The 55,125-nt window shown below is 64.7% G+C and carries 52 protein-coding genes, 1 tRNA gene and 1 other RNA gene (2 of these 54 cut by a window edge); 19 read left to right on the top strand and 35 right to left on the bottom strand.

From position 1 onward, the window contains the following. The 3 genes from BRA1253DRAFT_RS21270 to BRA1253DRAFT_RS21260 form a co-directional block, all read right to left on the bottom strand. Positions 1–619, bottom strand: partial view of a LysE family translocator gene (locus BRA1253DRAFT_RS21270; RefSeq protein WP_007597727.1) — the 5' portion only. It extends 17 nt beyond the left edge of the window; 619 of the gene's 636 nt are visible here — the first part of the coding sequence; the start codon lies at positions 617–619; its stop codon lies beyond the left edge, outside the window. A gap of 34 nt (positions 620–653) precedes the next feature. Continuing rightward, a complete protein-coding gene (polA, locus tag BRA1253DRAFT_RS21265) occupies positions 654–3,734 on the bottom strand; it encodes a DNA polymerase I (RefSeq protein WP_007597726.1) in 3,081 nt (1,026 codons plus the stop codon). 207 nt (positions 3,735–3,941) lie between these two features. Next, positions 3,942–5,009 carry an acyltransferase family protein gene (locus BRA1253DRAFT_RS21260; protein WP_007597725.1) on the bottom strand — a complete coding sequence of 356 codons (1,068 nt, stop codon included), beginning with the start codon at positions 5,007–5,009 and terminating at the stop codon, positions 3,942–3,944. 193 nt (positions 5,010–5,202) lie between these two features. Between BRA1253DRAFT_RS21260 and BRA1253DRAFT_RS21255 the strand changes: the two genes are divergently transcribed. The 4 genes from BRA1253DRAFT_RS21255 to BRA1253DRAFT_RS21240 all read left to right on the top strand — a co-directional run bounded on the left by BRA1253DRAFT_RS21255 (position 5,203) and on the right by BRA1253DRAFT_RS21240 (position 11,596). Further along, the gene (locus BRA1253DRAFT_RS21255; protein ID WP_007597718.1) at positions 5,203–6,519 is read left to right on the top strand and encodes a UDP-glucose/GDP-mannose dehydrogenase family protein; all 1,317 of its coding nucleotides are present in this window, start codon (positions 5,203–5,205) and stop codon (positions 6,517–6,519) included. Positions 6,520–6,662: 143 nt separating this feature from the next. Next, a complete protein-coding gene (gene hrpB / locus BRA1253DRAFT_RS21250) occupies positions 6,663–9,140 on the top strand; it encodes an ATP-dependent helicase HrpB (protein WP_035995323.1) in 2,478 nt (825 codons plus the stop codon). A gap of 257 nt (positions 9,141–9,397) precedes the next feature. Continuing rightward, positions 9,398–9,907, top strand: coding sequence for a TIGR02281 family clan AA aspartic protease (locus tag BRA1253DRAFT_RS21245; protein ID WP_007597716.1), 510 nt, complete (start codon positions 9,398–9,400; stop codon positions 9,905–9,907). 189 nt (positions 9,908–10,096) lie between these two features. Next, the gene (locus tag BRA1253DRAFT_RS21240) at positions 10,097–11,596 is read left to right on the top strand and encodes a phosphomannomutase/phosphoglucomutase (RefSeq protein WP_007597715.1); all 1,500 of its coding nucleotides are present in this window, start codon (positions 10,097–10,099) and stop codon (positions 11,594–11,596) included. 145 nt (positions 11,597–11,741) lie between these two features. Here BRA1253DRAFT_RS21240 and BRA1253DRAFT_RS21235 read toward each other — a convergent pair whose 3' ends face one another. The 9 genes from BRA1253DRAFT_RS21235 to BRA1253DRAFT_RS21195 all read right to left on the bottom strand — a co-directional run bounded on the left by BRA1253DRAFT_RS21235 (position 11,742) and on the right by BRA1253DRAFT_RS21195 (position 19,331). Next, on the bottom strand, positions 11,742–12,251 hold the full coding sequence (locus BRA1253DRAFT_RS21235) for an Lrp/AsnC family transcriptional regulator (protein ID WP_007597714.1): 510 nt from the start codon (positions 12,249–12,251) through the stop codon (positions 11,742–11,744). A gap of 67 nt (positions 12,252–12,318) precedes the next feature. Next, positions 12,319–13,272 carry a sugar kinase gene (locus BRA1253DRAFT_RS21230; protein ID WP_007597713.1) on the bottom strand — a complete coding sequence of 318 codons (954 nt, stop codon included), beginning with the start codon at positions 13,270–13,272 and terminating at the stop codon, positions 12,319–12,321. Positions 13,273–13,278: 6 nt separating this feature from the next. After that, positions 13,279–14,217: an NAD(+) diphosphatase gene (gene nudC / locus BRA1253DRAFT_RS21225; RefSeq protein WP_007597712.1), complete on the bottom strand. Its 939-nt coding sequence runs from the start codon at positions 14,215–14,217 to the stop codon at positions 13,279–13,281. An 11-nt stretch (positions 14,218–14,228) separates the two neighbouring features. Beyond that, complete coding sequence (locus tag BRA1253DRAFT_RS21220; RefSeq protein WP_007597711.1) at positions 14,229–14,648, bottom strand: HIT domain-containing protein; 420 nt, start codon at positions 14,646–14,648, stop codon at positions 14,229–14,231. A gap of 278 nt (positions 14,649–14,926) precedes the next feature. After that, a complete protein-coding gene (locus tag BRA1253DRAFT_RS21215) occupies positions 14,927–16,054 on the bottom strand; it encodes a muconate cycloisomerase family protein (RefSeq protein ID WP_007597710.1) in 1,128 nt (375 codons plus the stop codon). After that, entirely contained in the window at positions 16,051–16,806 is a 756-nt protein-coding gene (locus BRA1253DRAFT_RS21210) for an SDR family NAD(P)-dependent oxidoreductase (protein ID WP_007597709.1), read from the bottom strand. The genes BRA1253DRAFT_RS21215 and BRA1253DRAFT_RS21210 overlap by 4 nt, the downstream gene beginning before the upstream one ends. Beyond that, positions 16,806–17,603 carry an amino acid ABC transporter ATP-binding protein gene (locus BRA1253DRAFT_RS21205; protein WP_007597708.1) on the bottom strand — a complete coding sequence of 266 codons (798 nt, stop codon included), beginning with the start codon at positions 17,601–17,603 and terminating at the stop codon, positions 16,806–16,808. The genes BRA1253DRAFT_RS21210 and BRA1253DRAFT_RS21205 overlap by 1 nt, the downstream gene beginning before the upstream one ends. After that, positions 17,600–18,262, bottom strand: coding sequence for an amino acid ABC transporter permease (locus tag BRA1253DRAFT_RS21200; protein ID WP_007597707.1), 663 nt, complete (start codon positions 18,260–18,262; stop codon positions 17,600–17,602). The genes BRA1253DRAFT_RS21205 and BRA1253DRAFT_RS21200 overlap by 4 nt, the downstream gene beginning before the upstream one ends. A gap of 223 nt (positions 18,263–18,485) precedes the next feature. Further along, on the bottom strand, positions 18,486–19,331 hold the full coding sequence (locus tag BRA1253DRAFT_RS21195; protein WP_035993754.1) for a transporter substrate-binding domain-containing protein: 846 nt from the start codon (positions 19,329–19,331) through the stop codon (positions 18,486–18,488). 193 nt (positions 19,332–19,524) lie between these two features. On the opposite strand from BRA1253DRAFT_RS21195, the gene ffs reads away from it, so the two are divergent. The 5 genes from ffs (at position 19,525) to BRA1253DRAFT_RS21175 (ending at position 22,955) form a co-directional block, all read left to right on the top strand. Beyond that, an RNA gene (gene ffs / locus BRA1253DRAFT_RS40705) (signal recognition particle sRNA small type) lies at positions 19,525–19,621 on the top strand. A gap of 94 nt (positions 19,622–19,715) precedes the next feature. Continuing rightward, on the top strand, positions 19,716–21,533 hold the full coding sequence (locus tag BRA1253DRAFT_RS21190; protein ID WP_007597705.1) for a DNA polymerase III subunit gamma/tau: 1,818 nt from the start codon (positions 19,716–19,718) through the stop codon (positions 21,531–21,533). Between the two features lie 24 nt (positions 21,534–21,557). Beyond that, positions 21,558–21,887 carry a YbaB/EbfC family nucleoid-associated protein gene (locus BRA1253DRAFT_RS21185; RefSeq protein WP_007597704.1) on the top strand — a complete coding sequence of 110 codons (330 nt, stop codon included), beginning with the start codon at positions 21,558–21,560 and terminating at the stop codon, positions 21,885–21,887. Between the two features lies 1 nt (position 21,888). Continuing rightward, positions 21,889–22,491 carry a recombination mediator RecR gene (recR, locus tag BRA1253DRAFT_RS21180; protein ID WP_007597702.1) on the top strand — a complete coding sequence of 201 codons (603 nt, stop codon included), beginning with the start codon at positions 21,889–21,891 and terminating at the stop codon, positions 22,489–22,491. Positions 22,492–22,517: 26 nt separating this feature from the next. Then, the gene (locus tag BRA1253DRAFT_RS21175; protein ID WP_007597700.1) at positions 22,518–22,955 is read left to right on the top strand and encodes a hypothetical protein; all 438 of its coding nucleotides are present in this window, start codon (positions 22,518–22,520) and stop codon (positions 22,953–22,955) included. A 130-nt stretch (positions 22,956–23,085) separates the two neighbouring features. Here BRA1253DRAFT_RS21175 and BRA1253DRAFT_RS21170 read toward each other — a convergent pair whose 3' ends face one another. The 3 genes from BRA1253DRAFT_RS21170 to BRA1253DRAFT_RS21160 all read right to left on the bottom strand — a co-directional run bounded on the left by BRA1253DRAFT_RS21170 (position 23,086) and on the right by BRA1253DRAFT_RS21160 (position 26,154). Beyond that, positions 23,086–24,450 carry an MFS transporter gene (locus BRA1253DRAFT_RS21170; protein WP_007597698.1) on the bottom strand — a complete coding sequence of 455 codons (1,365 nt, stop codon included), beginning with the start codon at positions 24,448–24,450 and terminating at the stop codon, positions 23,086–23,088. 113 nt (positions 24,451–24,563) lie between these two features. Next, positions 24,564–24,866: a GIY-YIG nuclease family protein gene (locus tag BRA1253DRAFT_RS21165; RefSeq protein ID WP_007597697.1), complete on the bottom strand. Its 303-nt coding sequence runs from the start codon at positions 24,864–24,866 to the stop codon at positions 24,564–24,566. An 88-nt stretch (positions 24,867–24,954) separates the two neighbouring features. Further along, positions 24,955–26,154: a DNA recombination protein RmuC gene (locus BRA1253DRAFT_RS21160; RefSeq protein WP_007597695.1), complete on the bottom strand. Its 1,200-nt coding sequence runs from the start codon at positions 26,152–26,154 to the stop codon at positions 24,955–24,957. A gap of 170 nt (positions 26,155–26,324) precedes the next feature. Here BRA1253DRAFT_RS21160 and def point away from each other — a divergent pair, with 170 nt between their 5' ends. The 3 genes from def (at position 26,325) to truA (ending at position 28,847) form a co-directional block, all read left to right on the top strand. Next, positions 26,325–26,849 (top strand): peptide deformylase, encoded by a 525-nt coding sequence (gene def, locus BRA1253DRAFT_RS21155; protein WP_007597693.1) that lies wholly within the window; start codon positions 26,325–26,327, stop codon positions 26,847–26,849. Between the two features lie 203 nt (positions 26,850–27,052). Beyond that, the gene (fmt, locus tag BRA1253DRAFT_RS21150; protein ID WP_007597691.1) at positions 27,053–27,988 is read left to right on the top strand and encodes a methionyl-tRNA formyltransferase; all 936 of its coding nucleotides are present in this window, start codon (positions 27,053–27,055) and stop codon (positions 27,986–27,988) included. A 121-nt stretch (positions 27,989–28,109) separates the two neighbouring features. Continuing rightward, positions 28,110–28,847 (top strand): tRNA pseudouridine(38-40) synthase TruA, encoded by a 738-nt coding sequence (gene truA / locus BRA1253DRAFT_RS21145; protein ID WP_035995321.1) that lies wholly within the window; start codon positions 28,110–28,112, stop codon positions 28,845–28,847. A 167-nt stretch (positions 28,848–29,014) separates the two neighbouring features. On the opposite strand, the gene dapE is transcribed toward truA, so the two are convergent. The 10 genes from dapE to rpmH all read right to left on the bottom strand — a co-directional run bounded on the left by dapE (position 29,015) and on the right by rpmH (position 38,351). Next, the gene (gene dapE, locus BRA1253DRAFT_RS21140) at positions 29,015–30,193 is read right to left on the bottom strand and encodes a succinyl-diaminopimelate desuccinylase (RefSeq protein WP_007597687.1); all 1,179 of its coding nucleotides are present in this window, start codon (positions 30,191–30,193) and stop codon (positions 29,015–29,017) included. A gap of 342 nt (positions 30,194–30,535) precedes the next feature. After that, the gene (dapD, locus tag BRA1253DRAFT_RS21135) at positions 30,536–31,381 is read right to left on the bottom strand and encodes a 2,3,4,5-tetrahydropyridine-2,6-dicarboxylate N-succinyltransferase (protein WP_035993750.1); all 846 of its coding nucleotides are present in this window, start codon (positions 31,379–31,381) and stop codon (positions 30,536–30,538) included. A gap of 244 nt (positions 31,382–31,625) precedes the next feature. Further along, positions 31,626–32,318 (bottom strand): pyrimidine 5'-nucleotidase, encoded by a 693-nt coding sequence (locus BRA1253DRAFT_RS21130; RefSeq protein WP_007597685.1) that lies wholly within the window; start codon positions 32,316–32,318, stop codon positions 31,626–31,628. 199 nt (positions 32,319–32,517) lie between these two features. Continuing rightward, complete coding sequence (locus tag BRA1253DRAFT_RS21125; RefSeq protein ID WP_035995319.1) at positions 32,518–33,504, bottom strand: DUF1036 domain-containing protein; 987 nt, start codon at positions 33,502–33,504, stop codon at positions 32,518–32,520. A 185-nt stretch (positions 33,505–33,689) separates the two neighbouring features. After that, entirely contained in the window at positions 33,690–34,577 is an 888-nt protein-coding gene (argB, locus tag BRA1253DRAFT_RS21120; RefSeq protein ID WP_007597683.1) for an acetylglutamate kinase, read from the bottom strand. Between the two features lie 170 nt (positions 34,578–34,747). Further along, positions 34,748–35,119: a DUF423 domain-containing protein gene (locus tag BRA1253DRAFT_RS21115; protein ID WP_007597682.1), complete on the bottom strand. Its 372-nt coding sequence runs from the start codon at positions 35,117–35,119 to the stop codon at positions 34,748–34,750. Beyond that, on the bottom strand, positions 35,119–35,772 hold the full coding sequence (gene yihA, locus BRA1253DRAFT_RS21110; protein WP_007597680.1) for a ribosome biogenesis GTP-binding protein YihA/YsxC: 654 nt from the start codon (positions 35,770–35,772) through the stop codon (positions 35,119–35,121). Before yihA ends, BRA1253DRAFT_RS21115 begins: the two co-directional genes overlap by 1 nt. A 112-nt stretch (positions 35,773–35,884) precedes the next feature. Further along, positions 35,885–37,732, bottom strand: coding sequence for a membrane protein insertase YidC (gene yidC / locus BRA1253DRAFT_RS21105; RefSeq protein WP_007597678.1), 1,848 nt, complete (start codon positions 37,730–37,732; stop codon positions 35,885–35,887). A 13-nt stretch (positions 37,733–37,745) separates the two neighbouring features. Further along, positions 37,746–38,189 carry a ribonuclease P protein component gene (rnpA, locus tag BRA1253DRAFT_RS21100; protein ID WP_007597677.1) on the bottom strand — a complete coding sequence of 148 codons (444 nt, stop codon included), beginning with the start codon at positions 38,187–38,189 and terminating at the stop codon, positions 37,746–37,748. 27 nt (positions 38,190–38,216) lie between these two features. Next, a complete protein-coding gene (gene rpmH, locus BRA1253DRAFT_RS21095) occupies positions 38,217–38,351 on the bottom strand; it encodes a 50S ribosomal protein L34 (protein WP_008542748.1) in 135 nt (44 codons plus the stop codon). A gap of 384 nt (positions 38,352–38,735) precedes the next feature. On the opposite strand from rpmH, the gene BRA1253DRAFT_RS21090 reads away from it, so the two are divergent. Then, complete coding sequence (locus BRA1253DRAFT_RS21090; RefSeq protein ID WP_007597675.1) at positions 38,736–40,235, top strand: ATP-binding protein; 1,500 nt, start codon at positions 38,736–38,738, stop codon at positions 40,233–40,235. A 163-nt stretch (positions 40,236–40,398) separates the two neighbouring features. After that, positions 40,399–40,475, top strand: a tRNA-Arg gene (locus BRA1253DRAFT_RS21085). Positions 40,476–40,555: 80 nt separating this feature from the next. Here the strand turns inward: BRA1253DRAFT_RS21085 and BRA1253DRAFT_RS21080 are convergent. Next, on the bottom strand, positions 40,556–41,977 hold the full coding sequence (locus tag BRA1253DRAFT_RS21080; protein ID WP_007597673.1) for a hypothetical protein: 1,422 nt from the start codon (positions 41,975–41,977) through the stop codon (positions 40,556–40,558). A 249-nt stretch (positions 41,978–42,226) separates the two neighbouring features. Continuing rightward, positions 42,227–42,451: a hypothetical protein gene (locus BRA1253DRAFT_RS21075; protein ID WP_245285951.1), complete on the bottom strand. Its 225-nt coding sequence runs from the start codon at positions 42,449–42,451 to the stop codon at positions 42,227–42,229. 276 nt (positions 42,452–42,727) lie between these two features. On the opposite strand from BRA1253DRAFT_RS21075, the gene BRA1253DRAFT_RS21070 reads away from it, so the two are divergent. Further along, entirely contained in the window at positions 42,728–43,174 is a 447-nt protein-coding gene (locus tag BRA1253DRAFT_RS21070) for a hypothetical protein (RefSeq protein WP_245285950.1), read from the top strand. A 75-nt stretch (positions 43,175–43,249) separates the two neighbouring features. On the opposite strand, the gene BRA1253DRAFT_RS21065 is transcribed toward BRA1253DRAFT_RS21070, so the two are convergent. Next, a complete protein-coding gene (locus BRA1253DRAFT_RS21065) occupies positions 43,250–45,544 on the bottom strand; it encodes an MHYT domain-containing protein (protein ID WP_007597668.1) in 2,295 nt (764 codons plus the stop codon). Between the two features lie 447 nt (positions 45,545–45,991). On the opposite strand from BRA1253DRAFT_RS21065, the gene BRA1253DRAFT_RS44555 reads away from it, so the two are divergent. Further along, the gene (locus BRA1253DRAFT_RS44555) at positions 45,992–46,150 is read left to right on the top strand and encodes a hypothetical protein (RefSeq protein ID WP_007597667.1); all 159 of its coding nucleotides are present in this window, start codon (positions 45,992–45,994) and stop codon (positions 46,148–46,150) included. Between the two features lie 30 nt (positions 46,151–46,180). Here BRA1253DRAFT_RS44555 and BRA1253DRAFT_RS21060 read toward each other — a convergent pair whose 3' ends face one another. Beyond that, complete coding sequence (locus BRA1253DRAFT_RS21060; RefSeq protein ID WP_007597666.1) at positions 46,181–47,203, bottom strand: LLM class flavin-dependent oxidoreductase; 1,023 nt, start codon at positions 47,201–47,203, stop codon at positions 46,181–46,183. Positions 47,204–47,480: 277 nt separating this feature from the next. On the opposite strand from BRA1253DRAFT_RS21060, the gene BRA1253DRAFT_RS21055 reads away from it, so the two are divergent. After that, positions 47,481–47,990, top strand: coding sequence for a DUF2867 domain-containing protein (locus BRA1253DRAFT_RS21055; protein ID WP_007597665.1), 510 nt, complete (start codon positions 47,481–47,483; stop codon positions 47,988–47,990). A 764-nt stretch (positions 47,991–48,754) separates the two neighbouring features. Here BRA1253DRAFT_RS21055 and BRA1253DRAFT_RS21050 read toward each other — a convergent pair. Beyond that, the gene (locus BRA1253DRAFT_RS21050; RefSeq protein ID WP_007597664.1) at positions 48,755–49,438 is read right to left on the bottom strand and encodes a class I SAM-dependent methyltransferase; all 684 of its coding nucleotides are present in this window, start codon (positions 49,436–49,438) and stop codon (positions 48,755–48,757) included. Between the two features lie 27 nt (positions 49,439–49,465). Continuing rightward, positions 49,466–49,924, bottom strand: coding sequence for an Rrf2 family transcriptional regulator (locus tag BRA1253DRAFT_RS21045; protein WP_007597663.1), 459 nt, complete (start codon positions 49,922–49,924; stop codon positions 49,466–49,468). Between the two features lie 141 nt (positions 49,925–50,065). Between BRA1253DRAFT_RS21045 and BRA1253DRAFT_RS21040 the strand changes: the two genes are divergently transcribed. Continuing rightward, the gene (locus BRA1253DRAFT_RS21040; protein ID WP_007597662.1) at positions 50,066–51,316 is read left to right on the top strand and encodes an MFS transporter; all 1,251 of its coding nucleotides are present in this window, start codon (positions 50,066–50,068) and stop codon (positions 51,314–51,316) included. A 91-nt stretch (positions 51,317–51,407) separates the two neighbouring features. On the opposite strand, the gene BRA1253DRAFT_RS21035 is transcribed toward BRA1253DRAFT_RS21040, so the two are convergent. The 3 genes from BRA1253DRAFT_RS21035 to BRA1253DRAFT_RS21025 form a co-directional block, all read right to left on the bottom strand. Next, positions 51,408–51,788: a type II toxin-antitoxin system HigA family antitoxin gene (locus BRA1253DRAFT_RS21035; protein ID WP_007597661.1), complete on the bottom strand. Its 381-nt coding sequence runs from the start codon at positions 51,786–51,788 to the stop codon at positions 51,408–51,410. Further along, entirely contained in the window at positions 51,775–51,990 is a 216-nt protein-coding gene (locus tag BRA1253DRAFT_RS45310; protein ID WP_007597659.1) for a type II toxin-antitoxin system HigB family toxin, read from the bottom strand. The genes BRA1253DRAFT_RS21035 and BRA1253DRAFT_RS45310 overlap by 14 nt, the downstream gene beginning before the upstream one ends. Positions 51,991–52,077: 87 nt before the next feature. Further along, on the bottom strand, positions 52,078–54,099 hold the full coding sequence (locus BRA1253DRAFT_RS21025) for a YgiQ family radical SAM protein (protein WP_007597657.1): 2,022 nt from the start codon (positions 54,097–54,099) through the stop codon (positions 52,078–52,080). A gap of 265 nt (positions 54,100–54,364) precedes the next feature. Between BRA1253DRAFT_RS21025 and BRA1253DRAFT_RS44550 the strand changes: the two genes are divergently transcribed. Further along, positions 54,365–54,529 carry a hypothetical protein gene (locus tag BRA1253DRAFT_RS44550; RefSeq protein ID WP_007597654.1) on the top strand — a complete coding sequence of 55 codons (165 nt, stop codon included), beginning with the start codon at positions 54,365–54,367 and terminating at the stop codon, positions 54,527–54,529. A gap of 6 nt (positions 54,530–54,535) precedes the next feature. Here the strand turns inward: BRA1253DRAFT_RS44550 and BRA1253DRAFT_RS21020 are convergent, their stop codons facing one another. Further along, positions 54,536–55,125 carry the 3' portion of a GntR family transcriptional regulator gene (locus BRA1253DRAFT_RS21020; RefSeq protein WP_007597652.1) on the bottom strand. Its footprint extends 76 nt past the window's final position, so the window shows 590 of its 666 coding nt (coding positions 77–666); the start codon falls outside the window, past its right edge; the stop codon is at positions 54,536–54,538.

Genomic DNA, 55,125 nt, shown 5'->3' with positions numbered 1-55,125 from the left:
TGGTGAACGCGAACCAGACCGCTATCGCGACCAGTGCCAGGGCGAACAAGCGCCGCACCACGTTGCGGTTGTTCGCGACGTCGATGGTCGATTGCAGCGAGCCCGCCAGCGCGACGATCGCCGCATGGATCAGCGTGGCGATTGTCACGTAGATGACGCTGAGCATCAGCGTCTGCCGGACCACGGAGCCGGCATCGGCGCGCACGAACTCCGGCAACACCGCCACGTAGAACATCGCGGCTTTCGGGTTGAGCAGGTTGGTGATCAGGCCGCGCCGGAACGCCGGCCACGGCCGCGCGTCGGCACCGACCGTCCTGCCCGGCGAAGCGTCCTCCTTGCCCGACCACGCGTCCCAGGCAAGCCACAGCAGATAGGCGACGCCACCCCATCGCAGCAGGCCATAAAGCCACGGCGAATGGTCGATCGCCGCGGCGAGGCCGAAGGCCGCGATCACGCCATAAGTCATCAGCCCGAGCGCGATGCCGGCCACCGCGGCAAAGCCCGTGCGCATGCCGCGCGAGAGCGACAGCGCGGCGAGATAGGTCATGTTGGGACCGGGCGTGATCTCGATGACGAGCGCCGTCAGCGCGAAGGCGAGCAGCGGGCTGAGATCACTCACGCAGTTCGCCTCTGGACTCGATCACGGTGACGGATCAGTGCGCCTCGTCCCAATTGTTCGCCGCGCGTGCATCGACGTGCAGCGGCACCGAGAGCAGCACGGCCGGGAACGGCGCGTCCTGCATCACGTGCTGCACGACGGGGAGCGTGGCCTCGACCTCCGCGTCGGGCACCTCGAAGATCAATTCGTCATGCACCTGGAGCAGCATCTGCGCCGACAGCTTCTTCTCGGCCAGCGCGTCCTCCATCCGCGTCATGGCGCGGCGGATGATGTCGGCGGCGGTGCCCTGGAGCCGGGCGTTGATCGCGGCGCGCTCGTTGAAGGCGCGCACCGAGGCGTTCGAGGCCTTGATGTCGGGATAGTACATCTTCCGTCCGAACAGCGTGGTGACGTAGCCATGGCTCCGGCAGAAGTCGCGCGTCTCGTCCATGTAGGCGCGGATGCCGGGGAAGCGCTCGAAATATTTCTTGATGTAGGCGGAGGCCTCTTCGCGTGCGATGCCGAGCTGGTTGGCGAGGCCGAAGGCCGAAATGCCGTAGATGATGCCGAAATTGATCGCCTTGGCGCGGCGCCGGATTTCGCTCGGCATGCCCTGGATCGGCACGCCGAACATTTCCGATGCCGTCATGGCGTGAATGTCGAGACCGTCGCGGAACGCCTGCTGCAGCACGGGAATGTCGGCGATCTCGGCGAGCAGCCGCAGCTCGATCTGCGAATAGTCGGCGGAGACCAGCTTGTGCCCTGGCGTCGCGATGAAGGCGCGCCGGATCTTGCGTCCGTCCTCGGTGCGCACCGGAATGTTCTGCAAATTCGGCTCGTTCGACGACAGCCGGCCCGTCGTGGTCGCGGCCAGCGCGTAGGTCGTGTGGACGCGGTGGGTCTGGGGATTGACGTAGGTCGGCAGCGCGTCGGTGTAGGTCGATTTCAGCTTCGAGACCTGGCGCCACTCCAGAATCTTCTTCGGGAGGTCGTGGCCCTGCTCGGCGAGCTCGTCGAGCACCTGCGCGGTGGTGGACCATGCGCCGGTCTTGGTCTTGGTGCCGCCGGACAGTCCCATCTTGCCGAACAGGATGTCGCCGATCTGCTTCGGGCTGCCGACATTGACGGGCTCGCCCGCGATCTGCTGGATCTCGGCCTCGACGCGCGCCGCGGTCTGGGCGAAATCGCCGGAGAGACGCGACAGCACCTGGCGGTCGATCGAGATGCCGCGCCGCTCCATGCGTGCGAGCACTGCGACCAACGGGCGTTCCAGCGTCTCGTAGACCGTGGTCATGTGCTCGGCGACAAGGCGCGGCTTCAGCACGCGCCAGACCCGCAAGGTCACGTCGGCGCCCTCCGCCGACAGCGACGCGGCCTTGTCGATCGGCACCTGGTCGAACGTGATCTTGCCCTTGCCGCTGCCGAGCAGCTCGTTTTCCTTGAGCATGGCGTGACCGAACCAGCGCTCGGACAGCTGCTCCAGCGCATGCGAGCCGCGGCCGGCATCGAGCACGTACGAGATCAGCTGCGCATCGTCGGTGTTGCGCAGTGTGATGCCGTGCTGCGCCAGCATCACCGCGGTGAATTTGACGTCGAAGCCGATCTTGAGAATGCCTGACGATTCCAGCACCGGCCGCAACGTCTCGACCGCCTCGGCATGCTTGACCTGATCGGGCGCGAGGCCCGCGTCGAACAGGCCGGCACCGCCACCGGACTGCTTGTGCGCCAGCGGCACGTAGCAGGCCTCGTTCGGCGCCAGCGCCAGCGCGATGCCGCAGAGATCGGCCTGCATCGGGTCGATCGAGTTTGCCCGGATCTCGACCGCGACATGGCCGGCATCATGGATGCGCGCGATGAAGGCGTTCAGTTCCGCGAGGCTCTTGATCGCCTGGTACTTGCTGCGGTCAACCGGGAGCTTGCGCAAAGCCTCTTCGCGCGCGGCGGCGAGAGAAATCGGCGCGCCCTTCGGGCTCGCGGCCTTGTCCTCCTTGGTCGCCGATGCGTTGCGCTGGCCCACTGGCGCTTGCGGCGGCGCGCCGGTTCCCGCGGCTGGCACGACGTCCGAAGGCGGCAGCGGCGAGAACACGCTGGCGCCGCTGGAATAGCCTGGATCGGCATCGACGTTGGCCGGATCGATCTGCGAGAACTCGGCGACGCGGCGCGTCAGCGTGGAAAATTCCATCGCCTTCAGGAACGCGATCAGCTTGCGCGCATCGGGCTCGTGGACGGCGAGATCGTCCAGCGGGACTTCGAGGTCGACTTTGTCGTCGAGCAATACGAGCTGCCGCGAGATGCGCGCCTTTTCCGCGTGCTCGATCAGCGCCTCGCGCCGCTTCGGCTGCTTGATTTCGGCGGCGCGGAACAGCAGCTGCTCGAGATCGCCATATTCGACGATCAACTGCGCCGCGGTCTTGATGCCGATGCCGGGCACGCCCGGAACGTTGTCGGTGGAATCGCCGGCCAGTGCCTGCACTTCCACCACCTTCTCCGGCGGCACGCCAAACTTCTCGATCACCTCGGGGATGCCGATGCGGCGGTCCTTCATGGTGTCGTACATGGTGACGCAATCGGTGACGAGCTGCATCAGGTCCTTGTCGGAGGACACGATCGTCGCGCTCGCGCCGCGCTCGCAGGCCTGCCGCACATAGGTCGCAATCAGATCGTCGGCCTCGAAGCCGACCTGTTCCAGGCAAGGCAGGTCGAAGGCGCGTACCGCTTCGCGGATCAGCGAAAATTGCGGGATCAGATCGTCCGGCGCCGGCGCCCGGTGCGCCTTGTACTCAGGATAGATCTTGTTGCGGAAGGTGATTTCCGACTTGTCGAAAATGATCGCCAGATGCGTCGGCCGGTTGTCCTCGGGCATCTCGCGCAACAGCTTCCACAGCATGTTGCAGAAGCCGAGCACGGCATTGACCTGCAAGCCGTCGGACTTGCGGTTCATCGGCGGCAGCGCGTGATAGGCGCGGAAGATGTAGCCGGAACCGTCGACCAGGAAAACATGGTCGCCCTTGCCGGCGGCCTTGGCGGCGACGGGCTTGGCAGCAGCTGTCGCTGCAGCGGGCTTGGTTTCGGCGGCCTTGGGCGCGGCAGCCTTGGTGTCAGCTTGGGCGGTGGTCTTTGGGGAGCTCTTGGGCATGGCCGCAATGTATGAATTTTTGCGGGATTTGACAGCCTCGGGAGGTGGATTTTTGGCTTGCGGATGCCGCTATCCCCACTGTCATTTCCCGCATCCCCCGCTGTCATTCCCCGCGAAGGCGGGGAATGAGTACGCTGCGGCTTATCCGTATACGACTGCTGCCTCTGGAATACTGGATCCCGCCTTCGCGGGGATGACAACAGAGCATCACTCCGCCGCCTGCAATCGCGCCTCTGTCTTCTTCGGCGCGATGCAGAACGCATCGGGCCGCTCGAACAGGAAATTGCCGCCAAGCCGCAGAGCGATCTGCCAGATCGCGAGCGAGCCGATCACGCCAACGATGGTCACGATCAGCGACACCGCACCGATGTCGGGAATGATGCCCGTGCGCAAGAGCAGCGTTCGTGTCGCCGCCATCGGCAGGAAGAAGGCGAGATAGATCACGATCGAATGCTCGCCGCAGAAACGGAAGGCATTCAGCCATTGCGCGCGCGCGAGCAGCGTGCCCATCGTGATGATGGCGCAGGCGCCGGCGAAGCCGAGCACGAGCGATACGAATTTCCACTCGCTGGCGCCGAGCATAACCAGACCGCCATTGACCAGCGCCCATGTCGCGAGCGCTGCCAGCGCCCATGCGGGATGATTGCGCGCGCGGTCCGACAGCGCGAACACGAAGGGCGCGAACAGATAGCCCGAATAGAAATAGACGAAACGCGCGCAGAACTCGTCGATCGCGGTCCAGCCGGTTGCGACACGTGCCGTCTCCAGTGCGGCCGCGATGAGCCAGATCGCGGGCGACGGGACTCGCCGTGTCAGTTTTGTGACGACGAAGAAGATCGGCAGGAGGTAGATGAACCATAGCGTGCCGAACGGCTCGACGAAGGATTCCAGATACAGCAAGCCGGCGTCGCGCCAGCTCGTTTCCGCCGCGAATGCGGGGGCCTTGAAGCCGAACTGGATTGTCACCCAGACGACATAGAAATAGGCGAAATGCACCACCTTGCGGTCGAGATAGGTTCGCCGGTCCCGGTCGATCACCAGTGGCAGGAACAGGCCCGAAATCAGGAAGAAATCCGGCATCCGGAACGGCTTTGCGAAGGCGACTAAAACATGCATGAAACCGGTCTCACCGGCAGCAAGCTCGACCCCGAGCACCGAATGCATCATCACGACCATGACGATGCAGATGCCTTTGGCGTAATCGACCCAATCGACACGCGCAGCAGCCGGGGCCTTGAGTCCCCCGCTCGCGGCGATTGTGCCTGATGGTGCCATGGTGTCTCTTTTTGAGGCGTGTTCCGCCAGGATCTGCGTGAACGCGGGGCAGTTTGCCGCCTTGCGGCTTACGATTTCTTTACCGGTACAAGTGCTGTGCCGTTTTTTGTACGCGGGCTGTTCCCTCACCCCGGGAAAATGCTAAACCGCCTTGGAATAGGGGTTTTGTTAACCAAGCCAAACAGGGTTTTTCATGCGCATTGCTATGATCGGCACGGGCTATGTGGGACTGGTGTCCGGGGCCTGCTTTGCGGATTTCGGTCACGACGTCATCTGCGTCGACAAGGACGAGAAGAAGATCGCGGCCCTTCATCGCGGCGAGATCCCGATCTACGAGCCCGGGCTTGACGAACTGGTCGCGACGAATGTGAAGGCCAAGCGGCTGGAGTTCACCACCGATTTGTCCAAGCCGGTCGCGGATGCCGATGCTGTCTTCATCGCGGTCGGCACGCCGTCGCGCCGCGGTGACGGCCACGCCGATCTGTCCTACGTTTATGCCGCCGCGAAAGAGATCGCGCAGTCGCTGTCCGGCTTCACCGTCGTCGTGACCAAATCGACCGTCCCGGTCGGCACCGGCGACGAGGTCGAGCGCATCATCCGCGAGACCAATCCCAAGGCCGACGTGGTCGTCGCCTCGAATCCCGAATTCCTGCGCGAGGGCGCGGCGATCCGCGACTTCAAATTCCCCGACCGCATCGTCGTCGGCACCTCCGACGAGCGCGGCCGCAAGGTGATGAGCGACATCTACCGTCCGCTGTCGCTGAATCAGGCGCCGCTGATGTTCACGGAACGCCGCACCGCCGAGATGATCAAATACGCCGCCAACGCGTTCCTCGCGACCAAGATCACCTTCATCAACGAGATCGCCGACCTCTCCGAAAAGGCCGGCGCCAACGTGCAGGAGGTCGCGCGCGGCATTGGCCTGGACAACCGCATCGGCACCAAATTCCTGCATGCCGGTCCGGGCTTCGGCGGCTCGTGCTTTCCGAAGGACACCAAGGCGCTGATCAAGATCGCGCAGGACTACGACGTGTCCTTGCGCATCGTCGAATCCGTGCTGGCGGTCAACGAGAACCGCAAGCGCGCGATGGCGCGAAAAGTGAGCCAGGCGCTCGGCGGCTCGCTGCGCGGCAAGACCATCGCCGTGCTCGGCCTCACCTTCAAGCCCGACACCGACGACATGCGCGATGCGCCGTCGATCCCGCTGGTGACCGGCCTGATCGACATGGGCGCGAAGGTGAAGGCCTTCGATCCCGTCGGGATGGAGCAGGCGAAGAGCGAGCTGCCCAGCATCACTTATTGCGAGGACGCCTATTCCTGCGCGGAAGGCGCCGATGCGATCGTGATCGTCACCGAATGGGTGCAGTTCCGGGCGCTCGATCTCGACCGGCTGAAGGCGACCATGGCCCAACCCGTCATCGTCGACTTGCGCAACATCTACCGCCCCGAGGAGATGGCTGCGGCCGGCTTCGTCTATGAGAGCGTTGGACGACCGCCGGTGCAGGGCTGATAGCCACATATGATTGTCATACCCCGCGAAGGCGGGGTATCCAGTAATCCGCGATCTTCGTAATAGCCGGGATCCGAGTTTACTGGATCACCCGCACCAGTGCGCAAGTGCGCACAAGGCGGGTGATGACGGAAGCGAGATATTTGCCCCGCAGTTTCGACACGCCCCTCCCGATCGATGCCGTGCTCGACGACCTCTCGCGCACGCTGGAGGCGCATAATGCCGCCGTGCTGGTGGCGCCCCCGGGCGCCGGCAAGACAACGCGCGTGCCCCTGGCGCTGCTCGATGCCCCCTGGGCCAAAGGCAAGAAGATCATCGTGCTGGAGCCGCGGCGCATCGCGGCGCGCGCCAGCGCCGACCGCATGGCCAAATCGCTCGGCGAGCGCGCTGGGGAGACTGTCGGCTATCGCGTCCGCTTCGGCTCGAAGATCTCGCGCGCGACCCGCATCGAGGTGGTGACGGAGGGCATCTTTACCCGCCAGATCCTCGACGATCCCGAGCTGTCGGGCATCGCCGCCGTCCTGTTCGACGAATTCCACGAGCGTTCGCTCGATGCCGACATGGGCCTCGCGCTGGCGCGCGATGCGCAAACCGGCCTGCGCGAGGATTTGCGCATCCTCGTGATGTCGGCAACGCTCGATGGCGCCCGCGTCGCAAAATTGCTCGGCGAAGCGCCCGTCGTCGAAAGCGAGGGCCGCGCCTTTCCGGTCGAGACGCGCTATCTCGGTCGCAAGGCGGACGCGCCGGTGGAGCGGCAGATGGCGGATGCGATCGCCTCGGCGCTGCGGGCCGATGCCGGCTCGGTGCTGGCGTTCCTGCCGGGCGCCGCCGAAATCCGCCGCACCCAGAACCTCCTCGCCGAGCGCGTGCAGGACGCTTCGATCGAAATCGTGCCGCTGTTCGGCGCACTCGACGCCGCCGTGCAGGATCGGGCTATCTCGCCGGCGCCCAAGGGCACGCGCAAGGTGGTGCTGGCGACCTCGATCGCGGAGACCTCGCTCACCATCGAGGGCGTGCGCATCGTGGTCGATTCCGGTCTCGCCCGCGTGCCGCGCTACGAGCCCGACATCGGCCTGACCCGGCTCGAGACCGTGCGCGTCTCGCGCGCGGCGGCTGACCAGCGCCGCGGCCGCGCCGGCCGGACCGAGCCCGGTGTCTGCTACCGGCTCTGGGACGAACCTCAGACGGCCTCGCTCGCGCCCTACACCCAGCCCGAGATACTCAGCGCCGATCTGTCCTCGCTGGTACTCGATCTCGCGCAATGGGGCGTCGCCGACCCTGCCGCGCTGTCGTTTCTCGACCCGCCGCCGCAGCCGGCCTGGAAGGAAGCAAAAAGCCTGCTCTGCGAGCTCAACGCGCTCGATGCCGATGGCCGCATCACGGCGGAGGGCAAGAGCCTGCGTGCGCTGGCGCTGCCGCCGCGGCTCGCGCGCATGATCGTGGATTCGCATCGTGCCGGCGAGGGCGAGGCCGCCGCCGAGATCGCCGCCATCATCACCGAGCGCGGGCTCGGCGGCGACAGCGTCGATCTCGAGCACCGGCGCGATCAGTTCCGCCGCGACCGCTCCCCGCGTACCGCAAGCGCGCGCGACCTCGCCCGGCGCTGGGCCTCGCAGGTGGCGGCGTCGGAGAAGGCGGCGACCGGAGAAGGGGGTCTCTCGACCGGCCTGATGCTCGCCTACGCCTTCCCGGATCGCGTCGCGCGCAACCGCGGCAATGGCAGCTTCGTGCTCGCCAACGGCCGGGGCGCTGCCGTGGATCAAACCTCCTCGCTCGCCCGTGCACCCTATATCGCGATCGGCGAAATGACCGGCACGGCGGCGAGCGGGCGCATTCTGCTCGCCGCGCAAATCACCCAGGACGAGATCGAGCAGCATTTCGCCGAGCACATCGAATCCGTCGAGGAGATATCGTTCGATCGCGGCGCGATGGCGTTGCGGGCGCGGCGCAAGCGCGCGCTGCACGCGATCACGCTCTCCGAGGCGACGCTTGCCGTCTCGCCCTCGGAGGACACTGCGCGCATCTTCGCGGACGGGCTGATCGCCGCCGGCCTCGACCGGCTGCCCTGGTCGAAGGCAGCCAAACAATGGCGCGATCGCGTGATGTTTTTGCGCAAGGCCGAGGGCGACAGCTGGCCTGATCTCTCGGACGACGGATTGATCGCGCGGCGCGACGATTGGCTGGTGCCGGCGCTCTACGACAAGATCGCGCTGAAGGATATGTCCGCCGGCGAACTCTCCGACGCGCTGATGACATTGTTGCCGTGGGAGATGCGCGCGCGGCTCGACCGCGAGGCGCCGACGCATTTCGAGGCGCCGACCGGCAGCGTGCTCGCGATCGACTATGAAGCCGAGCAGGGGCCGACCATCGCGGTGCGGCTCCAGGAATTGTTCGGCCTCAACACTCATCCGTCGATCGCCGCCGGCAAGGTGCCGCTGGTGCTGGAGCTGCTGTCGCCGGCGCAGCGCCCAGTGCAGGTGACACGCGATCTCCCCGGTTTCTGGCGCGGCAGCTACAGCGCCGTGCGCTCCGATTTGCGCGGCCGCTACCCGCGCCATCCCTGGCCGGAAGATCCGGCGAATGCGCTGCCGACCCGGCGGGTCAAGCCGCGCGGCACGTGAGGCGCAAGAAGACCCTCATGGTGAGGAGCGCGGAACGCGCGTCTCGAACCATGTAGGCCCGCCTTTCACCCGCGGCCATCCTTCGAGACGCCCGCTTCGCGGGCTCCTCAGGATGAGGATATGCCGTATCTGCGACACCGGCGCATTAACCGTCCGCTCATCCTTTTCGTCAAAATAGCACAGCTCTGGCCGCAGCGTCGCTCGCGGACAGGCCTGCCGCGTGGTGAAATCGAGCCTTCCGGCTCGGAACTGGTGTGATGCGTAACATAATGATTTTCGCGGCGATCATGATCGGCCTCGGCACCTTCATGGCGCAGATGGCGGACAGGATGAGCTCCGCCTCGGCGACGTCGGTGCCGCGCACGGTAGCAGTCGCGTCCATCGCGCCGGCCGGCGGCCGCAGCCTCAACATCCCTCGCGACGGCCGCGGCCACTTCCAGACTGAAGGCCGGATCGAAGGCCAGCGCATCGGCTTCATGGTCGACACCGGCGCCTCCGTGGTTGCGCTGAACGAGACCTCGGCCGCCCGCTTCAGCCTGCGCCCCTCGCGCAGCGATTACAACGCCACCGTCTCCACCGCCAACGGCACCATCAAGGCCGCGCGCACCCGCATCGCCATGCTCGATATCGGCGGCCTAATCGTGCGCGATGTCGATGCCATGGTGCTGCCCGACGAGGCGCTGTCCGAGAACCTGCTCGGCCTCTCCTTCCTCTCCCGCCTCAGGCGTTTTGAGTACGCCAACGGTCAGATGGTGCTGGAGCAGTAAGGGTCTCCCAAAGGCTCCAGCGACCGCATATTTCAAGAAAATCTCTATTCCGACCGCTCTCGCGGTTAGATTTTCCCGTTACCAAACTGCCGCAATTATCATCCATAAGCTGCCATTCCCGCCTTCCGCTGCAGCCCGGCATTCGCTAAGGCTGCATCAAATCTGGCTCTTTTTCACGAGACCGTCTCAATGTTCCCCAAGCCGAAATCCGTGTTGCTGCCCAACACCTATGCCTTCGAATCCGAGCCGATGGTGAAGGCCACGGGCTTTCGCGAATACGACGCGCGCTGGCTGTTCCAGAAGGAAATCAACCTGATGGGAATCCAGGCGCTCGGCATGGGGTTGGGCGCGCTGATCGCGGAGCTCGGCGTCAGCCAGGAGATCGTCACCGGCCATGATTTCCGCGGCTATTCGGCCTCGATCAAATATGCGCTGATCTCCGGCCTGATGGCGGCAGGCTGCAAGGTGCACGACATCGGGCTCGCGGTGACGCCGATGGCCTATTTCGCCCAGTTCGACCTCGACGTGCCCTGCTGCGCCATGGTCACGGCCTCGCACAACGACAATGGCTGGACCGGCGTGAAGATGGGCGCCAACCGCCCGCTGACCTTCGGCCCGGACGAGATGACGCGACTGAAGGAGATCGTGCTGGGCGCCGAGTTCAAGAACAAGGCCGGCGGCTCCTATCAATTCCACGAGAATTATCCGGCGCGCTACATCGCCGATCTCACCAGCCGTCCGAAGCTCAAGCGCAAGCTCAAGGTCGTCGCGGCCTGCGGCAATGGCACCGCCGGCGCGTTCGCGCCGCAGGTGCTGGAGGCGATCGGCTGCGAGGTGATCCCGCTCGACACCGAGCTCGACCACGCCTTCCCGAAATACAATCCGAACCCCGAAGACATGGAGATGCTGCATGCGATCCGCGACGCGGTGCTGCAGCACAAGGCCGATGTGGGCCTCGGCTTCGACGGCGACGGCGATCGCTGCGGCGTGGTCGACAACACCGGCGAGGAGATCTTTGCCGACAAGGTCGGCGTGATGCTGGCGCGCGACATGTCCGCGATCCACAAGGACGCGCAGTTCATCGTCGACGTGAAGTCGACCGGCCTGTTCATCACCGATCCGGTGTTGCAGAAGCAGGGTGCAAAAACCACCTATTGGAAGACCGGCCATTCCTACATGAAGCGCCGCACCCATGAGACGGGTGCGCTCGCCGGCTTCGAGAAGTCCGGCCACTTCTTCTTCAACAAGCCGTATGGACGCGGCTATGACGACGGTCTCGTGTCGGCGCTCGCGATCTGCGACATGCTCGATCGTGCCCCCGGCAAGTCGATGGCCGATCTCAAGAACGCGCTGCCGAAGACCTGGTCGTCGCCGACGATGTCGCCGCATTGCGGCGACGAGGTGAAGTACGGCGTCATCGACAAGGTGGTGAAGCACTTCGAGGGCTTGCAGACGAAGGGCGCCAAGATCGGCGGCCAGTCGATCCGCGATCTCGTCACCGTCAACGGCGTTCGCGTCACGGTCGAGGACGGCAGCTGGGGCCTGGTGCGTGCCTCCTCCAACAAGCCCGAACTCGTCGTCGTGGTCGAGAGCCCGGTCTCCGAGCAGCGCATGCACGACATGTTCGAGATGGTGAACAGCGTGCTGCGCACCCATCCCGAAGTCGGCGAGTACAATCAGAAGATTTGAGGTGCGAGGATAGCCTCACTTGCTGTCATGCCCCGGCTTGACCGGGGCATCCAGTACGCCGCGGTTTATCCGTACCCCATCGTCGTCTCTGGAATACTGGATCGCCCGGTCAAGCCGGGCGATGACAGTTTGCGTGTGGTGAGCCTTAACCCGCCACCACAGCCGGGATCGGGAGCGCGGTGACTGACTTGATCTTCTCCATCGCGAAGCGCGAGGTGACGTTCTTCAGCGGCACGGCGCTGATCAGTTTCTTGTAGAACACGTCATAGGCCTGCATGTCCGCGACGACGACGCGCAGCATGTAGTCGACGTCGCCGGCCATGCGATAGAACTCCATCACCTCGGGCATGGCGCTGACGGCGTCGGCGAACTTCTTGAGCCAGGCGTCGGAATGGTCGGAGCTCTCGACCGACACGAACACGGAGATGCCGAGCCCGATCTTGTTCTGGTCGACCAGCGCCACCCGCTTGGTGATCACGCCGTCGGCCTCCAGGCGCTGGATGCGCTTCCAGCAGGGGGTCGAGGACAGGCCGACGCGGTCGCCGATCTCGGCGACGGAGAGGGAGGCATCGTCCTGCAGCACCATCAGAATCTTGCGGTCAATGGCGTCGAGGCGGCGGCTGGTCTCTGGGAGCGGAACGGCGAGATCGGTCATTTGAAGAACTTTGTTCCATATCAAGGGTGGATTTTCCTGATATAGAGAAAATCTTTCTATGGCAAGCCTATAATCCTGGCGCCGGTCCGAGCGTCGTCGCCCGCGGCATGTTCAAAAACTCTTCGACTTCAAGACGTTGTGGGGCGGCCAGGCCGCCGCCGTGGCGGGTGCATTTCAGCGCCGCGGCGGCCGCGGCGAATTGCAGCGCCTCCCGCACGCCACCGCCTTCGGCGAGGCGAAGCGTGAAGGCGCCATGGAAGACGTCGCCGGCGCCGAGCGTATCGACCGCCTGAACCGGGACCGCCGGCGTCTGCTCCAGTTCGCCGCTCTCGTTCAGCCAGATCGTGCCGCGCGGGCCGCGGGTGGCGGCGAGGAAGGCGGGCGTGAGCGCGGCCAGGCGCTTTAACGCATCGCCGTCATCGGAGATGCCGGCGGTCTCCTGCACCTGTTCGCTGGCGAACAGCAGATGCGAGGCGGTCGTGAGCAGGCCGTCCTGCAACGACATCGCGCGGTCGACGCCGACGACGACGGCAATGCCGCGCCGGCGTGCCTCAGTGCAGAGCGAAGTCGCGAACGCGGCGCAGCGGCTTTCGACGAGAACCGCCCGGCAATAGGCGAGCAGCGCGTCCGCGTCCGGCAGCTGCACGGTCGACAACGCAGGATCGCGGTAGATGGTGAGGGTGCGTTCGCCCGAGGGCTCTATCATGATCGCCGACACCGGCGTCGCGAGTCCCGGCATGCGGACGATGTGTGTGGTCTCGATACCTTCAGCTTCCATCCGGTCGAGGATGAAGCGGCTCGAGGTCTCCCCGGCATCGCCCATGGGGCCGGCGAAGGAGACGCGGCCACCAAGCCGCGCGATGGCGATCGCGGCATTGAGCGCGTTGCCGCCGCAGATCTCCGCGAGATGGCTGGCGTTCGCCTTGCTGCCGCGCGCGGGCACGGCCTCGACCCGAAAGGTCAGATCGCGCACGGTAATGCCGATGCAGAGGATGCGCGGCGCGATCACAGAGTGCGCCATCGGCGGTCAGCTCTTGTCGTGCACCCAGCGGCCGAGCAGGTGATGCGCAATCGCAAACGGATGCGGGCCGGCGAGCCCGTCGGGATGGGTCCGCGTCAGCATCAAGGCCGCCTCCTCGCGCGTGAACCAGCGCGCATCCTCCAGCTCGGAATGATCGACGACGATGTCCTCGCTCACGGCCCGCGCGCTGCAGCCGATCATGAGCGACGACGGATAGGGCCAGGGCTGGGTCATGTAATACTGCACGTCGGTGCAGCGGATTCCGGATTCTTCGAAGATTTCGCGGCGTACCGCGTCCTCGATGGTTTCGGCGGCCTCGACGAAGCCGGCGAGGCACGAATACATGCCGGGCGGAAACTGCTTCTGGCGGCCGAGCAGGCACCTTTCGCCGGAGGCGACGTGCATGATCACGACGGGATCGGTGCGCGGGAAATGCTCGGCCTTGCAGCTCGGGCACTCCCGCTTCCAGCCGCCTTCCTTCATCGCGCTGCGCGTGCCGCAATTGGCGCAATAGCCGTGGCGCTGATGCCAGCTCACCATCGACTTCGCCATCGCGATCGCCGACAGCTCCTGCGGCGGCACCGCGCCCTGCATCGCCATGCCGCGCAGCTCACTGAGCGCGTAGTCCTCGCGCCCGATCAGCTTCTCGGACGCGGCCTGCGAGAGGCCCATGCCGAACATCGCGGCGCCGTCGCGTAAGCCTAAGAAGATCGTGCCGGGATTGGCGCCGCATTTCAGCGCCTCGTCGATTCCGAGCAGTGCGCGCACCTTGTCGCCTTCGCGCTTCACCAGCAGCGAGTCGCGGTAGACCACATAGGCGCGCGAGGTCGGCTTCTGCTCCATCGCGAACAGCTTTTCGTCGTCGCGGCGCAGATGCGCGGCGCGGTCGAGAATGTTGGTGACGAAGGCCGGCTGCCCCAGCGGAAACGAGTCGAATGCTGACATTTCTTGTTCTTTCAACCCAACCAGATCTTGCGGCGAAGCGCGCTGATGAAACTCTGCACCTCGGTGGCGTCGTGCGCCAAGGGCTGCATCACGCCCCAGACCGGCCGCGGCCAGGCGGCGTCACTGGTTCGGCGCGCGATGATGTGGACGTGAAGCTGGGGCACGAGGTTGCCCAGTGCCGCGATGTTGAGCTTGTCGCATTGGGTGATCTCCTTCAGCGCGCGCGAGACGCGGGAGATCTCGGTCATCAATTGCGCCTGCTGCACCTCGTCGAGGTCGATGATCTCGACCGTATCCGCGCGCCGCGGCACCAGCAGCAGCCAGGGATAATGCGCGTCCTTGATGACCAATACCTTGGACAGCGGCAAATCGCCGATGTCGATGGTGTCCTCTTTCAGGCGGGAGTGCAGCGACCAGGCGGGTTCGGGCATGAAGATTTCCGGATGGCCCGACGGGAATCGGGCATGGCGGGGCGGAACCCCTGAATATTTGCTCCGACCATACGACAGCGATTCCGATAGGGGAAGGATGGCGCTCCGCAGGGGCCGCATACGCGATCGTCGTCCTGGACAAGCGCAGCGCAGATCCAGGACCCATTACCGCAGGATTGGGCTTGACGAAGATTCGGGGTTTACCGACTTCGTGCCACAAACTTCTCCTTGGGGTAATGGGTCCTGGCTTTCGCCAGGACGACGGTGGGGGCGTGCTTTTACGCCTCCGCCAGCACCCGCGCATTAGCGCGGACCGAGGCTTCGCTGACGCGGATGCCGAGGCCCGGGCCGTCAGGCACCACGACGTGGCCGCCGCGATTGGCGACGCGCTCTTCCAGCACGTCCTCGGTCAGCACATGGTGCGGCATGTAGAATTCGCAACCGAGCGAGATTCCCGGCGTCGCCGCGATCAGCTGCGTGCCGGCGGCGAGCCCGATGCCGCCCTCCCACAGTGTGCCGCCATAGCCGGGCAGGCCGGCGATGTCGGCGATCGCCATGATCGCCTGCGCCTCGAACAGGCCGCCGGCCTTCATCAGCTTAATCGAGACGGCATCTGCCGCCTCGCGGCGCACCACCTCCATCATGTCGCGGCGATCGAAACAGCTTTCGTCGGCGAGCACGGGAGTTTCCAGCGCCGCGGTGAGCTGCGCCATCACGTCGAGATATTTGCGGGGTACCGGCTGTTCGATGAAGGTCGGCGCAAACTGCTCGACGTCGCGCAGGATCTTGATCGCGCCGAACGGCGCCAGCGCCTGGTTGTAATCGACGCGAAGATCGACCTTGTCGCCGAATTCTTTCCGGATCGCCGCAAGATGATCGAGATCCTCGCGATGCGACTTCACGCCGGTCTTGACCTTGTAGATGACGTTCCCGTCCGGAACTATCTTCCGCATGCGTTCGAGATCGGCAGTGAAATCCGGATCGGCGATGGAGAACGACAGCGGGATCGTGTCCCGCACGCGGCCGCCGAGCAGGTCAGCGACCGAAAGTCCCGAGGACTTGCCGACGATGTCGAGCAGCGCCATTTCGATCGCGACCTTGGCTTCGGCATGTCCGACCAAGGCACGATCGAGCTCGGCCATCAGAGCGCGGATGCGACGCACCGACTTGCCCATCACGATCGGCCGCAAATAGATGTCGAGCGCGGAGAAGGCTGCTTCCGGCGTTCCCGTGAACACTTCCCACGGTGCCGCCTCGCCCCAGCCGATCACGCCGTCGCTCGACGTCAGTTCGAGCAGCACGCGTTTCACCGTGCCCTTGACGTTGCCAACGCCCTGGAGGCGCGCCATCTTGATCGGGCTCTCGATCAGGAACAGCCTGAGACGTGCGACGGTCGCTTCGGTCATGTCAGGCCTCCATTGACGTGCCAGACCTGGCCGGTGACGTAGGATGCTTTCGGGGAGGCCAGAAAGGCGATGATCTCGGCCACTTCCTCCGGCCGCCCGCGGCGGTTCATCGGGATCAGTGCTTCGGTCGCCGCGATCTGCTCGGGTGACAGCCGGCTTTCGCTGGGCTTGTCCTTGATGATCAGGCCCGGCGCGACGGCGTTGACGGTGATGCCCTCCCCGGCGAGCTCGACTGCGGTGAGGCGCACCAGCGCTTCGAGCGCGGAGCGGCTCGCGGCCGTCGCTGCAAAGGGTGCGAACTCCGGCCGGATCGCGTGCGCCACGAACGACGACACTGCCACGATCCGCGCATCTCGTCCCGCACGCAGCAGCGGGAGCGCGGCGTCCACCAACCGCGTGAACGCCAGCGCCGATTCATCCATCGCCTTGCGGAACTGATCCGCCGGCGTACCGATGGCGCTGCCGCGGCGGGCATGGCCGCCGACCAGGATCAATCCGTCGAGCCGGCCGAAGGCGCTTTGCGTAGCGGCGAGGGCGTCGGTGACCGCGGCCTCCTCGGCGAGATCGCCGAGGCATTTTGCGACGATCGCACCTTGCGCTTCGGCTTCCGCGGCCGTGACGTCGAGACCCTCTGCGTTCGAGCGCGTGTGGAGCAGCAGCGCCGTGCCGGGCGTTGCGAGCAGTCTTGCGGTGGCGCGGCCGATGCCGCTGGCGGCGCCGGTGACGAGATAGACGCGGTTGATATCGGACATCACGATGCCGTTGTGGCCGGCGGCAATGCGCCGGTGCGGTGGAAATGGCTAAGGAAGGCGCGGGTCGCAGCTTCTCTTGGATTGTCGATCACCTGCCGCGCCGGGCCTTCCTCGATCACGACGCCGTCGCGCATGAAGATGAGGCGGTCGGCGACCTCGCGGGCGAAGGCGATCTCGTGCGTCACGATCACCATGGTCATGCCCTCGGACGCCAGCTGCTGGATCACGGCGAGGACCTCGCCGACAAGCTCGGGATCGAGCGCGGAGGTCGCCTCGTCGAACAGCATCACATCAGGCTCCATCGCCAGCGCGCGCGCGATCGCGACACGCTGCTTCTGTCCGCCTGACAGCGTCGCCGGATATTGGTCGGCCTTCTCGGCAAGACCCACCTTGACGAGTTGCGCGCGTGCGAGTTTCTCGGCGTCCGCCTTTGCCATGCGCCGCACCGTGACCGGTCCTTCCATCACGTTCTGGAGCGTCGTCATATGCGGGAACAGGTTGAAATGCTGGAACACCATCCCGGTGCTGGCGCGGAATCTTGCGAGTGTCTTCACGTCGGGCAGCTTCGCGCCCTCGCCGGACTGGAAGGTTGTATCGCCGACGCGAACGCTGCCGCCATCAGGCGTCACCAGAAGGTTGATGCAGCGGAGCAGCGTCGACTTGCCGGAGCCGGACGGGCCGATCAGCGCCACGACGCCGCCCTTGGGGACATCGAGGCTGATGTTCTTCAGGACTTCGTTGCTGCCAAAGCTCTTGCGCAGCGCCCGGATCTCGATCTTGGAAGAGGTGTCGCTCATTCGCCGACCGCCAGTCGCTTCTCGCCGCGCCGGACCATGATGGTCAGGGGAATCAGGATCGCCGCATAGGCAACCGCGACGGCGGTGTAGGTCTCCAGCGGACGGTAGCTGTCATGGGCGGCGACCTGGCTCTGATAGACCAGGTCGGGCACCGCCAGCACCGAGACCAGCGAGGTGTTCTTGAACTGGATGATCGACTGGTTCATCAGCGCCGGGATCATGCGCTTGACCGCCTGCGGCAGCACGATGCGCCGCATGCTCTGGCCCGGCGTCATGCCGAGCGCGGCGCCGGCTTCGGACTGGCCCTTGTCGATCGAGATGATGCCGCCGCGGATGATCTCCGAATAGAACGAGCCGCCGTAGAGCGACAGCGCCAGCGCCGAGGCCGTGATCGGCGTCATCTCGATGCCGGCCAGGATCGGCAGCGCGTAATAGAACCAGATCAGCTGCACCAGGATCGGCGTGCAGCGGAACGCCTCGATGAAGGTGAGCGCGAGAAGGCGCACCGCGCGAAAGCGCGACAGGGTCCCGAACGCGCCGAACAGGCCGAACACGAGGCCGAGCACAACGATGACCAACGTGAAGCCAACGGTGACGCCGAGCCCGTTGAGAAAGAGCCAGCGATAGCTCCAGAGGATGCCGAAATCCCACTGATACATATTATCTTGGACCTCAGTCGCGCGCGAATTGAAGACAGTCGAGCCGCATGCTCGGTGCACCTCTCCCGCTTGCGGGAGAGGTCGGCGCGAAGCGACGGGTGAGGGCTCTATCCTCTTGGGGAGTCTCCCTAGAGGAGACACCCTCTCCCCAACCCTCTCCCGCAAGCGGGAGAGGGGGAGCACAGGCGCTCGGGGATCCAGCCCGATCCAAATTCAGCATACCTTACAACGACACGCCCGGCGGGATGTCCGCCTCGGTCACGCCCACCAGCTCCATATTGGTGATGATCGCGTTGCGGATGAAGCCGAGGCCCTTGTTGAAGTCGATCCAGGTGTTGACGTAGTCGCGCCAGGTCTTGTCGGTCTCGCGGCGGAAGCCGGCGTTCGACGTCGTCGCAAAGATCGGCGTCGGCAGCACGAACTGGCCGAGCGAGGGATTCTTCTTCAGCACGGTCAGCGACAGCATGGTGATCAGGCACTGCGCGTCAACGCGGCCGGTCTGAAGCGCGGCGGTGGCGTCATCGGCAGTCTTCAGCCGCGAGATCTGCGCCTTAGGCGTCAGGCGGCTGACGACCTGGTCGTGCGACGAGCCCTGGTCGACCGCGATCTTGACGTCGGGCGAGTTCAGCTCGGCCCAGCTCTTCGGCTTGAAGTCCTTCTTGCAGAGGATACCGAAGGCGTTGTTGAAGACCGGCACCGAGAAGTCGACCACCAGCGCACGCTTCGGAGTCGGGTTGAGGCCGAAGAAGATGTCGATCTTGTTGGACTGCAGGTCGAGCACCGAATTGCCCCAGGTGGTCTCGGTGATCTCGAGCTCGGCCTCCATGTCCTCGGCAAGCGCCTTGGCGATGTCGACGTAAAATCCCTTCCACTGGCCCGTCGAAAGATCCTTCATGTAATAGGGCGCGCCGCCGCCGACCGCGCCGATGCGCATCTTCTTGGTGCGGCGGATGCGGGCGAAGGTCGATTCATTGGAATCGGCGGTCTGCGCCACGGCCGGGGAGGCCAGCGTCGCCGCAGCCATCGCGCCAAGTCCGACAATCGATGCAACATCACGACGTGTAACCATTGGGATCAATCGCTTTTCTGTTGGAAGGGGTTCCGGCAGCGTTCTTACCAAGGCGCCTCCGGCAGTGAAAGCACAGCCTATCGGCTAGGCAGACCGGGAATTGCCCGGATGCTGGGCAAGCCACCATGAAGCCCAGCCTGTTCAAGCCGATACCCGCTTGCTTTCCGGTCCTTTTGGCCCCAAATAGGGACCGGGAGATTGGCGGTGGACGAGCCACTCGCCAACCGGGTCAGGTCCGGAAGGAAGCAGCCCTAACGAGGTCCGGATCGGGTCGCTCGTCAGTCTCCTACCTGTTTTTCCGAGCGAATTGCGCCGGCGGCTCGGGCCGCCAGCGCGCTCCTTTCCGCAAAGCCGGCCGAAAGACACTTCATTGCGGATCGACCGATGACCGACGCTGGCGCCCCTCCCAACCCTCACAGCGCCGGCCAGGCCAGCACGCCCTACCGGGTGCTGGCGCGGAAATACCGTCCTTCAAGCTTCGACGATCTGATCGGCCAGGAGGCCGTGGTCCGCACCGTCTCCAACGCGTTCGAGACCGGCCGCATTCCGCAGGCCTGGATTCTCACCGGCGTCCGCGGGGTCGGCAAGACCACCACCGCGCGCATCCTTGCCCGTGCGCTCAACTACGAGATGCCGGATGGCTCGGTGAAGGGCCCGACGGTCCAGATGCCGACGCTCGGCGTGCATTGTCAGGCGATCATGGAAAGCCGGCACATGGACGTGCTGGAGATGGACGCGGCCTCGCATACCGGCGTCGACGACGTTCGTCAGATCAATGACAGCGTCCGCTACGCGCCGGCCAGCGCCCGCTACAAGGTCTACATCATCGACGAAGTCCACATGCTGTCGACAGCGGCGTTCAACGCCTTCCTGAAGACGCTGGAGGAACCGCCGGAGCACGCCAAATTCGTGTTCGCCACGACGGAGATCCGCAAGGTTCCGGTGACCGTGCTGTCGCGCTGCCAGCGTTTTGACCTGCGCCGCGTCGAGGCCGACGTGCTGATGAAGCATCTCGCCAACATCGCGGCCAAGGAAAACGTCGAGATCGAGCCTGAAGCGCTCGGCATCATCGCGCGCGCCGCGGAAGGCTCGGTGCGCGATTCGCTCTCGCTGCTCGATCAGGCGATCGCGCATGCGGCGGGCACCGTGAAGGCCGATGCCGTCAGGCAGATGCTGGGGCTCGCCGACCGCACCCGTGTCATCGATCTTTTCGATTCTCTGGCGCGTGGCGACATCGCATCCGCGTTCAGGGAGTTCCGCGACCAATACGACGTCGGCGCCGATCCGATCGTCGTGCTCTCGGATCTCGCCGAATTCGTCAATTTCGTCACCCGCGTGAAGATCGTGCCGGCGACCGCCGACAACGTCGCCTATGGCGAGACCGAGCGTGTGCGCGCACGGGATTTCGCCTCGAAGATCTCGATGCGCGTGCTGTCGCGGATGTGGCAGATGCTGCTCAAGGGCATCACCGAGGTGCAGGCCGCGACGCGGCCCGCGGCTGCCGCCGAGATGGTGCTGGTGCGCATCGCCTATGTCGCCGACCTGCCGACGCCGGACGAAGCGATCAAGATGCTGGAGCAGAACGGCGGCGGTTCGCCGGTCGTGAGCGGCGGCGGTGCCACGCGCAGCGCGCCGGCCGGGCCGGTGGCGTCCGCGGCTCCAGTTCGCATTCCGACATCGTCGCCGTCCTCCTTCGGCGGCGGTGGTGCCCGTCCGCAGATGGCAACGCCCGCGCCGGATCCGCAAGCTGCCGCGCCCGTGTTGCGCGTCACGAGCTTCACCCAGCTCGTTGCGCTGGCCGGGCAGAAGCGCGACCTCCTGACCAAGGGCGCGCTCGAAGGCGACATGCGCCTCGTCCGTTTCGAGGAAGGCCGGCTGGAAGTCGCGCTCGAGCCCAACGCCTCCAAGACCATGATTTCCGATCTCGCGCGCAAATTCGAGCTCTGGACCGGACGCCGCTGGACCGTGATCGTCTCCAACGAGCCGGGCCAGCCCACGCTGCGCTCGGTGAACCAGGCGGCCAAGCAGGAACATGCGCGCACCGCCGAGGCCGATCCGCGCGTGCGCGAGGTGCTGTCGCGTTTTCCGGGTGCGAAGGTCGTCGAGGTCCGCAGGCTTGCCCCCGAGGCGCCGGAATCCGATATTAATGCCGACTATGGCAGTGACGATCCGCCCGACGGTTCCGACGGCGACGATCTCTAGAGCCGATTTTCAAGGACAGCACCGATGGTCGATATATTCGGCATGATGAAGCAGGCGCAGCAGCTGCAATCCAAGATGCAGGAGATGCAGGATCAGCTCGCCAACGTCGAGGTCGAGGGCATCTCCGGCGGCGGTCTCGTCGCTGTGCGCATGACCGCGAAGATGGACGTCAAGGGCGTCAAGATCGATCCTTCGCTGATGAAGGCGGAAGAGCGCGAAGTGCTCGAGGATCTGCTCGTCACCGCGTTCGGCGAGGCCCGCCGCAAGGCGGAAGCCGCTATGCAGGAGAAGATGCAGTCGCTCACCGGCGGGCTCGGCCTGCCGCCGGGGCTGTCGGGGCTGTTCGGCCAGTAGGATGGGCGCTGTTGCGGGTCCTGAAATCGAGCGGCTGGTCCAGCTTCTCGCGCGGCTGCCGGGCCTCGGCCCGCGCTCGGCGCGGCGCGCCGCGCTGCATCTGATCAAGAAGCGCGAAGCGCTGATGATGCCGCTGTCCTCGGCCATGCAGGTCGCGCTCGAGAAGGTCCAGGTCTGCGAGACCTGCGGCAACATCGACACGCAAAGTCCCTGTACGGTCTGCACCGATCCGAGGCGCGATCCCTCGATCATCGTCGTCGTCGCCGACGTTGCCGATCTCTGGGCGCTGGAGCGGGCCAATGCCACTCAAGGGCGCTATCACGTGCTGGGCGCGACATTGTCGCCGCTCGACGGCGTCGGTCCGCAGGACCTCACCATCGAAGCGCTGGTGGCGCGCGCGCATGAGGCGCAGGTGCACGAGGTCATCCTGGCGCTGAATGCCACGGTCGACGGCCAGACCACGGCCCATTACATCACCGACCTGCTTCAGGACGCCAACGTAAAAGTAACCCGGCTCGCCCATGGTGTGCCGGTCGGCGGCGAGCTTGATTATCTCGATGAAGGCACGCTATCGGCCGCGATGCGGCAGCGTACCCTGTTCTAGCCATCCAGACTCACGGAACGGACGACATGACGAAACTTTTCGCCACACGATGGGCTTTGGTCGCGACGCTGACGATGCTGGCGACGCCGGCCATCTCCGCGCAGCAGGACGATGGGGCTCCGCCGCCGTCGAAGCCCGGCAAGCCGATCAATGCCGGCGAGGTGCTGTCGGGCGAGCTGAACACGATGAAAGTGCGCGACGTCAAGAACGTCGGCAAGCGGGTTGCGACCTACCAGATCACCTCCGAGCCGCGCCGCCTGCCGCCGCCGAGCGGGCTGTGCAATCTCGAGACCGGACCCGAAACCTTCCAGCTCGTTCCCAGCGGCGACGCCCAGGCCGCGCAGCTGAAGACGTTCGCCGGCAAGGAGATCTCGGTCAAGGTCGACGAGATCGCCTGCGCCAGCGATCCCGGCCAAATGAGCGAGGCCGTGATCACGAAGTGGAGTTTGATCAAGAAGCAGTAGCGGGGTGGGCGCGCTACCCTCTCCGTTCGTCATTGCGAGGAGCTCTTGCGACGAAGCAATCCAGATCGTGTCCGCGGCGGCAGTCTGGATTGCTTCGCTTCGCTCGCAATGACGAGGAGAGAGGGCAGTGTCAAACCCTCACCGGCCCCAGTGCATCAAAATGCCCGCGCTTCTGCAGCCAGGCCAGCAGCACCAGGCTCGGGATCGCCACCAGCATGCAGATCACGAAGAACAGCGGCCAGCCGGTGGTATCAGCCACGAAGCCGGCGCCTGACGAGAGATAGGTCCGCCCCACCGCGGCAAGCGCGGTGAGCAGCGCATATTGCGTCGCCGTGTGCAGCGGGTTCTGGCAGAGCGCCGAGAGATAGGCGACGAAGATCACCGTGCCGATGGCGCTGGTGAAGTTCTCACAAGTGATGGCGAAGGCGAGCGCCCATTGGCTGGTGCCGACGAAGGCGAGCCAGGAGAAGGAGAGGTTCGCGAGCGCCTGCACCACGCCGCCGATCCAGAGGCTGCTCGCGAGCGAATAGCGCCGGGCGACGAAGCCGCCGGCAAAGCCGCCGATCAGCGTCGCAGCGAGGCCCACACCCTTCACGATCGCCGCATAGTCGTTGCGGGAGAAGCCGAGGTCGATCACGAACGGCGCGGTCATCGTGCCGGAGAAGGCGTCGGTGAACTTGAACAGCACGACGAAGGCGAGTGCCGCAAGCGCGTCCTTGCGCGTCAGGAATTCCGAGAAGGCGCCGATCGCGGCGTGCAGCACGCGCGCGAACGCGGTTTGCGTCTGCGTCGCGGCTTCCGCCCGCACCGACTGCTCGGGTTCGGTCGCGATCAGCGCCGTGATCGTCCCGATCAGCACCATCGCCGCCATCACCACATAACCCCACATCCAGGCGGACGTGCGGGTGATGCCGGTGCTCTCGAAGCCCGACACAATGAACAGCGCGCCGGCGGTCGAGACCAGCATGCCGATGCGATAGGCCGCGACATAGGACGCCATGCCGGCGGCCTGCTCGCTTTCCGGCAGGCTCTCGACGCGGAAGGCATCGACCACGATGTCCTGCGTCGACGAGGCCGTCGCCACCAGCAATGCGCCGAGCGCGACATAGAACGGCGAGCGCGCGGGATCGGTCAGCGCCAGCAGCAGGATGGCTGCGATCAGCAGCAATTGCGAGAACAGCAGCCAACCGCGTCGTCGCCCGAACGCACGCGTGAACAGCGGCACATGCATCGCATCGACCAGCGGCGCCCACAGGAATTTCAGCGTGTAGGGCGTGCCGACCAGCGCAAATAGCCCGATGGTCTTGAGATCGACGCCCGACTCCCGCATCCACACCAGCAGCGTCGAGCCCGACAACGCCAGCGGCAGCCCGGACGAGAAGCCGAGGAACAGCACGATCAGCACCCGCGGTTGCAGGTAAACGGCAAGGCTGTCACGCCAGGAGGTGGGGGTCGTATCGGGCCTGGCGGGGGAGGTCGCGTCGGGTGCGGTCATGGGTGGGTGTTAGCAGATTCTGGCCGCCACAAGTGAGGTGTCGCTCCTGCCGGCCAAAGAGGAGGTGTCGTCGCCCGGCTTGACCGGGCGACCCAGTATTCCAGAGGCCGGCATTATGGGGGGCCAGCAATCCCCGAATAGAGATCGTTCCAATCCGGATTGTCTTTCTCGATCAACGCGATCTTCCAATCGCGCTTCCACTTCTTCAGCCGCTTCTCCCGTTCGATCGCATTCTCGGGGTCGTCGAACTGCTCGAAGTAAACGAGCTTCACGACATCGTAGTCTTTCGTGAAGCTCTCGATCAGTTTCAACTTGTGCTCTGCCACCCGGCGGATGAGATCGTTCGTTACGCCAATATAAAGCGTGCCACCCATCTTGCTGGCGAGAATGTAGACGTAGTAGCAGCGAGCGCCCATCTGCCGCCTCTGGGATACTGGATCGCCCGGTCAAGCCGGGCGACGACAGCGAGATTGAGGCGGCAGGTTACCGCATCTCAGCGTAGAATCACTCCCCCGCCTGGAGCTTCCGCGGGAACAGTTCGGCAGCGCCGGTTGCTACCAGATGCGGGGCTTCCGGCGCATCGCTCTTGCTGAAATCGAGCTCCTCGATCCGCCCGGCGCGCTTCTCGATCTTGTCGGCGGAGATCAAGATCTGGCGGACGTCTTCGTTCGCGTCGGCAAAGTGCTTCTGCAATTTGAGCACGCGCTCGCGCAGGCGGCCGAGATCGTCGCCGAGCTTGATCACCTCGGTCTGGATCTGATCGGCGGCGTCGCGCATGCGCGCGTCCTTCATGATCTGCTGCATCACCTGGATCGCCAGCATCAGCAGCGAGGGCGACACCAGCACGACGCGGGCGCGATACGCCTTCTGGATCACGTCGTCGAAACCGTCGTGGATCTCGGCGTAGACCGATTCCGACGGCACGAACATCAGCGCCATGTCCTGGGTCTCGCCGGCGACGAGATATTTTTCGGCGATGTCGCTGACGTGCTTCATCACGTCGCCGCGCAGCCGCTGCGTGGCGATCCGCTTTTCCTCATCGGTGCGCGCATCATGCAGCGCGGTCATCGCTTCCAGCGGAAATTTCGCGTCGATGCAGAGCGGCCGCTGGTCGGGCAGGAACACGACGCAGTCCGGAAGCTTGCCGGTCGAGAGCGTGAACTGGAACTCGTAGGCGCCCTTCGGCAGACCGTCCTGGACGATCGCCTCCATTCGCGCCTGACCGAAGGCGCCGCGCGACTGCTTGTTGGCGAGCACGTCGCGCAGGGTCGTCACCTGCGTGGTGAGGTCGGTGAGGTTCTTGTGCGCGCTGTCGATGATGCCGAGCCGCTCGTGCAGCGCGCGCAGGCTCTCCATGGTGTTGCGGGTGGTGTGCTCCATGGATTGACCGACCCGGTGGGTCACCGAATCCAGCCGCTCGTTGACCGCGCGTGCCATGTCTGCCTGGCGGCCGGCCAGCGTCTGGGTCATGGCATCGACCCGCCCCGAAGCCTCGCTCTGGGCATGCAGCATCTGGCTGATGCGCTCCTCGAGTTCGTCGGCGCGGATCGCGTTGGCCATCGCGAGTTCCGCGCCGCGCCGCCCCGAGCGTGCAATCACCACGGCGATGACCGCCAGCAGGATGAGGACCAGCGCGCCGAAGCCGATCAGCGCGTCCACGGTGCGCACCGGCCAGTCACCGAGCGTGAAAATGATCTCGTTCATGCCCCCGCTTCTAGCCGATTCGCTCGCCCGCACGAACGAATAGCGAACATTTATGGCAGTCGCCCTGTTAATTTTGATGGTTAACGAAACCCGAAGTTTTATGGTTAGCGGAGGGTTAACGGGTTCCCGGCCGCATTGACCGCATCGAACGCGCGGCTTAAATCGCGGCCATGGCCCTCAGAGAAATCATCATCCTGCCCGACAAGCAGCTGCGTCTGGTCTCCAAGCCGATCGAGAAGGTCACGCCGGAGATCCGCAAGCTTGCCGACGACATGTTCGAGACCATGTACGACGCGCCCGGCATCGGGCTCGCGGCGATCCAGATCGCGCAGCCGTTGCGGCTGATCACCATGGACCTCGCCAAGCCCGACCAGGACGGCGAGACCAAGCCCGAGCCGCGCGTCTTCATCAATCCGGAAATCATCGCCTCCTCGGAGGACCTGTCGGTCTACGAGGAAGGCTGCCTGTCGATCCCCGAATATTACGAGGAAGTCGAGCGTCCCGCGAAGGTGCGGGTGCGCTACACCGATCTCGACGGCAAGGTGCACGAGGAGGACGCCGAAGGCCTCTACGCCACCTGCATCCAGCACGAGATCGACCATCTCAATGGCGTGCTGTTCGTCGACTATCTGTCAAAGCTCAAGCGCGACCGCGTGCTGAAGAAGTTCGAGAAAGCCGCGAAGCGCGCGGAGTAGTTTTCGGTGCTGCCCCACGCTCCCCTGCGCTCCCTCCCCCCTTGTGGGGGAGGGCGGGGGAGAGGGGTAGCCCAGACGGAAGTCTCTCCGTCATCTGAATCAGGTGCGTGCCGCGAAACGTCAAACCGAGAGAGCGCGTCGTGTGGCACCCCTCTCCCTAAGCCTCCCCCACAAGGGGGGAGGGAACGTACCGAGTCCTTGTCATGCCCCTCCGCCTGATCTTCATGGGCACGCCCGATTTCTCCGTGCCGACGCTGCTCGAGCTCGTCGCGCACGGCCACGAGATCGCGGCCGTGTATACGCGCGCGCCGAAGCCCGGCGGACGGCGTGGCCTGCAATTGCAGCCGACCCCGGTGGAAGAGGCCGCGCGAAAGCTCGGCGTGCCCGTGCTGACGCCGAAGACGTTGAAGACGCCGGAGGCGCGGGAAGAATTCCGCGCCTTCGACGCCGATGCGGCCGTCGTCGTCGCCTATGGCATGATCCTGCCGCAGGCGATCCTCGATGCGCCAAAGCTCGGCTGCTACAATCTGCACGCTTCGCTGCTGCCACGCTGGCGCGGTGCTGCTCCCATCAATCGCGCGATCATGGCCGGCGATGCCGAGAGCGGCGTGATGGTGATGAAGATGGATGTTGGCCTCGACACCGGCGACGTCGCCATGGCGGAACGGCTCGCGATCACGGACAATATGACCGCGCTCGATCTGCACGATCGTCTGTCCCGGCTCGGTGCCGATCTGATGGTGCGCGCCATGGCCGCGCTCGATCGCGGCGGGCTTCAGCTCAAGAAACAGAGCGAGGACGGCGTCACCTATGCCGCCAAGATCGACAAGGCCGAAGCGCGGATCGACTGGACCAGGCCCGCGCGCGAGGTGCTGCGCCATATCCACGGCCTGTCGCCGTTTCCCGGCGCCTGGACCGAGCTCACCGGCGTGAGCGAGAACGCGCGCGTAAAAATCCTGCGCTGTGAATTGGCGAAGGGTTCGGGTACGCCGGGCGAGGTGCTCGACGATCACCTCACCATCGCCTGCGGCGAGGGCGCAATCCGCCTGATCGAGCTCCAGCGCGAAGGCAAGGCGCGCATGCAGGCCGCGGACTTCCTGCGTGGCGTGCCGCTGAAGTCCGGCGCCAAATTCACCTGACGCTGTCATACCCCGCGAAGGCGGGGTATCCAGTACGCCGAGGCTTCTCGGTCGAACGGATAGGCTGCGGAGTACTGGATCGCCCGGTCGAGCCGGGGCGATGACAGCGAAACTGGACAAGATGCCCCGCTACAAGCTCACCATCGAATATGACGGCGCGCCGTTCTTCGGCTGGCAGGTGCAGGAGACGCTGCCCTCGGTGCAAGGCGCGCTGGAGGCTGCCGTGAAGGCGATGACCGGCGCGGATGCGCGCGTGCACGGCGCCGGGCGCACCGATGCCGGCGTGCATGCGCGCGGCCAGGTCGCGCATGTCGATATCGACAAGCAGTTTCCGCAGGGCCGTTTTCGCGACGGCTTGAACGCGCATCTGCGCCCGCATCCTATCGCCGTGCTCGAAGCCGATATCGTGCCGGAGACTTTCGAGGCGCGCTTCTCGGCCATCAAGCGCCACTACCGCTACCGCATCGTCAACACCCGCGCCAATCTCGCGCTCGATGCCGGCCATGCCTGGCGCGTGCCGCGCCGGCTCGATGCCGATGCGATGCATGCGGCGGCACAGCGCCTGCTCGGCAAGCACGATTTCACCACCTTCCGCGACACCGAGTGTCAGGCCAGGTCGCCGGAGAAGACGCTCGATCAGCTCGACGTGCTGCGCGACGGGCGCGAGATCATTATTCTCACCTCGGCGCGCTCATTCCTGCACAGCCAGGTCCGTTCGATGGTGGGGTCGCTGATGTGGGTCGGCGAAGGCCGCTGGACTGCCGACGATCTCTCCGCAGCGCTCGCCGCCCGCAACCGCGCCGCCTGCGGCATCGTCGCCCCGCCGGATGGACTGTATCTGATGCAGGTAGATTATTGAGAGGGGTGAGGGCGCGCGCTCTCGCTACATTCACCACTGTCATGCCCCGGCTTGACCGGGGCATCCAGTACGCCGCGGCCTCTCGGCTCAGTCACTGCCGTCTCTGGAATACTGGACCGCCCGATCAAGTCGGGCGATGACAGCGGAGTTTGGGCGGGCAGAAGAGCCTACCCAAAATACCTCTGCAAAATCCCGCGATACACCTTCGTCAGCTGCTCCAGATCCCTGACCGGCACGCGTTCGTCGACCTGGTGCATGGTCTGCCCCACCAGGCCGAACTCGATCACCGGGCAATAGCTCGAAATGAAGCGCGCATCCGAGGTGCCGCCTGAGGTCGACAGCTCCGGCTTGCGGCCCGTGACTTCCTCGATCGCGGACACCGCGAGATCGGTGAAAGGGCCGGGCTTGGTCACGAACACGTTCGAGTTCGAGGGCTCCCAGACGATGCGGGCGCGGATGCGGTTGCCGCAGGCTTTTGTCAGCCGCGTCTCGACCAGCTCGCGCAGGCTCGCCTGGGTGTGGTTGTCGTTGTAGCGGATGTTGAATTTTGCGCGGGCTTGGCCCGGGATGACGTTGTTGGCGGTGTTGCCGACGTCGACCGAGGTGAATTCGAGATTGGAGGCCTGGAACTGCGCGCTGCCATGGTCGAGCGGCTCGTCGGAGATGGCCACGATCAGCCGCGAGATATCAGGCACCGGATTGGCAGCGCGGTGCGGATAGGCGACATGGCCCTGCACGCCGTCGACATACAGCGTGCCGGATTGCGAGCCGCGGCGGCCGACTTTGATGGTGTCGCCGAGCGCCTCGACGTTGGAGGGCTCGCCGAGCACGCAATGATCGAATTTCTCGCCGCGCTCCGCCGCCCACTTCAGCAGCTTGATGGTGCCGTTGATGGAGACGTCTTCCTCGTCGCCGGTGATCAGGAACGAGATCGAACCCGAGCCCGATTTTTGGCCGTCGCTGCGTGGCTTGCCGCCGTTCGCGGCGAGATGCTCCAGCACCGCGGCGACCGAGCAGGCGATGCCACCCTTCATGTCGACCGCGCCGCGGCCGTGCAGAAAGCCGTCCTTCACCTCGCCGGAGAATGCACCGACGCTCCAGGCGCTCTCGTCGCCCGGCGGCACCACGTCGGTGTGGCCGGCAAAGGTGATGTGCGGCCCCTCAGTGCCGATCCGTGCATAGAGATTGTCGACGTCGGCGGTGCCGGGCTCGCTGAAGGTGACGCGGTGGCATGTGAAGCCGGCTGCGGTGAGTGCTTTTTCGAGCACGCCCAGCGCACCGGCATCGGCCGGGGTTACCGAGGGGCAGCGGATGAGATCGCGGGCGATCGAGAGAGCATCGGTCATACGCCCCGCTTAACATGCATGCCGCCGGGTGGGCTAGCACTGGGCGGGACAAATTCGATCTCGCTCTGCTGGTCCCAGCTTCTCGCCGCAGGCGGGGCGGGCGCGGAGCCGCTCTCCACCCTAGCCAACGGATCGGCGCCGAACCGGTTGCCGCCCGAGGTGCCGGGGACAATGAACATTTCCACGAGACGGACTCTCGGTGTCGTCCCGGCGAAGGCCGGGACCCATAACCACAAAACACATTTGGTCGCGAAGCTGCTAACTCCGAGTCTTCGCCAAACCACGCGCGGGAGTATGGGTCCCGGCCTTCGCCGGGACGACGATGATCGCAGCTGGCCGAACTTAATCCCGCAGCAGCTCGTTGATGCTGGTCTTGGAGCGCGTGCGCTCGTCGACGCGTTTGACGATGACGGCGCAGGCGGTGCTCGGGCCGATCTGGCCGTTCTTCATGGGCTTGCCGGGCAGCGCGCCGGGAACGACGACCGAATACTCAGGCACTTCGCCGATGAAGATCTCGCCAGTGTCGCGGTCGACGATCTTGGTCGAGGCACCTAGGAATACGCCCATCGACAGCACCGCGCCCTTGCGCACGATCACGCCTTCGGCGACCTCGGAGCGCGCGCCGATGAAGCAATCGTCCTCGATGATCACGGGCTCGGCCTGCAGCGGCTCGAGCACGCCGCCGATGCCGACGCCGCCGGAGATGTGCACGCGCTTGCCGATCTGCGCGCAGGAGCCGACCGTCGACCAGGTGTCGATCATGGTGGATTCATCGACATAGGCGCCGAGATTGACGAAAGACGGCATCAGCACGACGTTGCGGGCGATGAAGGCCGAGCGGCGCACGATGGCGCCGGGGACGGCGCGGAAACCGGCGTCGCGAAAACGGTTCTCACCCCAGCCGTCGAACTTCGAGGGCACCTTGTCCCACCAGGTCGCCTTGCCGGGGCCGCCGGGAATGGCGCCCATGTCGTTGAGGCGGAACGAGAGCAGCACCGCCTTCTTCAGCCATTGATTGACCTTCCACTTGCCGTCGGTGCCGCGCTCGGCAACGCGGGCCTCGCCCTTGTCCAGAATCTCCAGCGCGTGATCCACGGCCTCGCGGACCTCGCCCCTGGTCGAGGTCGAGACGCCATCGCGCGCCTCGAAGGCGCCGTTGATGGTGGATTCGAGGGCGGACAGGGACATCAGGATTTCCTCTCGGGAAGGCAGGATTTGCGGTGATTTGGAGCGCTTTTTCGGGATTTGGGGGGACGGAGTCAAGGCAAACTCAGTGTCGTCCTCCATCGTCGTCCTGGACAAGCGAACAACGTGAGCGCCGATCCAGGACCCATTACCCCTGGGAGGTGTTTGGCGAAGGCTGGTAGTTATCAGCTCGCGCCAAATTCCACCCTGGGATAATGGGTCCTGGCTTTCGCCAGGACGACAGCGGTTATTTGGGAGACAGCCTGCCCAAAAAACCCGCGAGATCATCCGTGACATGGTCGACATGGGCGGCATCACGGCCCGCCAATTCCCAGTCCTCGCGCACGACCTCTTTCGTCCCATCCGGTATCACCAGCACGGTGGTCATGCCGAGTTCGTGCGGGACGGTGAGGTTGCGGGCGAGGTCTTCGAACATCGCGGCGCGGGTCGGATCGACCGAATGGTCGGCGAGAAACTTGCGGTAGGTCTGCGGCGCCGGCTTCGGCTCGAATTCGGCGGCGATGATGTCGAACACGCCGTCGAAATGCGTCGCAAAGCCGAGCCGCGCCAGCACCGCATCGACATGATCGACCGAACCGTTGGTCAGGATCAGCTTTCGTCCCGGCAGTTTTGCGATGGCCTCGCCCAGCGCCGGGTTCGGCTCTAGCGGAGAGTGGTCGATCTTGTGGACATAGGCGAGATAGTCGTCGGCGCGGACGCCATGCAGGGTCATCATGCCGCGCATGGTGGTGCCGAAGCGCTGGTAATAATCCTTCTGGATCTTGCGCGCTTCCACCGCTGTCAGATCGAGCCAATTGCAAACGAACTCGGTGATCCGCGCATCGACCTGTTGCCACAGATTGACGTGGTGCGGATAGAGCGTGTTGTCGAGGTCGAACACCCAGGTGTCGACATGGCCGAAGGCGCGGGGGGATTTCATTTTCACTCTCTATCCGTTGACCGCGGTGGCGCCCCACCCTCAATCGTCGTCCTGGCGAAAGCCAGGACCCATACTCCGTGACCGATCATTGGGGCACGCTAGTCGTCGTTCTTCGCCAAACCGAATCCTGGGGTCATGGGTCCTGGCTTTCGCCAGGACGACAGCGGAGTGCATGGCACCGGTACGATCACAAAAGCAATCACGGCATCGCAAACCGCAGCGTCTTGCCGCCGCTCGACATGTCCACCGCGCCAAAGCCCGTGGCCGCGAAGCCGCGCGCGCCGCAGTCGGTCTGCTCGTTGGTCTCGAACTTGGTCTCGCGCGTGCAAAGCTGCTTGTCGCCGCCCCAGTTCAGCGGCTTGTCCTTCAGCTTGACGACGCGATTGTCGGCGTCGATGGCTTCCGCGAAGCTGAAGATCTGCTTCGGCTGGCCGCTCACATCGGGGTGCAGGCAGGTCTTGGGGTCGATGCGATACCAGCCGCGGCTGGTCACCGCCTTGCCGTCGTCGGTGGCAACCGCCGCCATCACCTTGTGCGTGGTGTCGTTGCACCAGGTGAGGCCGGTCGCAGACGGCGTCTGCACGGCATCGACCATGGTCTTGAAGAAGTTCGGCGACGACAGGATGTCGGACGACAATCCGCGGCTCTTCAGGAAAGCGGCCAGCGCGCCTTGCGTCTTCGGCCCGTCGACGCCGTCGATTGGCGCGGCGTCGTAGCCTGCGATCACCAAAAGCCGCTGGATGCCGGCGAGGCGAGCCTGCTCGTCGTCATATTCGGAGTCCTCGGCGAGATAGGCGACGAAATTGCCGTCCGCGCCTTGCGTCGGCGTGATCTGGGTGAAGGCGGCCTGGGTCTGGCCACTGCGGCACTGCCGCGCGGCCGCGATGACGAAATTGTCCTGCGCGACGCACAGCGTGTCGCTGCCGTTCTGCGGGATCGGGGAGGCGCCGTAGACGCCAAGCGCGCGGGCGTTGAGCAGGATGCGGTCGGCGGAGAGCGTGCCTTGCACCACCACGCGGCAGGTGGCGGGGTCGATCCTGAACCAGCCACGCGTCGCGGTCGCCGCCTTGTCGTCGATGCCGATCGCGGCCTCGACGACATAGGACATGCGATTGCAGATTTTCAGGTCGGCGAAGGCCGGTGCGGAGGAGAACACGAACGAGACGGCCGCGGCGGGGAGGGTCATCAGGAAGCGTGTGAAGGTCGAGCGGCGATGCCGCCGAGTCCTCAACTCGTCATGCCCGGGCTTGTCCCGGGCATCCACGTTCTTGGCGCGGGACGAAAGGTCGTGGATGGCCGGGGCATCTTCGCGAAGACGCGCTTCGCGCTGTTGCCCGGCCATGACGGCTTTCATGCGTGGCGCCTCTCGCATCACTTGTGGATCAGCGTGCCCGTGCCGGTGTTGGTGAAGAGCTCGAGCAGCACCGCGTGCTGCATCTTGCCGTCGATGATGACGACACCCTCCACGCCCTGTTCGAGCGCATAGATGCAGGTCTCGACCTTGGGGATCATGCCGCCGGAAATGGTGCCGTCGGCGATCAGCTTTCGTGCGTCCTTCACCGAGAGCTGCGGGATCAGCTTCTTGGATTTGTCGAGCACGCCCGGCACGTCGGTGAGCAGCAGCAGCCGCTTCGCTTTCAGCGCGCCGGCCACAGCGCCGGCGAAAGTGTCGGCGTTGACGTTCAGCGTCTGTCCCTCTTTCGAGGTCGCGAGCGGTGCCAGCACCGGGATCAGCTCGTAGCCGATCAGCTGGTTGAGCAGCGTGAGATCGACTTTCTCGGGATCGCCGACGAAGCCGAGATCGACCGCCTTCTCGATGTGCGAGTCCGGATCCATGATGGTGCGCGTCGTCTTGGACGCCTTCACCATATTGGCGTCCTTGCCTGATAGCCCCACGGCCTTGCCGCCGGCCTCGTTGATGTAGCCGACGATCTGCTTGTTGACGGAGCCGGCGAGCACCATCTCGACGATCTCGATGGTCGCGGCATCGGTGATGCGCAGGCCGGCTGCGAATTCCGAGACGATGCCGAGGCGCTTCAGCATGGTCGCGATCTGCGGGCCGCCGCCATGCACCACCACCGGATTGATCGCGGTCTGCTCGAGCAGCACGATGTCGCGGGCGAAATTCTTCGCGGTCTCCTCGTCGCCCATGGCATGGCCGCCATACTTGATGACGATGGTTTCCTCGTCATACTGCTGCATGTGCGGCAGCGCTTCGGACAGGATGCGGGCCTGGTCGAGCGGGGAGATTTCGGTCATGAGGCGGATCTCGCTGGCGGGATACTCGGGCCGCGTTCTATCCGATTGGCGGGCGGGGCGCAAAGTGGTCTTCGTCCCCCACACGCAGCCGCGTAGCCCGGATGGAGCGCAGCGTAATCCGGGAATCTACCCGCGCAAGCTCTCCCGGATTGCGCTTCGCTCCATCCGGGCTACGGACTGCGCTTCACCACCACCGCGGCGAGCGTCACCGCCAGCCAGCTCAAGATCATCACCGATCCACCGGTCGGCGCTGCATAGGGAAACAGCGAATGGCCGGCATATTGCCGCAACGTGAGGTCGCCCGCGAACAGCGCGGCGCCGGCTGCGAAGCCGGACGCGGCGATGATGCCAATTCCGTCGTGCAGAAGGCCGCGCCCGAGCAGGGCGACGGCCGCGAGTATGGCGGTTGCATGAAACAGCAGCATGGCACTTGCGGCGGCGAGCCGGCTCGCATCGCCGCCATGCGCGGAAGCCGCGGCCAGCGCGACGCCGGCGGCGCCCATCACGCCGGCAAGCCCGATCAGCAGGCGGAATGCCGTCATTACGAGGTTCGCTCTTCCAGCAACTTTGCGATCGCTGCGCGCAGCTCGGCCATGCCGGTCGCGCTCCGCGACGAGGTCGCGAGCACGTTGGGGAACGCCGCCGGACGCTTGGCGAGCGCGGCCTCGGTCTCGATGATGCGCGATTGGAGCTCGGTGGCCTTGATCTGGTCGGCCTTGGTCAGCACGATCTGGTAGCTGACCGCGGAGCGATCGAGTGTCTTCAGGACTTCGAGATCGACGTCCTTGAGGCCGTGCCGCGCGTCCACCAGCACGTAGACACGCGCGAGGCTGGCGCGTCCGAGCAGGAATTTGTGGATCAGCTCGGTCCAGGACGCGACCTGGCTCTTCGGCGCTTTGGCGTAGCCATAGCCGGGCATGTCGACGAGGCGCAGTTCACTTTTCCCGGGGACCTCGAAGAAGATCAGCTCCTGGGTGCGGCCCGGGGTATGCGAGGTGCGCGCGAGCGCGTTGCGCCCGGTCAGCGCGTTGATCAGGCTGGACTTGCCGACATTGGAGCGGCCGGCAAAGGCGATCTCCAGCCCCGCCATCGGCGGCAGCGTTTCAGTCGAGGGCGAGGCCCAGATGAACTGCCAGTCGCGCGTGAACAGCTTCCGCCCGACCTCGATCAGCTTCGCATCCTTGTCGTCATTCATGCGAAGGCTTTCTGTTTGTCCGCGTCATTGCGAGCGAAGCGAAGCAATCCAGAAATGCGTCCGCGGAGGGGCTCTGGATTGCTTCGTCGCTCGCTCCTCGCAATGACGACCGCTACGTCGCCTTCTTCGCGAACGTCGCCTTGAGATTATCGAATAACTCCACCTTCACGCCGTTGCGGCGCATGATGAAGCTCTGCTGCAGCACCGAGAGCGTGTTGTTCCAGGCCCAGTAGATCACGAGGCCTGCCGGGAAGCCCGCCAGCATGAAGGTGAAGATCAGCGGCATCCAGTTGAAGATCATCTGCTGCGTCGGATCCGGCGGCGTCGGATTCAGCTTCATCTGGAACCACATCGTGATGCCCATGATGATCGGCCAGATGCCGAGCGCGAGGTAGTGGCCGAACACCGGGATAGTGGTCGGATCGAACGGGATCAACCCGAACAGAGTGAACAGGTTGGTCGGGTCCGGCGCGGAAAGATCCTTGATCCAGCCGAAGAACGGCGCGTGCCGCATCTCGATGGTGACGAACAGCACCTTGTACAGCGAGAAGAACACCGGGATCTGGATCACCACGGGAAGACAGCCGGCGACCGGATTGATCTTCTCCTTGCGGTAGATCTCCATCATCTCCTGCTGCTGCTTCACCTTGTCGTCAGGGTAGCGCTCCTTCAGCGCCTGAAGCTGCGGTTGGACCGACTTCATCTTCGCCATCGAGGCGTAGGACTTGTTCGCCAGCGGGAAGAACAGGAGCTTCACGATCACGGTCACGAGCAGGATCGAGATGCCGAAATTGCCGAAGAAGCGGTAGAAGAAGTCGAGGCCGAGGAACATCGGCTTGGTGATGAAGTAGAACCAGCCCCAGTCGATCAACAGATCGAAATGGTTGAGGCCGAGTTCCTTGTTGTAGCCGCCATGGCCGGCGAGCGGGAAGTTGATGCCGACGACGCTGGCTTCCTTGGCGCCGGCGAACAGCCGCGCGTTCGCGGTCGCGGAGCCGCCGATCGCGACAGTGACGGGATCGAGCAAATAATCGGTCTGGTAGGTGTGGACGTTGCCGCTCGGGTTCGACGAGAAGCGCGCCTGAATTTGCGCACTGGTGTCCGGCAGCAGCGCCGAGGCCCAGTACTTGTCGGTCATGCCGAGCCAGCCATTGGTGGCCTTGAAGTTCACCGTCCGGGCTTCGTCGATTTTCTTGTAGGCGTATTCCTGCAAGCCATCGAGATAGCCGATCAGGCCTTCATGCAGGATGTAGTAGCCGGAGACCTGCGGCGTGCCGTGGCGCGAGATCAGCGCGAACGGATAGAGCGTGACCGGCGCGTTGCCGACATTGCTCACCTCGTCCTTGACGGTGAAGAGGTAGTGGTCGTCGACCGCGATGGTGCGGCGGAAGCTGAGGCCTTCGCCATTGTCCCATTTCAGCACCACCGGCGTGGTCGGCGTCAGGCTGCCGCTGCCGTCCTGCTTCCAGACGGTCTGCGCGTCCGGCAGTTTCGCCGTCACGCCCGTCGCCGGCACCCAGCCGAACTCGGCGTAATAGGGCTCCGCGGTACCCGAGGGCGAATATAGAATGATCGGCGGTGACTTCGGGTCGACCGTTTCGCGGAATTGCACCAGCGCGACATCGTCGATGCGGCCGCCCTTCAACGAGATGCTGCCGGCGATTCGCGGCGTCTCGATCTTCACGCGCGGGCTGGCAGCAATCGCAACGTCGCGGGCAACGACCGGCTGGGCTTGCTGGTTCGCGCTCGGCGTCGCCGGCTGGGCCGTGCTGCCGGCCTGCGGCGCGGCGCCCGGCGTCGCGGAAGCCGTCGGCTGCGGCGTGCCCTTCTGCAGTTCGGCCTGCGCCTGTTGCTGGGCGCGCTGCTTCTCCATCGCCGGCATGTTGTAGAAATACTGCCAGGCGATCAGCACGAAGCCCGACAGAATGACGGCGAGGATGGTATTGCGGTTGTCGGTCATCATTCTCTCGTCATCAATCCGGTTTGCGGCTGGTCGCAGGAGCGGGGCCGGGCTTTGAGCCGTCGGTTGTTGGGCTGCTTTTTGAGCCGCGTCCCTTGCGCGTATGCCGTGCGGGCTTCGCGAACGCTATGCGCAGATCGTCGAGCATGGTGGCGAAGTCGCGCGAGAGCGCGTCCCTTCGGCCGACCAGCACATAATCATGATGGGGCTGCATCGACACCGGATCGAGCCGATTCACCAGTTCGCGAAGCCGGCGCCGGATGCGATTGCGCTCGGGAGCGTTGCCGTTCTTTTTGGTGACGGTGAAGCCGATCCGGACCGGGCCGCTGTCGTCTCGGCCAAGGTTTTGGCGGTCAAGGCTTCGGCGGTCAAGGCTTTGCAGGACGAACGCGGGACTACTCACCCGCGCGCCATTGGCAACGGCGAGGAAATCCGCTCGCTGCCTCAGCCGATCCATGATGAAATCCCAAAAAGGGGGTCCGGCTCAGGCGCTCAGACGCTTGCGGCCGCGGGCGCGGCGGGCGGCGAGCACCTTTCGGCCGCCGGCCGTGGCGAGACGGGCACGGAAGCCGTGACGGCGCTTGCGCACCAGTTTGCTGGGTTGATAAGTCCGCTTCACGGGTTTTTCTCCGCTGACCGGGCAATTTGCCTGTAGAATTGATGATAACGTCCGGAAGATGCTGCCCAAAACGGGCCTTTTTCGGCCCCAAGAGAGCCGCTCCCGGCGGTCACACCGGGTCATCGCGGACAATTGGCCGGCTTATAAGCGAGCGCCTTCTTTTCGTCAACGCCGCACGAGCGCTCAATTCCGTCGAATATCGCTGTTAGTCTGGGGTTTTTAACCCTTGAGGTGGCGACTCGCCAGATCTGCGCTTACATCCGACCTTGGCAGATTGACGATCTGTAATTTGACCGCGCTGGGGGCGGGCCGCATCTTCATACGCGCCAAAACCCTTCACCCGGCGACATCTTTAATCCGGTAAAGGCAGCGAGGGCGAATTTCGTGGCAGCGACAGACCTCCAGCCGATCCAGGATGGGGATCAGCGGGACCCGCCGGCGACGCTGCCGCGCGGGACGCGCGGGCTTGGGCTGTCCGGCAAGCTGCTGCTGCTCACCGTTCCCCTGGTGATGATCGCGGCCATCCTGCTCTACGTGCCGGCCATCGCCAACTTCTGGGTCAACCGGCTCAACGACCGCGTCGCCGCGGCCAACACGGCGGCGCTGGTGCTCGATGCGGCGCCGCTCGGCATGGTCCCCGATTCGCTCTCGCGCGAGATCCTGAAGAGCATCAATGCGCGCGCCGTCGCCATCAAGATGGGCCAGCAGCGCCGTCTGCTCGCCAGCGACAATCTGCCCGCGGCCATCGAGCACGACATCGACCTGCGCGACATGACGGCGTGGGAGGCGATCACCGGCTCGTTCCGGATGATGCTGGAGACCGGCAACCAGGCCATCCGGATCGTCGGGCCCGGCGTCGGCAACGCCCAGTTCATGGAGATTGTCACCGACGAGCTGCCGCTGCGGCAGTCAATGTACCGCTTCTCCCGCAACGTCGTGGTGGTCGCGCTGATCATCGCGGTGCTGACCGCCGGCCTCGTCTATCTCGCCATGCATTATCTCTTCGTGCGCCCGATGCGGCGGCTGACTGCGAGCCTGGTCGGCTTCCACGAAAATCCCGAGAGTTCGGCGGGGATCATCGTGCCGAGCCAGCGCAGCGACGAGATCGGCGTTGCCGAGCGCGAATTGTCGGACATGCAGCGCGACCTGATGTCGATGCTGCACCAGAAGAGCCGGCTCGCCGCCCTCGGCCTCGCCGTCTCCAAGATCAATCACGATTTGCGCAATCTGCTGGCCTCGGCGCAGCTCCTGTCGGACCAGCTCGCCAGCGTGCCGGATCCGCGGGTGCAGCGCTTTGCGCCAAAACTCGTGCGCTCGCTCGAGCGCGCCATCGCCTTCTGCCAGTCGACCTTGTCTTACGGCCGCGCTCAGGAAGCCGCGCCCGACCGGCGCATGATCATGATCGAGCCTGTGGTGCTGGAGGTGCGCGAGACCGCCGGCCTTGCCTCCGACGCCTCGATCGCCTGGGTCGCCGCGATTGAGCGCGGGCTCGCGGTCGACGCCGATCCCGACCAGCTGTTTCGCGTGCTGCTCAACCTCGTCCGCAACGCCGCCCAGGCGCTGGAAAGCCATGCGTCCGCCGAGGGCGGCGCGCAGCAGATCCGGATCACGGGAAAACGCGAGGGCGCGGTCGCCATCATCGAGGTCTCCGACACCGGCCCTGGCGTGCCGCAGAAGACCCGCGATCACCTGTTCGAGGCGTTCCAGACCTCCGGCCGCCCCGGCGGCAGCGGCCTCGGCCTTGCCATCGCCGCCGAGCTGGTCCGCGCCCATGGCGGCGACATCCATCTGGTCGAAGGCACCATCGGCGCCACCTTCCGGATCGTCATCCCCGACCGCCCCGTGGAACTGCTCTCCGTCCGCAACGAGCGGGCGCGGGCGTAGGTCGGCCGGCGGCCGAGTGCGGAAACCGTCATGTCCCTGCAAAATCTCCCCAATCCGGACCTTGCCAATTGGGGCAAGAGCGGTTAGTCAGAGCGCTCTTTCGCACCCCTCCGGCGTCGCCGGGGGCTGCCTGCGGGCCACGCCCGCACTGTCAGCGAAAAACGCGCCCGTAGCTCAGCTGGATAGAGCATCAGACTACGAATCTGAGGGTCGGACGTTCGAATCGTTCCGGGCGCGCCATTTCGGTACCGACTGTCGCCTGGTCACGCGGATCGAAGCCCCCTTCAGCGGCCCAGCGCAGCGGTCATTGCCCGGTTCGTTCACTCCCTCCGCTCACTGAGACCCAACTCTGTCCATAGCCACGCGAAATTGTAGCTGGCCATCGGATTATCTGGATCGGCGTGCTTCGCCGTCCGGTTCTCCATGAGCTTGAGCCACTCGACGACCTTCATCCGTCCGCCCTCCGTCTTCACCGCGGTCCGCGGCGTTTGCCCGTCGAGCGCGGGAACCGGTTGATCGAGCACGTCACGGTAATGCCGGTCCATGTAGTCATGGACGATGGCACGCTGCTCGTCCTCAGGGATATCGAGCTGATTTGGCATGGCAGACTCTCGCGACACCATGACCTGCTCGATCGATTCCGTCTTGACCGAGGGGTGGCGCAGGCGTCCGCCGAGCGCGTCGGACAGCAGTGCGCATCCGCGGCTGCAGCGCTGTTCGGAGTTGGTATTGAGCACCAACGTCTTGCTCTCCAGCCGTATATCGCCCAGCACGAGCCTGTCCTCGTCGGACCATGTTTCGAAGGTCAGCTGTTTCCGCGATGATCCGTCGTGCCCTGGTGCGGCGGCGGGCTTGGCTGCGCTTCTGTTTTCGCCAACCCAGCTCCATGACTTCGAGCTCGTGGCGCGAAACTCCGGACGTGCTTCCAACGCCGCTCGGATGTCACGCCCCGTGGTGCGGGCGGCGAGCGGGAAGCGCGCCTCGCACAGCATCACCTCGTCCCCTTCCGCGTTCCGCAAATCGGGAATTCTCGGTGACTGAATTCGGTCGATCGCGTCGACAAGCCAGAACGTGGTGAACATGGGCGTGATTGCGCGGAGCCTGTCGGTGGGAGAAAGGTCCGAGAATCGGTCCTCGTCGAACTCGTATCCGTTCGCTTCCGCCAATTCTTGCTCTTCCTCGCTGCTCAGCGACTCCAGCTTCCGAACGGCCGCGACCAAGAGTTCCGATGTCTCGTGGTCGAATACCAGCAAGCCGCCACCGATCTGCGACCGCGAACCGACATGAACCACGCGCGCGGCAATGCGGTCCCATGGCTTGAGGCTTCGGGTCGCGCTCCGCTCGCTGACCAGGACCGGTTCGGTGTCGCGAAGCAGGTCGCGCGCCAGGAACGAAGTGTCGGGGACGATGTCGCTGACCTCATAGAGGCTCATCGTCGATTTCCGCAGCGCGGCCATGTAATTGCGAATCGATGCGGATTCTTTCCAGCCGCGGCGCTTGAGATAGTCATCCGTCGCGTTCTCGCCGTCGAATTCACGGGTCAGGAAGTCCTCGAAAGCGCAGGCCCACACGGTGCTCATGAACAGGTCTTCGCCGATGGTCGAAGCGATCTGCTCGATCTCGATGCCGGTTTCCTCGCAGGTGGGGACAAGGTGACCTTCAAGGACCCAGTCGAACCGATCGGCCCATCGATCGCGCGTAGACCACCTTATCAACCCTTCGAGCACGTGCTTGCTGGCCATATCCCTGCTCGCATCCCGGAATTCCCGGTCGCCGCGTAAGCGCGGCCATGCCGGAGTTTAGCAGGCCCGCGCGACCTGTTCGATCCGGAACTGGATTTTTCGAAACGACGATCAACGAATTTCTTTGGCACCCGAACTGGCCCTGCGACGCAAGGGCCGCGTACGCGCCGACGATGCCTGCTCGCACCGCTCACCGAAGCCGCTGCAATTGATTGCACCGGTTCCAAGCCTACGCGAACAAGGCCCGCTTTAGCGCCGCCCAACTTCCTGCGCCGTCGGATCCGAACCGAGCCCCTTGCTCGTCAGCAAAAGGTTGAACTGATCGGCGAAAAAAAGCTGCCCGTTCGGAGCCGTGATCGAAACCACAAAACCATTCACCGCGTGCTTGCGGGCCAGGATCACCGCAACGATCGCGCTGTCACGGAAATCCACGGTGCGGCAGTCGTCTTTAATAGCTTCGATGATAAATGTCATTTGGCCCATGACTACAATTGGCACGCGCCAATTGCGCGCCCGGCAACTCAACCTCGTATCGGTGAAAATGATGTTGCCGACAAGCCAGCTATTGACCCGATGGAACCGCGACCATACCCATATTGGGGGAAACAGCAGACCGGTCCTGCCTCACGCGGTGCGCCAGGGAGACATATAACTGGCTTGCAACCGACTTGTGGACGTCGGACCGGACATCCGTAGAAGCGGGCACTGGCCATGGTTGGTACGACTGAAGGCGAGGACATCGCGGCGGATTTGATCCGAACCGTCTCCCGCCACTCGTTGGCTTACATGCTGTGCGCAGCCAGCGAAATGTTCCGCCACTACGATTTCGATCCGCTGGACTTGATGATCATTCATGCGGTCTTGAACGCCAACGTTCTCAAGATCATGAAGAACCCCGAACTGGACCGGCAATTTGGCAGCATTCAGGCGGTTGAGCCGGACAAGATCAAGCAGGGCGTTTCCCGTGCCGCCCTGTCCCGCTTTTTCGGTCTGCCGATCGAAACCGTCCGGCGGCGCGCCGATCGCTTGAAGAAGCAAGGCATTTTCCGCGAGACCGACCAGGGACTGATCGTGACCGAAGCCAATCAGTTCAAGTTCGGCAATAATCACGAGCTGCAAAGAACCAACATGCTCCTGGTGCGGAAATTCCTCCGTGACCTGACGGAAGCGGGCGTCGAGCTTCCCGGCGGGATTTGACGGACCATTGCCTTGGAGTCTCCGAACCGGGACCGCACCGCGCGCAGGCGGCGTGCGCCATTCATCATCCGGCTTTCACGCGCTCTTCGGCCGAAAGGCGACGATGGATCCGGTTGGCTCGTCTTCGCGCATTGCCGCCTCGATGGCCTTCGCCAACGCAGCCTGGTCGAATGGTTTTGACAATCGCGGCAGGCTGGATCGTTCGTCGCTGGGAATCTCTGCGTATCCCGTGCTCAGGAGGATGACCGTCCCGGGGCGCTCCGCGGCGACAGCGCTGGCCAGCTGCAGTCCAGTCATCCCAGGCATGGCATAGTCGGTCACGACCAGGTCGACGGTACGGGTGCGGCGGAGCAAAGCCAGTGCCTCGTCGCCCGAGCGCGCCTCGACCACGATGTGCCCAAGATCGTCCAACATCGCTGCCGTGTTCTCGAGCACCAGGAGGTCGTCGTCGACGACAAGTACGGAAAGCTGTCGGCTGGCCCGCGGTACGGGCGCCGGAGCTTCCGCGCGCGGGTCAGGCACCGCGGTCTCCCCGGCCATCGGCAGCCAAATTTCGGCTGTCGTGCCCTCCCCGGGAAGGCTCCTCAAAGCGAGCTTGCCGCCGGACTGCTCGGCAAGTCCGTGGACCATTGACAGGCCGAGCCCGGTGCCTTTGCCGACGCCTTTGGTCGTAAAGAACGGCTCCTGGGCGTGCCTGAGGGTCTCGTCATCCATGCCGCAGCCGGTGTCGCTCACCGAGAGCGCAACATAGTCGCTCGTCCGAAGGCCGCCATCGCCCCGCTCTTCGCGAGCGGCAATGGTAATCAGGCCGCCGCCCGGCATCGCATCACGTGCGTTGACCGCCAGGTTGAGGACAGCCAGTTCGAGCTGGTTCGCGTCGACCCTCACCTTCGGCAGGTCCATCGGAAACAGCGTCTCGACACGAATTCCGGCCTCGAATTTCAGCAATGAGGCCATGCCGTGCACCAATTCGTGGATATCGACGACCGCCGGCCTGAGATCCTGTTTACGCGCAAAAGCGAGCATACGCTGGGTCAGGGACGCGCCCCGCTGCGCGCCTAGCGTCGCGTTGTCCACCAGGCGCTGCACCTTCGCATCGCCCGGCGGCAGGCGCCTCTTCAGAAGTTCGAGGCTGCCGAGAACGGCTGCGAGCAGGTTGTTGAAGTCGTGGGCCACACCGCCGGTAAGCTGGCCGATGGTTTCCATCTTCTGCGACATCATCAGTGCTTCGCGCGCCCGATCCAGCGCATCCTGTGCCCGTCGCCTTTCGCTGACGTCGCGCACGATCTTCGCAAAGCCGGCGATTGCGCCGCTCTCGTTCCGTACCGCAACGATCGTTGCTTCCGCCCAGAAGCGGCTGCCGTCCTTGCGGACACGCCAGCCTTCGATTGCAGACTTCCCCTCCCGCTCGGCTTCAACAAGGGCGCGCGCCGGGGCCCCGGCCGCGCAATCCTCCTCGGTGTGAAAGATCGTGTAGCTCGTCCCCACGATGTCATCGCCATAGCCCATCAGCCGGTGCGCGCCGAGATTCCAGTTGCCCACGCGCCCGTCCGGATCGAGCATGAAGATCGCGTGGTCGACGATACCTTCGACAAGGAGCCGAAAGCGTTCTTCGCTGCGCCTCAGGGTGTCGGCTTCGCGTTGAGCGCGCTCCGCGGAAGCCCTGTCATAGACGGCAGCCGCGATTCCGATGCTCAGGATCACAATGGTGATGCCGGCGAGCAGGAACGCGAGCGGCGCCTGACCGACGCCGAGATGTCCTGCCTGCCGGGCCATGATGTTTGTCGGCAGGAACATGGCGCCTTCCATCGCGGCGTAGTGCATGCCGGAGACCGCAAGGCCCATCACCAGTCCCGCGAACAGCCGCTGGACCGCGTTGGTGTTGCGAAAGGCGAGCCAGAGCGCCACGACGGAGGCGCTGATCGCGATCAGGATCGAGAGCACAACCCATCGGGGATCGTACTCCATGAGCGCCGCCATGCGCATCGCGGCCATGCCGGTATAGTGCATGCCGGAGATACCAAGTCCCATCGCGAAGCCGGATGCGAGCAGCGCCCGTGGCCGTCGTCCGACGACGGCAAAGGCCGCAGCGGCGACGACGATCGGAATGACAAGCGAGAGGAGAGTCAGGAATGGATCGTACGAGATCTCGATTCCAGGCAGGCTGAAGGCCAGCATACCGACGAAATGCATGGACCAGATGCCGCCGCCCATGGCGATCGCGGCGGCTACCAGCCAGGATCGGCGGGCCCTTCCCGAAGCAGCTCGCATTCGGGTCGCCAGGTCCAACGCCGTATAGGAGGCGAGTGCCGCGATCAGAATCGATAACGCGACCAGAACGGGATCGTGAAAAGCCGCATGATGATGCATTTCGGCCGACGCTAGCCGAACTTACGTTCGCGTTCGCGTTCCCGCAAATTGTCCTCCCCCGACGACGCCGAGTCATCCTCGGCACCAAGATCGTTTCCGCCTGACAGGACGGCGCCGATGACCGGCCGCGGCATCCGTACTTCGCCAGACGAGAATCAGTTGAGAATAGTACCGACGACGAGCCTGCACCGTAAAGGTGGCAGCAAGTCGGCCGGTTCCCGCAAAAGGTGCATGACGAGCGGCCGCCCGTCATACGCGAGGGCGGTGTCACGCGCTGCTACGCCGGCAAGGGCGTGGTGCGCTACCGATGGTAAGATCCAGGCAGGCTCGGCCGGCGGTGTGAGGTGCAGCACGCGAGATCACCTGTAATCTGCTTCACACGCAAACGCGCCCAATGACGCTAGATGGAACCAGGCGCGCCTCCGCGCGGCCTGTTCGGAGCTGGCGATGATGGCTGCACTGGCAAAGGCAATATCTCGCGCGACGAGAACCGACGTCGACGTCGAAACTCTGAAAGTCCTCGTGATCTTTTCGGGCGCGGGCTTGCTGCTCTCTCTCGTGGCCGCAATGATCTACGGACAGGCTGTCAGCGCCGCCTTGCTTTGAGAGCGCGCTTCGCCAAATCGACCGTTCGCCTCAGCGCCACCCAAGCGCCGGCGCCACGTGCGTGAGGATCGCCTCGATGGCGTGCGCGCAATAGTCGACGCCGAGTTGGTTCGGGATGGTCAGCAGCAACGTGTCGGCCTCGGCGATCGCCTCGTCCTGCTTGAGCTGCTCGATCAGCGCGTCGGGCTCGGCCGCATAGGAGCGGCCGAAGATCGCGCGGGTGCGCGGGTCGATGAAGCCGACCTGGTCCTCGCTGCCGCGCTCGCCCCCGAAATAGGCGCGGTCGCGATCGTCGATCAGCGCGAAGATGCTGCGGCTGACGGAGACGCGGGGCTCGCGGGCGTGGCCGGCCTCTTTCCAGGCTGCGCGATAGGTGCGGATCTGCGCGGCCTGCTGCACATGGAAGGCTTCGCCGGTCTCGTCGTTCTTCAGGGTCGAGCTCTGCAGATTCATGCCGTGCTTGGCGGCCCACACCGCGGTCGCGTTCGAGCCGGCACCCCACCAGATCCGTTCGCGCAGGCCTTCCGCATGCGGCTCGAGCCGCAACAGGCCCGGCGGATTTGGGAACATCGGCTGCGGGTTGGGCTTTGCAAAACCTTCGCCGCGCAAGATGTCGAGAAAGACCTCGGCATGACGCCGGCCCATGTCGGCGTCGCTCTCGCCGTCGGCCGGCTGGTAGCCGAAATAGCGCCAGCCATCGATCACCTGCTCGGGCGAGCCGCGGCTGATGCCGAGCTGGAGGCGCCCGCCGGCGATGAGATCGGCAGAGCCGGCGTCCTCCGCCATGTAGAGCGGATTCTCGTAGCGCATGTCGATCACGGCCGTGCCGATCTCGATCTTGCTGGTCTTGGCGCCGACCGCGGCGAGCAGCGGAAAGGGCGAGGCGAGCTGCCGCGCGAAATGGTGCACGCGAAAATAGGCGCCGTCGGCGCCGAGTTCTTCCGCCGCAACCGCAAGCTCGATCGATTGCAGCAGCGTGTCCGCGGCCGAGCGGGTCTGCGATTGCGGCGAGGGCGTCCAGTGCCCGAAGGAGAGGAATCCGATCTTTTTCATGGAGGCAACATATGGATGATGGGAAGAGTTTGCGACACCTCGGCTCGAGGAAAAAAATGGCAACATGGGAAGGCGTGTACGCGTAAGTGCCGTTCCTCGAGGGGGGAAGCGGACCGAAGCAGGCAACGCGGCAAGCGCCCCTTTTCACCTAACTGAGACATGCGCGCCGCAGGATTGTTGCGATGCAGAGCGCGTGGATATAAAAGGACTACGGCGGCAACATCGTCTGCAGCGCCAGCTGCGCTACGCCCCTCCCCAGCATGCGGTACCTGATCCCATGACAAAAGCGCGCGCCGTGCCCATGCCCAACAACAGCGTGCTTGCGCCGCTTTACGCGGGCGCGGACCTTTTGGACGCCTTTGCAATTCAATTGCCGGCGGGCGCCAGCGATGATGTAGAGGTGCTGGCACGCGCCGCGCTCGAGCGACAGGCGTGGTGGATTCGTGCGCTCACGCGTGTCCGCGATGTGGTGATGGCGGCAGTCGCCGTCAAATCGTCGCGCGCCGTCGGTCTTGCCGCGGCGGAGCGTGGGCCGGTTATCGGCTTCTTCCCGGTGCTGTCAAAGACTGCGACGGAGTTGGTAGTGGGCGCGGATGACCGGCATCTCGACTTCCGCGTCACCATTCAACTTCGCGCCGATGCAGCAAATGGGCGCGAGCTGGTCGCGGGTACCGTGGTGCATTGCCATAACCGACTAGGGCGCATCTATCTTGCGACGATAGCCCCGTTTCATCGCGTGATTGTGCCGGCCAGTTTGGAACAGGCGGCAAGAGCAATGAAGAGTTGAACGTGCTTTGATGGTCGTGGCAGGCTGCGGTCGACGAACGAGTCGGCTTCTGGCCCATCGGCGAAATAGCGGCGCACCGCGTTGAGGTCCGCTTGGTGAGGCACGGCGGACTGGATCTGCTCAGGTTCAATTCTTCGCATTTTGACCCAAGGCAGACATTCAGGACTCTTTATTCGTCGTGCGTTCTCGGTGGCTGACCTATTCCTCGCAAATCGGGTCGTTGTCCGTAATTGCCCGATGAGCGTTGGTGCAAAGTAAAGCTGGGCCTAGTTCGATCTCGGCGGATTGAACTTTATCGCGGGGCCGATCTGAACGTTCTCTTCACGAACGAGAGCACCTCCAACATTCACCACGCACCCGGCCTGCCAGTCCCAATAAGCCTTCTGTTTCATCGGCTCCCATCGTTTTCTACATTGATCATCTGACACATAAGGAATGACGACAAATGTGAGAGCGGCGATAAGTCCGCATCCAATCCAAAATATGCGCATCTTCCTTTTCTCAGCGACAGTGAGGAAGGACCCCTGACTGGCCGCTTCTTTCCATATAGTGTTGTGGCCGTCAAAGGTTGCATAAAATATCGCGCAACCAGTTCGATCCCGCCAACGTCGCTTTTGCCCCCTTGCTGACTCGCAAAGGCGAACTGCCATGTCCGGTTTCGCGAGAGAACGGATACCGCCGACTTCGCGAGCTATCGGGTTTATGACTACGCTCCCTGGCGCATCCGGCGTCGTATTGACGCCGGCCCGTGTTGCCGTGACGCCTCAGGCGTAGGCGACCCAGCCGCGGAAAGTGAAGCCGGTATAGAACAGCGTCGGGTCCGAGAATCCGGCCTGCCGCAAAATCGCTTCATCCTGCGCGGGCGCGAGGATTTCCAGATGGTTGGTGACGGCGTTCCGCGCGGCCGCCGCCTGATCCGGCTCGACGCCGGACGCGGCGAGGTACGCGGAGTATCGCGAGAGCCACAGCGGGCGTTCCTCTTCGCCATTGGGCGCGCTCAAATGCGCGACCACGAAAGGCGCGCGCGGCTTGAGCCGGCGGCGGATCTCCGAGGCGATACGGCGTCGCTCTTCGACATCGACGAAGTGCAGGGTCAACAGGCAGGTGGCGCCGTCGAACGGGCCTTCCGGAGCGTCGTCGATGTAGCCCTGATGAAGACGCGCACGTGGCGCGAACGATCCGAGGGTTTGCCTCGCTAGCCCCAGCATGGCCGCGGACGGATCGACGCCATCGAAGCTCCAGCCTCCATGCGCTTGCGCAAAAGCCTTCAGCTCCAGGCCGCCGCCGGCTCCGAGAACGAGAATCCGTGCATCGTCACGCGCGCGCTCGGCCAGTAGGATCGCCGCCATGGACAGCATGGCATTGTAGCCGGGGACGAACCGTGGCGGTCCTTCGGTGTATCTCGCCACCGCTTGCGGATCGGAAAACACGTTCTGAACGTCGGTCATGATGTCGTCCTTGCTGAAATGGGCCAATCACGCGCCATGCGCGCTCATGCCCTGAAGCTTTCGCGAGCCGAGGCGCTTGCGCAGATCGTCGCCCAGCATCGCCAGCGTTACCTCGCCAAAGCGCGACAGCAGCAGCGCCTGCGCATCGCCAAACGCCTGATCGAGGGCGGCATTGACGGACTGTTCGACGAGGCAGCCCGGCGCCTCCGTCCGGTTACCAATCGCCAGAAGCGAGGGACTGCCGAGCGCGATGTAGACGTCGCGCAGCGTCACCTTCGCGAGGTCGCAAGCCAACGTCCAGCCGCCGCCGTGGCCTTTTTCGGAGCGGACGTAACCAAGGTCCCGAAGCCCGGCCATGATCCGCCGGATCACCACCGGGTTGGTATCCATTGCTTTTGCCAGGGTCTCGGACGTGAAGGGACCAGGCTGCTGTGCCATGTGCAGCAGGACGTGCAGCACGCCCGATAATCGACTGTCTCGTTTCATGTAACTTTATATGTTACATGATTTCATTCAGGTCAAGCGATTTCGGCGCGAGCCTTCCGATCTCACGCTTCGACCGGAAGCGAACTGCGCGCCGCCAGGTCTGTGCAGAATCTCGTCGCAAAGCTCAGGCGGCTGACGACGATGCGAAGCGGAACGTTCTATGGATGGCGCGTTGTCGCCGCGGCGTTCGGTCTCGCCGTTCTCGGCCTGGGGTTCGGCTTCTATGGGCCGCCGATCTTCCTGAGTGCCATTCGCGAAGCCCACGGATGGCCGCTGGCCCTGGTCTCGACGGCCGTCACCGTGCACTTCCTGGCGGGATCGATCGTGACGGCCAATCTGCCGACGCTCTATCGGCGCTTCGGCATTCCGGCTGTCACAAAGGCCGGGGCGCTGTCGCTGGCCGTCGGCGTCTTTGGATGGGCGATAGCAGCGACGCCGTGGCAATTGTTCGGCGCGACGGTGTTGAGTGGTGCAGGGTGGGTGACGATGGGCGTGGCCGCGGTCAACGCCATCGTGTCGCCCTGGTTCGTCCGTCGTCGTCCCGCGGCACTCGCGGTCGCCTATAACGGCGCAAATGTCGGCGGGATCATCTTTTCGCCGCTCTGGGCTGCGGCCATTGCCAAGCTTGGGTTTGCCGTTGCAGCAGCAGCCATCGGCCTGATCTTGGTCGTGGTAGTGTGGCTGCTTGCGAGCACTGTGCTGTCGCGCGCGCCGGAGCAGACCGGATCGATGCCGGACGGCGCGGCCCCGGCCGAAGAGACTGTCTCGGCGAAGTGCGCACGGCCGCTGCCGGGATCGCCGCTCTGGCGGGACCGCAAATTCCTGACGCTCGCGGCTGGCATGAGCCTGGGGCTGTTCGCACAGATCGGCCTGACCGCACATCTCTTCTCGCTGCTGCTGCCTGCGCTCGGTGCGCAATGGACTGGGCCGGTGGTGGGACTGATCGGCGTCATGGCGATCGCCGGCCGGACGCTGCTGGGCTGGCTCATGCCTGAAAGCATCGACCGGCGGCTGGTTGCCTGCGCCAGCTACGCCGTTCAAATCGCCGGCACGATCACATTCATTGCCGCGGCCGGAACGAACATTCCGCTGTTGATCCTCGGTGTTGTCTTGTTCGGCCTCGGGTTCGGCAACGGGACGTTCCTTCCGCCGCTGATTGCGCAGCTCGAATTCGCTCCGGACGACGTGCCGCGTGTGGTCGCGCTGATTGTTGCGATGTCGCAAGGCGCCTATTCATTTGCGCCGGCGGTCTTTGGTTTGATCCGGGAATGGCTTCCGGCCGGTACGGGCGCCACGCCCGGCTTTTATGTTGCCGCGGCGCTGGTGCAGGGATTGGCGATCTGCGCATTTTGGGCGGGGCGCCAGTCGCGCCTCCGAGCCGATGCGGCTTGAAACGCCGCGCAATGGCCAATGCGTTCGATGATGCCGTTCTGCGCCTGTTTTGCCCGACGGGCCAAGAACGCGTCTTAAAATCCGCAAGTCGTCACGCCGCCTTTTTACGGCTCGGTCGGATCAGAACGTCTGCGGAAATTCCAAGACGTTCATGGAGGCGGCGGATCATCGTGATCGACAGCCCGCGCTTTCGGTTCAGAACCTCGGCGATGCGGGTGCGTGTCCCGATGATCTCTTCCAGGTCCCGCCGGGTCAGCCCTTGCTGCTCCATGCGAAACTTGATGGCCTCGATAGGATCGGGCGGATCCATCGGATCATGCTCGGCCTCGTATGCATCGATCAGCGTCGCGAGCACATCCAGACGGTCGCCTTCGGGTGTGCCGGACTTCGCGCCCCAGAGGCGCTCCACCTCCTTGAGTGCGCCATCATAGTCTTGCTTCGTCCGAATTGGCCTAATCTCAGTCGCCGCCATGCCGAACCTCCCTTACATCGACCTTGTCGTAGTCCCGGTGCGTGCCGATCCACTTGATCCACACGATGCTCTTCTCGAAATCGACTGCAACGATGGGTGCAATCCGGACGTTCGCGACGAATTCCCCGTAGCTGTGGTGTCGTCGTTGTTCTGGTCGCCGGATCAATGCTTCGTAACCGTCTAAGTCATTGATCCCGCTCATGCCGGTTACTGTGCATGGGGTTGTTTTTCGACTTTTTTGGTTTGAGGGCACGACGGTGCGAGGATGAACCGGACATCATCCGGTCCGCTACTTCATCACCCGCAGATTCTTGGTCGTGAACCGCTGCGTCTTGTCGCCGGGACGAACCGGCCGCCGTGTGCCGGCGGCCTTGCCGGTGCCGGGTGGCTGGTGCGCGGGGACCAGCTGGTCGGGGCGGGAGCCGATCAGATCGGCGCGGCCCATCTCTTTCAGGGCTTCACGCAGCACCGGCCAATTGTCGGGGTCGTGGTAGCGCAGGAACGCCTTGTGCAAACGGCGCTGCCGCAGGCCCTTGATCGCCTCGACCTTGTCGCTGCCGCCGCGCCGCACGCCGCGCAAGGGATTGACGCCGGTGTGGTACATCGCGGTGGCCGTCGCCATCGGCGAGGGCAGGAAGGTCTGCACTTGATCCGCGCGGTAGCGGTTCTTCTTCAGCCACAGCGCGAGGTTCATCATGTCCTCGTCGGTCGTGCCCGGATGCGCCGCGATGAAATACGGGATCAGATAGTATTTCTTGCCGGCCTGTTCGGCCGCCGCATCGAACATCCGCTTGAACTGGTTGTAGGCGCCGATGCCGGGCTTCATCATCTTGTCGAGCGGCCCGCGCTCGGTATGTTCGGGCGCGATCTTGAGATAACCGCCGACGTGATGGGTGACGAGCTCCTTGATGTATTCGGGGCTCTCGACCGCGAGGTCGTAGCGCACGCCGGAGGCCACCATCACCTTCTTGATGCCCTTGGTCTCGCGCATCTTGCGATAGAGCCGGATCAGATCGTCGTGCGAGGTGTTGAGGTTCGGGCAGATCTCGGGGAAGACGCAGGACGGCCGCCGGCACGCGGCCTCGACCTTCGGGTCCTTGCACGCCATCCGGTACATGTTGGCGGTGGGACCGCCGATGTCCGAGATGACGCCGGTGAAGCCGGGCGTCTTGTCGCGGATCTTTTCGATCTCGCGCAGGATCGAGCCCTCGGAGCGGTTCTGGATGATGCGGCCCTCGTGCTCGGTGATCGAGCAGAAGGTGCAGCCGCCAAAACAGCCGCGCATGATCGTTACCGAGAATTTGATCATGTCCCACGCCGGGATCTTTGCGTCACCGTAGGACGGATGCGGAGCGCGCGCGTAGGGAAGATCGTAGACCGCGTCCATCTCGTCGCTGGTCAGCGGGATCGGCGGCGGGTTGAGCCAGAGGTCGCGATCGCCGTGGCGCTGCACCAGCGGTCGCGCATTGCCGGGATTGCTCTCCCGGTGCAGCACGCGTGACGCGCGCGCATAGGCTTCCTTGTCCTGCTCGACTTGCTCCAGCGCCGGCAGCCGGATCACGGTCAAGCCTTTCGTCCGCGAAGCGCCCTCGTCGGCGGAATCGAGATCGTCGGCGTGCAGTTCGACATAGTCCTCAGGCACGCGGCGGAACAGCGCGACGCCCCTGATGTCGTCGAGCTCGCGCGGCGCTTCGCCGGCGGCAAGACGGTTGGCCACTTCGACCACGGCGCGCTCGGCATTGCCGTAGAGCAGCAGGTCCGCCTTGGCGTCGGCCAGCACCGAGCGGCGCACCTTGTCGGACCAGTAATCGTAATGCGCGATCCGGCGCAGCGACGCCTCGATGCCGCCGAGCACGACCGGGACGCCCTTGAACGCCTCGCGGCAACGCTGCGCGTAGACGACGGTGCAGCGGTCCGGCCGCTTGCCGCCTTCGCCGCCCGCGGTATAGGCATCGTCGCTGCGGATGCGGCGGTCCGCGGTGTAGCGGTTCACCATCGAGTCCATGTTGCCGCCGGTGACGCCGAAGAACACTTTTGGCTTGCCCAATACCTTGAACGGCTCGGCCGAATGCCAGTCCGGCTGCGAGATGATGCCGACGCGAAAGCCCTGCGCCTCCAGCAGCCGGCCGATGATGGCCATGCCGAAGCTGGGGTGGTCGACATAGGCATCGCCGGTCACCAGCACGATGTCGCAGGCATCCCAGCCGAGCGCATCCATCTCGGCGCGGCTCATCGGGAGGAACGGAGCCGGCTTGCGCGGGCGTGCCTGGGCCATCAGGGGTTTTTCGGCGGCGATGATCTGGATGTCCATGGCGCATACGCATAGGACTCCGGGACGGCGAATACAACCGACGGGCACGTGAAAGATCCGGTTCCGTGGCCGGCAGCCCAGGCGTGCGACGCGTTAACCGTTCGCGAACGCAGCCATCAGCTGTGTGCACCTTCTCGGGTCACACGCAGGAACCAACTGCCCTCGCGAACATTCTGATGCAGGGTTTGCGCCGGCCCGGCTGGCGCGCGCTCGCGCCCGGGGTCTAGTATCGCCTCGATGTTCGCCTCGGGCGGATGGGGGAGCCGTGAGTACAGTCATAGAGAACTTGCTGCTCCGAAAGCAGAAGCTCGTTGAGCAGCTCGAGAAGGCGCCCACGGTCGAGGACCGCGACAAAATCGAGCACCAGCTCGAACAGATCAACACCGCGCTGGATTTTCTGGACAGGCCCGGCACGAAAGGTGCGCGGTAGCAGCGCTCAATCCACCTGCAGTGCTCTTGCGTAGACCACGCCCGAATTGGTGACGTGCGTGGTCATCAGCGTCGCGAAGGCGGCAAACTCGCCGCGCGCGAACAGATCGAGCAGCTTGCGATGCTCGTCGAAGGACGTGCGGGTGCGCACGTCGATCGGCGAAGTCAAATTGGTGCGGAGTGCAGCGACGCGGCTGGATGCGAGCTGATAGGATTCGGCGAGATAGTGGTTGCCGCAATGGGCGAACAGCGCCTCGTGGAAAGCGGCATCGGCGCGCCCGTAGGCGATATTGTCCCGGGCCGCAATCGCCGGCTCCATCGCCGTGATCGCCTCGCTCATCCTCGCGGTCGCACCCTCGCGATCATGGTGGAAGGCGAGCTCGGCGGCCTTGGGCTCCAGCGCGATCCTGAAAGTGCAGAGCGCGGTGATGTCTTCGGCGCTTGGCGTGAAGACAAAACTGCCGACCTGCGGCCGGATCACGACGAGGCCCTGCGCCTGCAGCTGGCCCATCGCCTCGCGCACCGGGGTGCGGCTGACGCCGAAGGAGTTGGCCACCATCTCCTCGGAGATGGCGGCGCCGAGCGCGAACTCGCCGT

This window comes from Bradyrhizobium sp. WSM1253 (assembly GCF_000244935.1).
GTDB lineage: Bacteria > Pseudomonadota > Alphaproteobacteria > Rhizobiales > Xanthobacteraceae > Bradyrhizobium > Bradyrhizobium canariense.
This window is presented reverse-complemented; position numbering and strand designations above follow the sequence as displayed.

Coding starts and splice junctions, on each gene's coding strand:
- BRA1253DRAFT_RS21235 (WP_007597714.1), bottom strand. CDS start 12,251: ATGACCGATCTCGCCGTTCCGCTCCCAGAGACCAGCCGCCGCCTCGAC.
- yihA (WP_007597680.1), bottom strand. CDS start 35,772: ATGAATGACGACAAGGATGCGAAGCTGATCGAGGTCGGGCGGAAGCTG.
- BRA1253DRAFT_RS21160 (WP_007597695.1), bottom strand. CDS start 26,154: ATGAACGAGATCATTTTCACGCTCGGTGACTGGCCGGTGCGCACCGTG.
- BRA1253DRAFT_RS21185 (WP_007597704.1), top strand. CDS start 21,558: ATGGTCGATATATTCGGCATGATGAAGCAGGCGCAGCAGCTGCAATCC.
- yidC (WP_007597678.1), bottom strand. CDS start 37,732: ATGACCGACAACCGCAATACCATCCTCGCCGTCATTCTGTCGGGCTTC.
- nudC (WP_007597712.1), bottom strand. CDS start 14,217: ATGTCAGCATTCGACTCGTTTCCGCTGGGGCAGCCGGCCTTCGTCACC.
- BRA1253DRAFT_RS21245 (WP_007597716.1), top strand. CDS start 9,398: ATGCGTAACATAATGATTTTCGCGGCGATCATGATCGGCCTCGGCACC.
- BRA1253DRAFT_RS21220 (WP_007597711.1), bottom strand. CDS start 14,648: ATGCCCGAACCCGCCTGGTCGCTGCACTCCCGCCTGAAAGAGGACACC.
- BRA1253DRAFT_RS21215 (WP_007597710.1), bottom strand. CDS start 16,054: ATGACCGAAGCGACCGTCGCACGTCTCAGGCTGTTCCTGATCGAGAGC.
- BRA1253DRAFT_RS21210 (WP_007597709.1), bottom strand. CDS start 16,806: ATGTCCGATATCAACCGCGTCTATCTCGTCACCGGCGCCGCCAGCGGC.
- BRA1253DRAFT_RS21055 (WP_007597665.1), top strand. CDS start 47,481: ATGACAAAAGCGCGCGCCGTGCCCATGCCCAACAACAGCGTGCTTGCG.
- BRA1253DRAFT_RS45310 (WP_007597659.1), bottom strand. CDS start 51,990: ATGAGCGGGATCAATGACTTAGACGGTTACGAAGCATTGATCCGGCGA.
- BRA1253DRAFT_RS21255 (WP_007597718.1), top strand. CDS start 5,203: ATGCGCATTGCTATGATCGGCACGGGCTATGTGGGACTGGTGTCCGGG.
- BRA1253DRAFT_RS21025 (WP_007597657.1), bottom strand. CDS start 54,099: ATGGACATCCAGATCATCGCCGCCGAAAAACCCCTGATGGCCCAGGCA.
- BRA1253DRAFT_RS21230 (WP_007597713.1), bottom strand. CDS start 13,272: ATGGCGCACTCTGTGATCGCGCCGCGCATCCTCTGCATCGGCATTACC.
- BRA1253DRAFT_RS21125 (WP_035995319.1), bottom strand. CDS start 33,504: ATGACCCTCCCCGCCGCGGCCGTCTCGTTCGTGTTCTCCTCCGCACCG.
- def (WP_007597693.1), top strand. CDS start 26,325: ATGGCCCTCAGAGAAATCATCATCCTGCCCGACAAGCAGCTGCGTCTG.
- BRA1253DRAFT_RS21200 (WP_007597707.1), bottom strand. CDS start 18,262: ATGTATCAGTGGGATTTCGGCATCCTCTGGAGCTATCGCTGGCTCTTT.
- BRA1253DRAFT_RS21060 (WP_007597666.1), bottom strand. CDS start 47,203: ATGAAAAAGATCGGATTCCTCTCCTTCGGGCACTGGACGCCCTCGCCG.
- fmt (WP_007597691.1), top strand. CDS start 27,053: ATGCCCCTCCGCCTGATCTTCATGGGCACGCCCGATTTCTCCGTGCCG.
- dapE (WP_007597687.1), bottom strand. CDS start 30,193: ATGACCGATGCTCTCTCGATCGCCCGCGATCTCATCCGCTGCCCCTCG.
- BRA1253DRAFT_RS21170 (WP_007597698.1), bottom strand. CDS start 24,450: ATGACCGCACCCGACGCGACCTCCCCCGCCAGGCCCGATACGACCCCC.
- BRA1253DRAFT_RS21045 (WP_007597663.1), bottom strand. CDS start 49,924: ATGAAACGAGACAGTCGATTATCGGGCGTGCTGCACGTCCTGCTGCAC.
- BRA1253DRAFT_RS21205 (WP_007597708.1), bottom strand. CDS start 17,603: ATGAGCGACACCTCTTCCAAGATCGAGATCCGGGCGCTGCGCAAGAGC.
- BRA1253DRAFT_RS21195 (WP_035993754.1), bottom strand. CDS start 19,331: ATGGTTACACGTCGTGATGTTGCATCGATTGTCGGACTTGGCGCGATG.
- BRA1253DRAFT_RS21065 (WP_007597668.1), bottom strand. CDS start 45,544: ATGCATCATCATGCGGCTTTTCACGATCCCGTTCTGGTCGCGTTATCG.
- BRA1253DRAFT_RS21175 (WP_007597700.1), top strand. CDS start 22,518: ATGACGAAACTTTTCGCCACACGATGGGCTTTGGTCGCGACGCTGACG.
- BRA1253DRAFT_RS21130 (WP_007597685.1), bottom strand. CDS start 32,318: ATGAAATCCCCCCGCGCCTTCGGCCATGTCGACACCTGGGTGTTCGAC.
- BRA1253DRAFT_RS21115 (WP_007597682.1), bottom strand. CDS start 35,119: ATGACGGCATTCCGCCTGCTGATCGGGCTTGCCGGCGTGATGGGCGCC.
- polA (WP_007597726.1), bottom strand. CDS start 3,734: ATGCCCAAGAGCTCCCCAAAGACCACCGCCCAAGCTGACACCAAGGCT.
- BRA1253DRAFT_RS21040 (WP_007597662.1), top strand. CDS start 50,066: ATGCGAAGCGGAACGTTCTATGGATGGCGCGTTGTCGCCGCGGCGTTC.
- BRA1253DRAFT_RS21260 (WP_007597725.1), bottom strand. CDS start 5,009: ATGGCACCATCAGGCACAATCGCCGCGAGCGGGGGACTCAAGGCCCCG.
- truA (WP_035995321.1), top strand. CDS start 28,110: ATGCCCCGCTACAAGCTCACCATCGAATATGACGGCGCGCCGTTCTTC.
- BRA1253DRAFT_RS21035 (WP_007597661.1), bottom strand. CDS start 51,788: ATGGCGGCGACTGAGATTAGGCCAATTCGGACGAAGCAAGACTATGAT.
- BRA1253DRAFT_RS21050 (WP_007597664.1), bottom strand. CDS start 49,438: ATGACCGACGTTCAGAACGTGTTTTCCGATCCGCAAGCGGTGGCGAGA.
- argB (WP_007597683.1), bottom strand. CDS start 34,577: ATGACCGAAATCTCCCCGCTCGACCAGGCCCGCATCCTGTCCGAAGCG.
- BRA1253DRAFT_RS21240 (WP_007597715.1), top strand. CDS start 10,097: ATGTTCCCCAAGCCGAAATCCGTGTTGCTGCCCAACACCTATGCCTTC.
- BRA1253DRAFT_RS21080 (WP_007597673.1), bottom strand. CDS start 41,977: ATGGCCAGCAAGCACGTGCTCGAAGGGTTGATAAGGTGGTCTACGCGC.
- BRA1253DRAFT_RS21075 (WP_245285951.1), bottom strand. CDS start 42,451: ATGACATTTATCATCGAAGCTATTAAAGACGACTGCCGCACCGTGGAT.
- rnpA (WP_007597677.1), bottom strand. CDS start 38,189: ATGGATCGGCTGAGGCAGCGAGCGGATTTCCTCGCCGTTGCCAATGGC.
- BRA1253DRAFT_RS21190 (WP_007597705.1), top strand. CDS start 19,716: ATGACCGACGCTGGCGCCCCTCCCAACCCTCACAGCGCCGGCCAGGCC.
- BRA1253DRAFT_RS21165 (WP_007597697.1), bottom strand. CDS start 24,866: ATGGGCGCTCGCTGCTACTACGTCTACATTCTCGCCAGCAAGATGGGT.
- BRA1253DRAFT_RS44555 (WP_007597667.1), top strand. CDS start 45,992: ATGATGGCTGCACTGGCAAAGGCAATATCTCGCGCGACGAGAACCGAC.
- recR (WP_007597702.1), top strand. CDS start 21,889: ATGGGCGCTGTTGCGGGTCCTGAAATCGAGCGGCTGGTCCAGCTTCTC.
- dapD (WP_035993750.1), bottom strand. CDS start 31,381: ATGTCCCTGTCCGCCCTCGAATCCACCATCAACGGCGCCTTCGAGGCG.